The organism is Streptomyces sp. NPDC048416, from assembly GCF_043200435.1.
GTDB lineage: Bacteria > Actinomycetota > Actinomycetes > Streptomycetales > Streptomycetaceae > Streptomyces.
In genome coordinates, this window is record NZ_JBICXU010000003.1 from 1 (window position 1) to 57671 (window position 57671).

General features: G+C 72.1%; 44 protein-coding genes and 1 pseudogene (1 of these 45 running past the window's edge). 24 read left to right on the forward strand and 21 right to left on the reverse strand.

Features of this window, described 5'->3' with window-relative positions; translation table 11 throughout:
- Positions 1-543 precede the first annotated feature (543 nt).
- On the forward strand, positions 544-1542 hold the full coding sequence (locus ACGFW5_RS04785) for a TIGR03842 family LLM class F420-dependent oxidoreductase (protein WP_393832740.1): 999 nt from the start codon (positions 544-546) through the stop codon (positions 1540-1542).
- 74 nt (positions 1543-1616) lie between these two features.
- The gene (locus tag ACGFW5_RS04790; RefSeq protein ID WP_393832741.1) at positions 1617-3143 is read left to right on the forward strand and encodes an NCS1 family nucleobase:cation symporter-1; all 1527 of its coding nucleotides are present in this window, start codon (positions 1617-1619) and stop codon (positions 3141-3143) included.
- On the opposite strand, the gene ACGFW5_RS04795 is transcribed toward ACGFW5_RS04790, so the two are convergent.
- Together ACGFW5_RS04795 and ACGFW5_RS04800 are read right to left on the reverse strand one after the other, a co-directional pair.
- Positions 3107-4000, reverse strand: coding sequence for a hypothetical protein (locus ACGFW5_RS04795; RefSeq protein ID WP_393832742.1), 894 nt, complete (start codon positions 3998-4000; stop codon positions 3107-3109). The two genes, ACGFW5_RS04790 and ACGFW5_RS04795, sit on opposite strands and share 37 nt — an antisense overlap.
- Before the next feature lie 47 nt (positions 4001-4047).
- The gene (locus tag ACGFW5_RS04800; RefSeq protein WP_393832743.1) at positions 4048-5103 is read right to left on the reverse strand and encodes a biotin/lipoate A/B protein ligase family protein; all 1056 of its coding nucleotides are present in this window, start codon (positions 5101-5103) and stop codon (positions 4048-4050) included.
- Positions 5104-5204: 101 nt separating this feature from the next.
- Here ACGFW5_RS04800 and ACGFW5_RS04805 point away from each other — a divergent pair, with 101 nt between their 5' ends.
- Positions 5205-6053 carry an inositol monophosphatase family protein gene (locus ACGFW5_RS04805; RefSeq protein ID WP_393832744.1) on the forward strand — a complete coding sequence of 283 codons (849 nt, stop codon included), beginning with the start codon at positions 5205-5207 and terminating at the stop codon, positions 6051-6053.
- Between the two features lie 237 nt (positions 6054-6290).
- Here the strand turns inward: ACGFW5_RS04805 and ACGFW5_RS04810 are convergent, their stop codons facing one another.
- The gene (locus tag ACGFW5_RS04810) at positions 6291-7109 is read right to left on the reverse strand and encodes a nucleotidyltransferase domain-containing protein (protein ID WP_393832745.1); all 819 of its coding nucleotides are present in this window, start codon (positions 7107-7109) and stop codon (positions 6291-6293) included.
- 80 nt (positions 7110-7189) lie between these two features.
- On the opposite strand from ACGFW5_RS04810, the gene ACGFW5_RS04815 reads away from it, so the two are divergent.
- The 4 genes from ACGFW5_RS04815 to ACGFW5_RS04830 all read left to right on the forward strand — a co-directional run bounded on the left by ACGFW5_RS04815 (position 7190) and on the right by ACGFW5_RS04830 (position 11527).
- Positions 7190-8614: a phytoene desaturase family protein gene (locus ACGFW5_RS04815; RefSeq protein ID WP_393832746.1), complete on the forward strand. Its 1425-nt coding sequence runs from the start codon at positions 7190-7192 to the stop codon at positions 8612-8614.
- Positions 8611-9138 (forward strand): O-acetyl-ADP-ribose deacetylase, encoded by a 528-nt coding sequence (locus tag ACGFW5_RS04820; protein ID WP_393832747.1) that lies wholly within the window; start codon positions 8611-8613, stop codon positions 9136-9138. The genes ACGFW5_RS04815 and ACGFW5_RS04820 overlap by 4 nt, the downstream gene beginning before the upstream one ends.
- A gap of 409 nt (positions 9139-9547) precedes the next feature.
- A complete protein-coding gene (locus ACGFW5_RS04825; RefSeq protein ID WP_393833074.1) occupies positions 9548-11017 on the forward strand; it encodes a DNA-3-methyladenine glycosylase 2 family protein in 1470 nt (489 codons plus the stop codon).
- 12 nt (positions 11018-11029) lie between these two features.
- Positions 11030-11527: a methylated-DNA--[protein]-cysteine S-methyltransferase gene (locus tag ACGFW5_RS04830; RefSeq protein ID WP_393832748.1), complete on the forward strand. Its 498-nt coding sequence runs from the start codon at positions 11030-11032 to the stop codon at positions 11525-11527.
- A gap of 33 nt (positions 11528-11560) precedes the next feature.
- Here ACGFW5_RS04830 and ACGFW5_RS04835 read toward each other — a convergent pair whose 3' ends face one another.
- Entirely contained in the window at positions 11561-11983 is a 423-nt protein-coding gene (locus ACGFW5_RS04835; RefSeq protein ID WP_393832749.1) for a MarR family winged helix-turn-helix transcriptional regulator, read from the reverse strand.
- Positions 11984-12146: 163 nt separating this feature from the next.
- On the opposite strand from ACGFW5_RS04835, the gene eno reads away from it, so the two are divergent.
- On the forward strand, positions 12147-13514 hold the full coding sequence (gene eno / locus ACGFW5_RS04840; protein ID WP_393832750.1) for a phosphopyruvate hydratase: 1368 nt from the start codon (positions 12147-12149) through the stop codon (positions 13512-13514).
- Between the two features lie 335 nt (positions 13515-13849).
- Here the strand turns inward: eno and ACGFW5_RS04845 are convergent, their stop codons facing one another.
- Both ACGFW5_RS04845 and ACGFW5_RS04850 read right to left on the reverse strand, forming a co-directional pair.
- A complete protein-coding gene (locus ACGFW5_RS04845) occupies positions 13850-14161 on the reverse strand; it encodes a hypothetical protein (protein WP_393832751.1) in 312 nt (103 codons plus the stop codon).
- 110 nt (positions 14162-14271) lie between these two features.
- Positions 14272-14784 carry an NUDIX domain-containing protein gene (locus ACGFW5_RS04850; RefSeq protein ID WP_393832752.1) on the reverse strand — a complete coding sequence of 171 codons (513 nt, stop codon included), beginning with the start codon at positions 14782-14784 and terminating at the stop codon, positions 14272-14274.
- A gap of 454 nt (positions 14785-15238) precedes the next feature.
- On the opposite strand from ACGFW5_RS04850, the gene ACGFW5_RS04855 reads away from it, so the two are divergent.
- Complete coding sequence (locus tag ACGFW5_RS04855; RefSeq protein WP_393832753.1) at positions 15239-17440, forward strand: prolyl oligopeptidase family serine peptidase; 2202 nt, start codon at positions 15239-15241, stop codon at positions 17438-17440.
- Between the two features lie 35 nt (positions 17441-17475).
- Here ACGFW5_RS04855 and ACGFW5_RS04860 read toward each other — a convergent pair whose 3' ends face one another.
- A complete protein-coding gene (locus ACGFW5_RS04860; RefSeq protein ID WP_393832754.1) occupies positions 17476-19191 on the reverse strand; it encodes a BCCT family transporter in 1716 nt (571 codons plus the stop codon).
- Positions 19192-19333: 142 nt separating this feature from the next.
- On the opposite strand from ACGFW5_RS04860, the gene ACGFW5_RS04865 reads away from it, so the two are divergent.
- Positions 19334-20488: a glycerate kinase gene (locus tag ACGFW5_RS04865; RefSeq protein ID WP_393832755.1), complete on the forward strand. Its 1155-nt coding sequence runs from the start codon at positions 19334-19336 to the stop codon at positions 20486-20488.
- A gap of 358 nt (positions 20489-20846) precedes the next feature.
- Entirely contained in the window at positions 20847-22367 is a 1521-nt protein-coding gene (locus ACGFW5_RS04870) for an MFS transporter (protein ID WP_393832756.1), read from the forward strand.
- Positions 22368-23181: 814 nt separating this feature from the next.
- Here the strand turns inward: ACGFW5_RS04870 and pssA are convergent.
- Entirely contained in the window at positions 23182-24036 is an 855-nt protein-coding gene (gene pssA, locus ACGFW5_RS04875; protein ID WP_350233492.1) for a CDP-diacylglycerol--serine O-phosphatidyltransferase, read from the reverse strand.
- The gene (locus ACGFW5_RS04880) at positions 24023-24679 is read right to left on the reverse strand and encodes a phosphatidylserine decarboxylase (protein ID WP_393832757.1); all 657 of its coding nucleotides are present in this window, start codon (positions 24677-24679) and stop codon (positions 24023-24025) included. The genes pssA and ACGFW5_RS04880 overlap by 14 nt, the downstream gene beginning before the upstream one ends.
- A 2-nt stretch (positions 24680-24681) precedes the next feature.
- Between ACGFW5_RS04880 and ACGFW5_RS04885 the strand changes: the two genes are divergently transcribed.
- Positions 24682-24828, forward strand: coding sequence for a hypothetical protein (locus ACGFW5_RS04885; protein WP_393832758.1), 147 nt, complete (start codon positions 24682-24684; stop codon positions 24826-24828).
- Between the two features lie 35 nt (positions 24829-24863).
- Here the strand turns inward: ACGFW5_RS04885 and ACGFW5_RS04890 are convergent, their stop codons facing one another.
- The 7 genes from ACGFW5_RS04890 to ACGFW5_RS04920 all read right to left on the reverse strand — a co-directional run bounded on the left by ACGFW5_RS04890 (position 24864) and on the right by ACGFW5_RS04920 (position 34256).
- Positions 24864-26069, reverse strand: coding sequence for an acyl-CoA dehydrogenase family protein (locus ACGFW5_RS04890; RefSeq protein ID WP_393832759.1), 1206 nt, complete (start codon positions 26067-26069; stop codon positions 24864-24866).
- A 1-nt stretch (position 26070) separates the two neighbouring features.
- A complete protein-coding gene (locus ACGFW5_RS04895) occupies positions 26071-26577 on the reverse strand; it encodes a MaoC family dehydratase (protein WP_393832760.1) in 507 nt (168 codons plus the stop codon).
- Between the two features lie 4 nt (positions 26578-26581).
- Entirely contained in the window at positions 26582-27562 is a 981-nt protein-coding gene (locus ACGFW5_RS04900) for an HpcH/HpaI aldolase/citrate lyase family protein (protein WP_393832761.1), read from the reverse strand.
- Positions 27559-29586 (reverse strand): protein meaA, encoded by a 2028-nt coding sequence (locus ACGFW5_RS04905; protein WP_393832762.1) that lies wholly within the window; start codon positions 29584-29586, stop codon positions 27559-27561. Before ACGFW5_RS04905 ends, ACGFW5_RS04900 begins: the two co-directional genes overlap by 4 nt.
- 14 nt (positions 29587-29600) lie before the next feature.
- Positions 29601-30938: a crotonyl-CoA carboxylase/reductase gene (gene ccrA, locus ACGFW5_RS04910; RefSeq protein WP_393832763.1), complete on the reverse strand. Its 1338-nt coding sequence runs from the start codon at positions 30936-30938 to the stop codon at positions 29601-29603.
- A gap of 638 nt (positions 30939-31576) precedes the next feature.
- Positions 31577-32383: a TetR family transcriptional regulator gene (locus ACGFW5_RS04915; protein WP_393832764.1), complete on the reverse strand. Its 807-nt coding sequence runs from the start codon at positions 32381-32383 to the stop codon at positions 31577-31579.
- A gap of 91 nt (positions 32384-32474) precedes the next feature.
- Entirely contained in the window at positions 32475-34256 is a 1782-nt protein-coding gene (locus ACGFW5_RS04920) for a 3-hydroxyacyl-CoA dehydrogenase family protein (protein ID WP_393832765.1), read from the reverse strand.
- Positions 34257-34700: 444 nt separating this feature from the next.
- On the opposite strand from ACGFW5_RS04920, the gene ACGFW5_RS04925 reads away from it, so the two are divergent.
- Positions 34701-35315, forward strand: a complete 615-nt coding sequence (locus tag ACGFW5_RS04925) for a hypothetical protein (RefSeq protein WP_393832766.1) — start codon at positions 34701-34703, stop codon at positions 35313-35315.
- A gap of 51 nt (positions 35316-35366) precedes the next feature.
- Here ACGFW5_RS04925 and ACGFW5_RS04930 read toward each other — a convergent pair whose 3' ends face one another.
- Positions 35367-38390, reverse strand: coding sequence for an AAA family ATPase (locus ACGFW5_RS04930; protein ID WP_393832767.1), 3024 nt, complete (start codon positions 38388-38390; stop codon positions 35367-35369).
- A gap of 106 nt (positions 38391-38496) precedes the next feature.
- On the opposite strand from ACGFW5_RS04930, the gene ACGFW5_RS04935 reads away from it, so the two are divergent.
- Positions 38497-39087: an adenylosuccinate lyase gene (locus tag ACGFW5_RS04935; RefSeq protein ID WP_393832768.1), complete on the forward strand. Its 591-nt coding sequence runs from the start codon at positions 38497-38499 to the stop codon at positions 39085-39087.
- Between the two features lie 76 nt (positions 39088-39163).
- On the opposite strand, the gene ACGFW5_RS04940 is transcribed toward ACGFW5_RS04935, so the two are convergent.
- Positions 39164-40198, reverse strand: a complete 1035-nt coding sequence (locus tag ACGFW5_RS04940; protein WP_393832769.1) for an Rv2578c family radical SAM protein — start codon at positions 40196-40198, stop codon at positions 39164-39166.
- Positions 40199-40360: 162 nt separating this feature from the next.
- On the opposite strand from ACGFW5_RS04940, the gene ACGFW5_RS04945 reads away from it, so the two are divergent.
- The 4 genes from ACGFW5_RS04945 to ACGFW5_RS04960 all read left to right on the forward strand — a co-directional run bounded on the left by ACGFW5_RS04945 (position 40361) and on the right by ACGFW5_RS04960 (position 46871).
- Positions 40361-40804, forward strand: a complete 444-nt coding sequence (locus ACGFW5_RS04945; RefSeq protein ID WP_393832770.1) for an SRPBCC family protein — start codon at positions 40361-40363, stop codon at positions 40802-40804.
- 190 nt (positions 40805-40994) lie between these two features.
- Positions 40995-43424, forward strand: coding sequence for an MFS transporter (locus ACGFW5_RS04950; protein WP_393832771.1), 2430 nt, complete (start codon positions 40995-40997; stop codon positions 43422-43424).
- A 134-nt stretch (positions 43425-43558) separates the two neighbouring features.
- On the forward strand, positions 43559-45991 hold the full coding sequence (locus tag ACGFW5_RS04955) for a SpoIIE family protein phosphatase (RefSeq protein ID WP_393832772.1): 2433 nt from the start codon (positions 43559-43561) through the stop codon (positions 45989-45991).
- Positions 45992-46124: 133 nt separating this feature from the next.
- Positions 46125-46871, forward strand: coding sequence for a class I SAM-dependent methyltransferase (locus ACGFW5_RS04960; protein WP_393832773.1), 747 nt, complete (start codon positions 46125-46127; stop codon positions 46869-46871).
- Positions 46872-46969: 98 nt separating this feature from the next.
- Here ACGFW5_RS04960 and ACGFW5_RS04965 read toward each other — a convergent pair whose 3' ends face one another.
- Positions 46970-47692, reverse strand: coding sequence for a VOC family protein (locus tag ACGFW5_RS04965; protein WP_393832774.1), 723 nt, complete (start codon positions 47690-47692; stop codon positions 46970-46972).
- Between the two features lie 228 nt (positions 47693-47920).
- Positions 47921-48304, reverse strand: a complete 384-nt coding sequence (locus tag ACGFW5_RS04970) for a hypothetical protein (protein ID WP_393832775.1) — start codon at positions 48302-48304, stop codon at positions 47921-47923.
- 359 nt (positions 48305-48663) lie between these two features.
- Between ACGFW5_RS04970 and ACGFW5_RS04975 the strand changes: the two genes are divergently transcribed.
- A complete protein-coding gene (locus ACGFW5_RS04975; RefSeq protein WP_393832776.1) occupies positions 48664-49878 on the forward strand; it encodes a hypothetical protein in 1215 nt (404 codons plus the stop codon).
- Between the two features lie 235 nt (positions 49879-50113).
- Here ACGFW5_RS04975 and ACGFW5_RS04980 read toward each other — a convergent pair whose 3' ends face one another.
- Positions 50114-50725 (reverse strand): flavin reductase family protein, encoded by a 612-nt coding sequence (locus tag ACGFW5_RS04980; RefSeq protein ID WP_393832777.1) that lies wholly within the window; start codon positions 50723-50725, stop codon positions 50114-50116.
- Positions 50726-50951: 226 nt separating this feature from the next.
- Here ACGFW5_RS04980 and ACGFW5_RS04985 point away from each other — a divergent pair, with 226 nt between their 5' ends.
- From ACGFW5_RS04985 to ACGFW5_RS05005, 5 genes and pseudogenes are all read left to right on the forward strand, one after another.
- Positions 50952-51785 carry a M55 family metallopeptidase gene (locus ACGFW5_RS04985; protein WP_393832778.1) on the forward strand — a complete coding sequence of 278 codons (834 nt, stop codon included), beginning with the start codon at positions 50952-50954 and terminating at the stop codon, positions 51783-51785.
- Positions 51778-53115, forward strand: a complete 1338-nt coding sequence (locus tag ACGFW5_RS04990; protein ID WP_393832779.1) for a M20/M25/M40 family metallo-hydrolase — start codon at positions 51778-51780, stop codon at positions 53113-53115. The genes ACGFW5_RS04985 and ACGFW5_RS04990 overlap by 8 nt, the downstream gene beginning before the upstream one ends.
- Before the next feature lie 14 nt (positions 53116-53129).
- On the forward strand, positions 53130-55109 hold the full coding sequence (locus ACGFW5_RS04995) for a prolyl oligopeptidase family serine peptidase (RefSeq protein WP_393832780.1): 1980 nt from the start codon (positions 53130-53132) through the stop codon (positions 55107-55109).
- Between the two features lie 2 nt (positions 55110-55111).
- Positions 55112-56039: pseudogene (locus tag ACGFW5_RS05000) on the forward strand (LD-carboxypeptidase).
- Between the two features lie 276 nt (positions 56040-56315).
- On the forward strand, positions 56316-57671 hold the 5' portion of the coding sequence (locus tag ACGFW5_RS05005; protein ID WP_393833075.1) for a CocE/NonD family hydrolase. Its footprint extends 402 nt past the window's final position; 1356 of the gene's 1758 nt are visible here — the first part of the coding sequence; its start codon is at positions 56316-56318; its stop codon lies off the right edge, out of view.

Below are 57671 nucleotides of genomic sequence, written 5' to 3' on the forward strand. Positions count from 1 at the left end.
GAGCCGACGTCCTCTTCGCGATGCTCCGAGACGGCACCTTCTACGAACCCCAGCCCGCCCCATCACCTTGACCAAACCCATAGGGGCACCCCCCCCCGCGCGGCCTCGCCCAACGCGGACGTCCGCCCTGCCGCGGGAGACCGTACGGGCGGACGGGGACACCCGCCGAAGCCCTCTTGCCAAGCCCCGCGAACAAGTCCAGGATTTCCCTCCTCGGAACGCTTTCGAGGCTCGCCCCCGCACGGTTCGGCCTGCTGTGACGTGGCAATACCCGCCGTCCGCAGCCCTCGGGGACGACGCCCGCGAAGCCTGTGTCGTCGCGCCCCGGCCGCCTGGCACCCAGGGTGTGGGAAAGGGCGGTATGCGCATGCGGCGACTGCGTCGTCGGCACCTCGGTACCACCGTGTCACCCGCTGCCCCAGCTCCACCCCCGTACCTCCCGCGCGGCGCCCCGTCGTGGGCGGCGGGCCGGACATGATGGACGCCGAGCAGGTCATCTCCGCCGAGACGCACCACAGATACGTGGACCGCTAGGAGCATTCCATGGACTTCGGACTCGTCCTGCAGACCGATCCGCCCGCCTCGGCCGTCGTCGGCCTGATGCGGCGCGCCGAACGCAACGGCTTCCGCTACGGCTGGACCTTCGACTCCTCGGTGCTCTGGCAGGAGCCGTTCGTCATCTACAGCCGGATCCTGGAACACACCACCCATCTGACCGTGGGCCCCATGGTCACCAACCCGGGCACCCGCACCTGGGAGGTCACCGCCTCCACCTTCGCCACCCTCAACGACATGTACGGCAACCGCACCGTCTGCGGCATCGGGCGCGGCGACTCGGCGATGCGGGTGGCCGGACGCAAACCCAACACCCTGGCCCGGCTCGGCGAGGCGATCGGCGTCATCCGCGATCTCGCCGAGGGCCGCGAGGCCGAGGTCGACGGGCAGCCCCTCAGGCTGCCCTGGGTCAAGGAAGGCAAGCTGCCGGTCTGGATGGCGGCGTACGGACCGAAGGCGCTCGCGCTCGCGGGGGCGAAGGCCGACGGGTTCATCCTCCAGCTCGCCGATCCCTTCCTGACCGAGTGGATGGTGAAGGCGGTCCGCAAGGCCGCCGCCGACGCCGGCCGCGACCCCGATTCGATCACGATCTGTGTTGCCGCGCCCGCCTACGTCGGCGACGACCTCGCGCACGCCCGCGAGCAGTGCCGCTGGTTCGGCGGCATGGTGGGCAACCACGTCGCCGACCTGGTCTCGCGCTACGGCGAGCACTCCGGTCTCGTGCCCGAGGCGCTGACCGACTACATCAAGCAGCGCCAGGGGTACGACTACAGCCACCACGGCCGGACCGGCAACCCCGACACCGCCTTCGTGCCCGACGAGATCGTGGACCGCTTCTGTCTGCTCGGCCCCGTCCAGGCGCACATCGAGAAGCTGGAAGCGCTGCGCGAGCTCGGCGTGGACCAGTTCGCCGTGTACGCCATGCACGACGCACGCGAAGAGGTCATCGACGCCTACGGCGGCCAGGTCATCCCCGCCCTGAGCTGACCCTCCGCCCCGCCAACCTTCCCTGCCGCACGGCCCGTTCGCCCCCGCCGCCTCCCCGAACGAATGGCCCGCCGATGTCCGACGCCCCTGACATACCCGCCACCGCCCACCCACAGGACGACCGGTACGCCAACGAGGACCTGCGGCCCGTACCGCCCGAGCGACGCGACTGGACCACCTACAACTTCGCCGCCCTGTGGGTCGGCATGGCGCACAACATCCCCTCCTGGACGCTGGCTTCCGGCCTGGTCGCGCTCGGCATGGACTGGAAGCAAGCGGTCTTCACCATCGCCCTGGCCAACCTCATCGTGCTCCTGCCGATGCTCCTGACCGGGCACGCGGGCCCCAAGTACGGCATTCCCTTCCCCGTCCTTGCGCGCGCCTCCTTCGGGCTGCGCGGCGCCAACCTCCCGGCGATGATCCGCGCGGCCGTCGCCTGCTGCTGGTTCGGCATCCAGACCTGGATCGGCGGTCAAGGCGTCTTCGTCCTGCTCGGCAAGGTCTTCGGCGGCTGGACGCACGCATCGGTGATCGGCGGGCAGCCCTGGACCCTGTGGCTGTGCTTCATCGTCTTCTGGGCCCTCGAACTCGCCATCATCCACCGGGGCATGGACACCCTGCGGCGGTTCGAGAACTGGGCGGCGCCCTTCGTCCTGATCGGCGCGCTCGTCCTGCTGGTGTGGATCGCCCACAAGGCGGGCGGCTTCGGTCCGCTCCTCGACCAGCCCTCCCGGCACGGCTGGGGCCCCGGCTTCTGGCGGGTGTTCTTCCCCTCCCTCATGGGCATGATCGGCTTCTGGGCGACGCTGTCCCTGAACATCCCGGACTTCACCCGTTTCGGCAGGGGGCAGCGCGCCCAGGTCTGGGGGCAGACACTGGGGCTGCCCACGACGATGACGGCGTTCGCGCTCCTGTCGGTCCTCGTCACCTCCGGCTCCCAGGCGGTGTACGGGGTGGCCATCTGGAACCCGGTGGACCTGGTCGCCAAGACCGACAACGTCTTCGGCCTGCTCTTCGCGCTGCTCACCGTCCTGATCGCGACGATCTCCGTGAACATCGCGGCCAACGTGGTCTCCCCGGCCTACGACTTGGCCAACCTCGCCCCCAGGTTCATCACCTTCCGCAGGGGAGCGCTCATCACCGGCGTCGTCGGCGTCCTGGTCCTCCCCTGGAAACTGACCTCCACCCCGGAGCTGTACATCTTCACCTGGCTCGGCGTCGTGGGCGGGCTGCTCGGCACGGTCGCCGGGATCCTCATCGCCGACTACTGGGTGGTGCGCCGTACGGTCCTGGACGTCGCCGACCTGTACCGGCGCGGCGGCCGCTACTGGTACACCGGCGGCTGGAACTGGCGGGCGGTCGCCGCGTTCCTGGTGGGCGGGCTCCTCGCGATCGGCGGCTCGTACTCCACGCGCGACGAGCACGGCGCCCAGGCGGGCCCCTTCCCCACGGGCGGGCTCATCCCCTTCCTGAGGCCGCTCGCGGACTACGGCTGGGCGGTGGGCCTCGGCTCGGCGCTGCTGCTGTACGTCGTGCTGTCGGCCGGGACCCCCGCCGCGCGCCGTCAGTCCTCGGGGCCCGGTGCCCAGCCCGGTACGTAGGTGTCGACGGCCTCCTGCCAGGCCCCCGGGCCGCCCGGCAGGGGCCAGCCGCGGGTGAGGTCGGCGCGGTCGTCGAGGGCGGTGAGGTCGGCCGCGAACCGGCGGGACTCGTGCGCGATGAGCAGGGTGGCGAGCGGCCCGCCCTCCGCCTCACGGGCCGAGACGTGGTCCGCGTACGCCTGGATGCGCCGGCGTGCGGCCTGCCCGGCCCAGCCGTCCGGCATCGCACGGGTCAGGACGACGAGGTCGGGACGGCCGCCCTCCGCGAGCGCGGCCGTCAGGCGGTCGTGGCCGTCCAGGACGACGGGGGAGTTGAGCCCGCTGACCCACCACAGGAGCACCGGCGCCCGCACGCCCTCGCGGTACTGGCGCCGGTAGGCCTTGACCCGCGGGGCGTCCGGCGCGGACAGCCGGCGCAGGGGCAGCAGATCGCGGGCGTCCTCCACGGGGTCGCCGTAGCCGAACCAGGTGAGATGGCCCCGATCGGGATCGTGCGCGAGCAGCTTGGGCCAGTTGACGTCGGCGAACCAGTTCGGCAACGAGCGCACCAGCTGCCAATCCCCTTGGTGCACAGGGCCGTTGGCGCTCCCGCGCAAGGCGGACGCGAAGTGGTGCGCCCAGCGGCCCCACCCGTGCGGTGAGGCATGGAACGAGCGGGCGAGGGCGGCCCGCAGCGGCGGGACGGGCGAGACGAAACGGCCGGTCCGTGCGTAGTGCAGCCCCCGATGGCCGGCCCGCTGGACCGCGAACAGGACCGGGTCGGCGCCCTGACACAGCATCAGCCGCCCTCCGGACGCGGTCCGCACGCGCAGCGCCGGCACGGCGGGCCCGTCCAGCCGCAGCGACACCTTGGCCACGCACAGCTCCTCATTCTGCCAACGGCGTTCTGCCTATGGCGTGCTGCCTACGGCACGCGCGCCGTCCACTCCTCGGTGGCGAACTTGGCCGCCGCGAGCTCACGGGCCCGCGCCATCTCCTCGTCCGTGACCCTGCCTTCGGACAGACCGTACCGGGAGCGGAACGACGCGATCATCCGCTCGATCACGGCCTCGCGCGGCAGCCCGGTCTGCCGGCGCAGCGGATCGACACGCTTCTTCGCGCTCTTCGTGCCCTTGTCGGACAGCTTCTCCTTGCCGATGCGCAGCACGTCCAGCATCTTGTCCGCGTCGATGTCGTACGCCATCGTCACGTGGTGCAGCACCGCGCCGTCGTCCGCGACCATCCGCTTCTGCGCCGCGCCCGCGATCTTGCCGGCGTCGGTCGCGATGTCGTTGAGCGGCTGGTACCAGGCCTTGACGCCCAGGTCGCCGAGCGCCCCGAGGACCCAGTCGTCGAGGTAGGCGTAGCTGTCCGCGAAGGACAGGCCCTGCACGAGGGCGTCCGGCACGGACAGCGAGTACGTGATGGTGTTGCCGGGCTCGATGAACATGGCGCCGCCGCCGCTGATCCGCCGCACGACCGTGATGCCGTGCCGTTCGGTGCCCTCGGGGTCGACCTCGTTGCGCAGCGACTGGAAGCTGCCGATGACCACCGCGGGCGCGCCCCACTCCCACACCCGCAGCGTCGGCGGGCGCCGGCCGGCCGCGACCTCGGCGGTGATCACCTCGTCGAGCGCCATGTGCAGCGCGGGCGACTGCGGGCCGTCGTGGATCAGCTGCCAGTCGTAGTCGTTCCAGTCCGTGGCATGGGCGAGCGCCCGGCGCACGGCGACCGCGACGCCGTCGCACGACAATCCGTACATGGTGGTGCCGGGCGGCAGGGCCGCCTCGATGCGGGCGGCCAGGCCGGCCGCCGTGGTGTCGGCGGGGGCGCCTTCGAGAGCCCCGTTGATCGCCTCGATCGCCTCGTCGGGTTCGAGGAAGAAGTCACCCGCGACCCGTACGTCTCGCAGGACGCCGTCGCGCGCGTCCAGATCGACGACGACGAGCTTGCCGCCGGGGACCTTGTATTCGCCGTGCACCGTTGTGCCTCCCTCTGCTCCGAGCGGGCTCAACGGTAATCGGACCCCCGGTATTCCGGCGCCGCTCGTCGGTTGTCAGTGGCGCGTGCTTTGCTGGAGGCATGATCGACGAAGGTTTTCTCGCAGGTGATCCGACAGCGGTGGAAGAAGCGGTCCGCAAGGCGGCGGCCGACGAGATCATGCCGCGTTTCCGGCAGCTGGCCGTGCACGAGATCGTCGAGAAGAACGGCCCGCACGACCTCGTGACGGTGGCCGACCGGCTCGCGGAGGAGCATCTGTCCGCCGCCCTCACCGCGATACTTCCGGGCTCGGTGGTCGTCGGCGAGGAGGCCGTGCACGCCGACCCGGCGGTCTACGAGGCGATACGCGGCGACGCGCCGGTGTGGATCGTCGACCCGGTCGACGGCACCCGGCAGTTCGTCCGGGGCGAAGCCGGATTCTGCACCCTGGTCGCCCTCGCCCACCGGGGTGAGCTTTTGGCCTCCTGGACCTACGCACCCGCGCTCGACGAGATGGCCGTGGCGATCCGCGGCCGGGGCGCCACCCTCAACGGCGAGCCGCTGCACGCCGGTTCACCCGCACCCGGCGCGGCGCTGCGGGTCGCCACGTCCCATCCGGACTACACGACGCCCGAGCAGAAGCACGCCCTGCTCAGCCTGCGCACCGAGGGCGTGGAGGCGGTGCCCTGCGGCTCGGCCGGCCTGGAGTACCTGGCGATCGCCCGCGGCGAGCTGGACGCGCTGGTGTTCACCTGGGAGTACGCCTGGGACCACGCGGCGGGTCTGCTCCTGGTCGCCGAGGCGGGCGGCGCGCAGACCACGGTCGCCGGGGTGCCGTTTCGAATCGCCGGGGGCAACGCGCTGCCCTTCACCGCGGCACGCGACGCGGCGACGGCGGAACGGGTGCGTGGCCTCCTGACGGGGGAGGCGAGCCCGACGGGCGCTGCCTGAGCCCTTCGACGGCGCTGGGCGGCCCATCGAGCGCCCACCGCCGTCGTACCGGCCGCCCGGCGCCCCACCGCCCTTGGACCGGCCGAGCCGCCCGGCGCCCAACCCCGTAGGACCGGCCGAGCGCCCGGCATCCGGCACGCGGCGCCCGGCACGCGGCACCCAGCACCCGCGCCCGGCACGCGGCACCCAGCACCCGCGCCCGGCACGCGGCGCCCTGCACCCCGCGCCCCGCGCCCGTCAGGACAGAGCTGCCCGTACGTCGTGCACAAGGGCGCCCGCGACGTCCACGGCCTCGATGTCGAGGCCGGTCAGGGCCGCAGCCGACCGCAGCGCGAACCCCGCAGGCGCCGCGGGCAGAGCGGCCGCCGAGGCCAGCGCGCCCTTCTCGTTGAGCAGCCAGCGCCGGTGATGGGCGTGCAGCGACTGGGCCAGCACGCCGAGGGCCCGGGACAGACAGAGCGACACATGCAGCGCGTCGCCCGCGCCCACCGACTTCCGCGCGGCCGTCACACAGAACTCCGCCTCCCAGGCAGCGGCGACCAGCGCCGTCCGCAGCGGCTCGGGGTAGCGCCGCGTCAGGGCCTGAAGGGCCGTCAACTCGCCACGCGGATCGGCCAGTACGTGGCCGAGCGCGACCTCCCCGGGGTAGGCGGGGGACCAGAAACCCAGCGGGTGGCCGGGCTGGACCCCCACCTCGTACCGGCCGGCGAGGCAGTCCGCCCACACTCCCTCGACCCGGTCGAGGTCGCGCAGGATCCAGTCGACCGCGACGCCGTCGAGCGTCAGCCAGGCGCCGCCGTTCACCCAGGGCCCCCAGCCGCCCGGGCCCGCGACCTCGACGGGGGCGCCCGTGACCCGTCCGGCCAGCCGCGTCAGCGCCGCCACGTCCAGGTCACCGCGGTAGTAGACGCCCAGGTCCCAGTCGGAGTCCGGCCGGTGCGTGCCGCGGGCGCGGCTGCCGCCGAGGGCGACGGCCACCACCCCGGGGACCTCGGCAAGGCGCTCGGCGACCTCGCGGACGCGGTGGCGGAAGGCACGGTCCAGGGGCGGGTTCACCGGCCGGAGGCTACCCGCGGCCGGATTGTCGGCGCACCGGAATATCCTGGGGGCCCTGGTCGTGGCGTGAGGAGTCCGAGGTGCCGTCGATGCTCGATGCAGTCGTCGTGGGGGCGGGACCCAACGGGCTGACCGCCGCCGTCGAACTGGCCAGGAGGGGGCTGAGCGTCGAGGTCTTCGAGGCCAAGGACACCGTGGGCGGCGGCGCACGGACCGAGGAGCTGACCCTCCCCGGCTTCCGCCACGACCCGTGCGCGGCGGTCCACCCGCTGGGCATCGGCTCTCCCGCCTTCCGCGCCATGCCACTTGAGCGGTACGGGCTCGACTGGCTCCACCCCGAGCTGCCGATGGCGCACCCCTTCGACGACGGCACGGCCGCCGTGCTGTCCCGCTCGGTCGCCGAGACCGCGGCGTCCTTCGGGCCGCGCGACGCCGGCACGTACCGCCGTCTGATGGCCCCCTACCTCGGCACATGGGACGTCCTGGCACGGGACTTCATGTCGCTGCCGCTCACCGCCCTGCCACGCGATCCCGTTGGTCTCGCCCGGTTCGGGACCGTGGGGCTGCCGCCGTACAGCTGGCTGATGCGCCGCTTCCGCGACGACCGGGCGCGCGCCCTGATGGCCGGGCTCGTCGCCCATGTCATCGCCCCTCTGGGCGGCATCGCCACCGCCGGGGTCGGCATGCTCTTCGCGCTCGCCGCGCACGAGAACGGCTGGCCGCTGCCGCGCGGGGGATCCCAGGCGATCTCGGACGCCCTCACCGGGTACCTGCTGGACCAGGGCGGAGTCGTCCACACCGGGTTCGAGGTCAGGCGCCTGGACGATCTGCCCCCGGCCCGCGCCTACCTCTTCGACACCTCGCCGACCGCCCTCGCCCGGATCGCGGGCCTGGGCGGGGCCTACGACGGCTACAAGTACGGCGCCGCCGTATTCAAGATCGATTACGCCCTGGACGGGCCCGTGCCCTGGACCGCGAAGGAGGCCCGGTCGGCCGGGACCGTCCAGATCGGCCCGTCGAGCCGGGACATCGGGGCCGCCCTGAGCCAGGCATCGGGCGGCACGGCCCCCGAGACACCCTTCTTGATCACGGCCCAGCCGAGCCTCGTCGACGCCTCCCGGGCGCCCGAGGGCAAGCACGTGTTCTGGGCGTACGGACACGTGCCCAACGGATGGGAAGGCGACTTCACGGACGCCATCGAGCGGCAGATCGAGCGGTTCGCCCCCGGCTTCCGCGATCGCGTCCTGGCCCGTGCGACCGCGGGCCCGCCCCAACTGGCCGCGCGCAACGCCAATTACGTGGGCGGCGACATCGCCTGCGGCGCGGCCCGCGGCCTCCAGCTGCTGCTCCGCCCCAAGATCTCCCTGTTCCCGTACGCGACCCGGCACCCGTCGGTGTTCCTGTGTTCGTCGGCCGCCTGGCCGGGCCCGGGCGTGCACGGCATGTCGGGACACAACGCCGCGAAGGCCGTGTGGCGCAGCCTGCGGAAGGCGGGCCGGCGATGACATCGACGCGGGCGCGGATCGTCCTGGTGCGCGGCGACATCACCGAGCAGACGGTGGACGTCATCGTCAACGCCGCGAACTCCTCGCTGCTCGGCGGCGGCGGGGTGGACGGCGCGATCCACCGGCGCGGCGGGCCGGCCATCCTGGCCGAGTGCCGCGAGCTGCGGGCCTCGCAGTACGGCAAGGGCCTGAGGACCGGCCAAGCGGTCGTCACGACGGCAGGGAGGCTCCCCGCCCGCCATGTGATCCACACCGTCGGCCCGGTCTGGTCGAAGACCGAGGACCGCTCCGCGCTGCTGGCCTCCTGCTACCGCGAATCCCTCGCCCTCGCACGAACGCTGGGCGCCGAGACCATCGCCTTCCCGGCGATCTCGACGGGCATCTACGGCTGGCCGATCGGCAACGGCGCCGACATCGCGATCACCACCGCCCGTTCCCACGGGGACGCTCCGCTGAGGGAGATCCGCTTCGTCCTGTTCGACGAGCCGGCGTACGAGGCCTTCGAACGAGCCCTCACGACTTGACCCCCGAGCAACGACCGCCGCAGGGACTGCACGAGCAACGCACGACGCCCCGCACCCGACCGGCGTGCGAGACGCCCAGCTGCTCAGGGGCGCGAGGAACGGCGCGAGCAACCCGCCACGACCCGCACTCGTCCAAGGGTGTCAGGGGCGCGGGGAACTGCGCGAGCACCCAACTGCCACCCGCACTGGACCGGCCCACAGCCACACGCGCACCCGGCACCCGGCACCCGGCAACCCGGCACCCGCACCCGGCACCCGGCGGAGCCGGGAACACGCGGGCCGGCCGGGTGGAGGCCGAAGCAACCCCTCCCCACCCCACCCCGGCCGCAAGGCCCATGTCGGATTCTCGCCAGCGAGGACCCCCGACGTGCCGGATGCTGGACGCATGGCCCCCGTAGCCCCCACCCCGATGCACACCGACACCGACCGCTGCGTACGCGCCGTCCAGTCCAAGGACGCCCGCTTCGACGGGTGGTTCTTCACCGCCGTCCTGACCACCCGCATCTACTGCCGGCCCAGCTGCCCGGTCGTGCCGCCCAAGGTCGAGAACATGACCTTCTACCCGAGCGCGGCCGCCTGTCAGCAGGCCGGATTCCGGGCCTGCAAGCGGTGCCGGCCCGACACCACACCCGGCTCGCCCGAGTGGAACGCGCGCGCCGACACCGTCGCCCGTGCCATGCGGCTCATCCGGGACGGGGTCGTGGACCGCGAGGGCGTCCCGGGGCTCGCGGCCCGCCTCGGCTACAGCGCCCGCCAGATCGAACGCCAGCTGCTCGCCGAGCTGGGCGCGGGCCCCCTCGCCCTGGCCAGGGCGCAGCGCGCGCAGACCGCGCGGCTCCTCATCGAGACGACCCCGCTGCCCATGGCCGAGGTCGCCTTCGCCGCCGGGTTCTCCTCGATCCGTACCTTCAACGACACCGTCAGGGAGGTCTTCGCGCTCGCCCCGACCGAGCTGCGGACCCGCGCCGCACGCGGCATCACCCGCCAGACGCCCGGCGCGATCACCCTGCGGCTGCCCTTCCGGGCCCCGCTCACCCCGGACAACCTCTTCGGCCATCTCGCCGCGACAGGCGTTCCCGGAGTGGAGGAATGGCGCGACGGGTCGTTCCGGCGCACGCTGTCCCTCCCGTACGGGCACGGCATCGCGGAGCTCACCCCCCAGCCCGAGCACATCGGCTGCGTACTGCACCTCACGGATCTGCGCGACCTCACCATCGCCATCAGCAGATGCCGCTGGATGCTCGACCTTGATGCCGACCCCGTCGCCGTGGACGACCGGCTGCGCACCGATCCGCTGCTCGCGCCGCTGGTCGACAAGGCGCCGGGACGCCGGGTGCCGCGTACGGTCGACGCCGCCGAATTCGCGGTGCGGGCGGTGCTCGGCCAGCAGGTCTCGACGGCCGCCGCCCGCACCCACGCCGCCCGGCTGGTGGTCGCGCACGGCCACACCGTCCACGACCCGACGGGTGGCCTCACCCACCTCTTTCCGACGCCGGCCCAACTCGCGGAGATCGATCCCGAGACCCTGGCCCTGCCGCGCAGCCGCCGCACCACCCTCACCACGCTCGTCGCCGCGCTCGCCGACGGCACCCTCAAGCTCGGCCTGGACAGCGACTGGGACCTGGCCCGCGCCCAGCTGATGGAGCTGCCCGGCTTCGGCCCCTGGACCGTCGAGGCGATCGCGATGCGGGCGCTCGGCGACCCGGACGCCTTCCTGCCCACCGACCTCGGCATGCGCCGGGCCGCCCAGCACCTCGGACTCCCCTCCACCCCCGCCGCGCTCACCGCGCGCGCCGCCGCCTGGCGGCCCTGGCGTGCCTACGCCGTCCAGTATCTCTGGGCGACCGAGGACCATGCCATCAACTACCTGCCCGCGTAAGGAAGTTCAGCCGTGCGCATCACGCACACCGTCATCGACAGCCCCTACGGACCGCTCACGCTCGTCGCGGCGGACGGCGTCCTGAGCCGCCTGTACATGGTGGGCCAGCGCCACCGCCCGCCCGAGGACACCTTCGGCGAGCGCGACGGCGGTGGACCCTTCCCCGAGGTCATTCGTCAGCTGGAGGCGTACTTCGCCGGCGAACTCACCCTGTTCGAGCTGGACTTGAACATGGTGGGCACCCTGTTCCAGCAGCGCGTCTGGCGCCGGCTCCAGCAGATCCCGTACGGCGAGACCCGTTCCTACGGCGAACTCGCCGAAGCCCTCGGCAATCCCAACGCCTCCCGCGCGGTGGGCCTGGCCAACGGCAAAAATCCGGTCGGCATCATCGTGCCCTGCCATCGTGTCATCGGCGCGAACGGCAGCCTCACCGGCTACGGCGGCGGCCTCGACCGCAAGCAGCGGCTGCTGGCGTTCGAGCGGGGGGAGAGGGACGACGCGCTTTTCTGACCCGTCCGGCGATGCGACGCCGTCTGCCGGAGGTCAACGAGCGGCGAGGCGTTCCAGGAGGGCGGCGCTCTGTGCGAGCAACGCCCGCTCCGTGTCCGTGAGTTCGGCCTCGATGGCCTGTGCGAGCCAGCCCGCCCTGCGGCCGCGCTCCGCTTCGAGCGCGGCCCGCCCCGCGTCCGACAGCTCGACCAGCGACTTGCGGCCGTCCGTGGGGTGAGCCCGGCGCGTGATCAGCTCCTGTTCCATGAGCAGCCCCACCGATCTGGCCATCGACTGGGGGCGTACGCGCTGATCGACGGCGAGATCGCTGGTGGTCATGGCGCCATTGCGGTCGAGTGCGCCGAGCACGGCGGCCTGCCCCAGCGGAATGCGGTCCTCGTGCTTGACGCGCCGCGTGAGCTTGCCCATCGCGGTGCGCAGTTCGGCGGCGATGGCGGCGGCTTCCGGGGTGGGCATACGGCACTTTACCCCGCTGACCAGCACGGCTGTGCCGCTGATCTGTACAGCGATGCTGTACAGCAAAACTGAGCAGCATTGCTGTAAGGTTCGACCACGTCGGGCCCAGCGCCAGCGTTGTCGCAGCCAGGGGCACGGCAGAAGACAACGGGAAGGACCTCCCATGTCCAACGAGGCAGCCGAAACCATCGACGCCACCCTCAAGCACACCACCCCCGAGAACGCCCCCGCCGGGAACACCACCATCGAGACGGTCGCCATCGAGACCGTCACCGCCCGCCGGATCATCGACAGCCGGGGCAACCCCACGGTCGAGGTCGACGTCGTTCTGGCGGACGGATCCCTGGGCCGTGCGGCCGTCCCCTCCGGCGCGTCCACCGGCGCCCGTGAGGCCGTGGAACTGCGTGACGGGGATGCGGCGCGCTGGCACGGCAAGGGCGTCGACCGCGCGGTGGCCCATGTCAACGGCGAGATCGCGGCGTTGGTGCGCGGCCGGGACGCGGCGGACCAGGCGGGTCTGGACGCTGCGCTGGTCGCCCTGGACGGCACCGCCACGAAGTCCCGGCTCGGCGCCAACGCCATCCTCGGCGTCTCCCTCGCGGCAGCCAAGGCCGCCGCCGCGGCCCACCGCCTTCCCCTGTACCGCTACCTCGGCGGCGCCGACGCCCATCTGTTGCCCCTGCCGATGATGAACATCGTCAACGGCGGCGCCCACGCCGACAATCCGCTGGATTTTCAGGAGTTCATGATCGCGCCCCTCGGCGCTGACACCTTCGCCGAAGCGGTCCGCATGGGCAGCGAGGTCTTTCACACCCTGCGGCGCGATCTGCTGGCCGCCGGGCACTCCACGGGCGTCGGCGACGAGGGCGGCTTCGCGCCCGCGTTGCGTACGGCGGAGGAGGCGCTCGACTTCGTGATGCGCGCCATCGAGCGCACCGGTTACCGGCCCGGCGCCGACATCGGCCTGATCATGGACCCGGCGTCGTCGGAGTTCTTCCGCGACGGGGTGTACGACTACACGGGCGAGGGCGTGCGCCGCACCCCCTCCGAGCACGCCGACCACCTGGTCGGGCTCATCGACGCCTACCCGATCGTCTCCATCGAGGACCCGATGGCCGAGAACGACCTGGACGGGTGGCGCGAGCTGACCGCCCGCGTCGGCGACCGCTGTCAGCTCACGGGCGACGACGTGTTCTGCACCAACGAGACGCTGCTGCGCGAGGGCATCCGCACCGGCGTCGGCAACTCGGTCCTGATCAAGGTCAATCAGATCGGGACCCTCAGCGAGGCCCTGGCCGCGGTGGCCACGGCCCACGAGGCGGGCTGGACGGCGGTCATGTCACACCGCTCGGGCGAGACCGAGGACACCACCATCGCGGATCTGGCGGTGGCGACCGGCTGCGGCCAGATCAAAACAGGATCGCTCTCCCGCTCCGACCGCACCGCGAAGTACAACCAACTGATCCGGATCGAGGAGGAGTTGGGCGCATCGGCACGCTTCGCGGGCCGCTCCGCACTGCACCGGTCATGACCGACGGGCGGCCGGCCCACTGACACCCGGGCCCGCGCCGCGGGCCCCGGGCCCTCGGTGGCCGGTCGCTGCTCCTGGGGCCCTCGGCGTCGCGCCAGATCGAGAGGTCGAGCCGAATTCGGCGCAACTGCGATACCCCGCACCGAGCCGCTTGCTCAGCGTGGTGCCAGGCCAACTGTGCTGGGCGACATCGCACGCACAGCGCGCATTTCTCGCCAAGAGACCGTGACGCCGATGCAGAACAGGGTCGTGAAATCCGGCGGGCGGCCCGGGAGCCGGTGACAAAGCTGGTGCAGGGCGCGGCGTAGAGGCGGGGAAACTCAGAGGGAGCGAACTCACGTGCTCGTCACCCAGCGCGCTCCTGCAATGATTGCGATCAACAGGACCGGCCCTACCCACCACACCGGCATGACCCGACGCACCGACGGCAGCACCCACAACAGCACGGCTGCGCCGGCTGCCCCGATCGCAAGGACACACGACAGGACGATGCCCGTGTACGCGTCGCGGTCCCAGGACCCGGATGGGTGGGTGGTCACCGCCGCCCGGCAGAAGAACGCGGCAATGACGGTGAGTAGGGCGAATGGGACGGCAAGGACCAGGCGAAGGCAACCGCGGTCGCCCTCCGGGCAGAAAGGGCTGGTCATCGCCGCAGCGCCTTCCCTGCGTCGTCCACATTGTTCATGAAGCCACGACCGTATGCCTGTGCGGCGTCAGTTTGCCAGTGGTCCACCGTTATAACGAGATGCGAGTTCTGTCAGATCACCCGCTGTCCGTTCTCCAGTTCCGCCGTGCCCCCGCCCTCCGCAAGCACATCAAGGGCCGCCAGCACCCGGCCGCAGAGTGCGGAAGGAAGGTGTGTGGGCAGGTCCTCGCGGGGGGCCAGGCGCCAGGAGAGAAGTTCCTCCTCCTGGAGGCGGATCGCCCGCAGGCGGTCGTCGCCGAGGACGCCGCCGTCATAGAGGTAGGCAACGATCGGCGGACGGGCCGCCCCGTGCACCCAGTCGACCGCGAGCAGCCGGCCCAACTCCACGTCGAGGCCGATCTCTTCGAGGGTTTCGCGGCGGGCGCCCTGGCGCGGGGTCTCGTCCGTGTCGGACTCGATGGTCCCGCCGGGCAGGGCCCAGCCCTCGCGGTAGTTGGGCTCGACGAGCAGCACCCGGCCCTCGTCGTCCCGGAACAGGGCGGCTGCTCCGGCGAGGACCCGGGGGAGGCCGGCGATGTACGTGGCGTAGTCGTTGTCGGGGGCGGCGAGGTTGTCGGTCGTCATGCCGAGAAGGGTAGAGGGCGTGGTCAGCCCGGTACGCCGGGCGCGGCGGTCGGCGCTCTCCGCGCCTGATGGCGGAACGAACTGCCGTCACTCGTACGGGACTTCAAGAGCATCAGCAGGTGCCCATGGGGGGGAGGCCCGTTCGGTGGGCGTGAAGCGTGACGTCCGGGGGCTTGTGCGGCGCCGTACGCCCTTCGTGGCGCACGGAGTTGGCCGTAGTGCCTGGTCGGGCCGGATTCGACGGTGCTAAGATCCTTCGCACTCGGCTGTGTTCACGCGCCGAGCGAACGTCGATGGGGACGCCACGCGCCCCACCACACAATCGAGTTGCAGGCTCCAGGTCATCGACCTGGAGCCTTTTTCGTGTGCGGTCACCTCCCCGGCCCGCCCCCCACATCGCCGTACCGGTTGCACGGCATGCCCGCCGACCGATCCCTCGCAGAGACGGAAGATCATGGATATTGAAGGCTTTCCCCGCCAGTTCGCCCGCACCCGCCGCTTCTCGCTCGGCGTCCCGCGCGACTTCACCGTCTCCCCGGACGGTGACCGGGTGCTGTTCCTCCGGTCGGAATCCGGCGTCGATCCGCGCGCCCTGTTGTGGGTGTACGAGGGCGGGAACGAGCGGATCCTTGCCGGGCGGGCGCGGCCCGGCACCCAGCCCATCGGGCCCGGCACCCAGCCCATCGGGCCCGGCACCCGGCCCAGCGCGCCCGGCACCCGGCCCAGCGCGCCCGCCGCGCGGCCCAGCGCGCCCGGCCAGACTGCTGCCGAGGCTTCCGTCCCGACATCCCGCTCGGCCGGCGTGGTGTCCTACGCGACGGATCGCCGGGTTCGCGTGGTCGCGTACGTCCTCGACGGCTCACTGTGGACGGTGCGTACGGACGGCGGCCCGCCGCGTCGTATCCCCGTCGACGGCCCGGTGCGCGATCCCCGGCCGTCCCCGGACGGGACCCTGATCGCCTACGTCACCCGAGGCGCCCTGCGCGTGGTGGGCACCGACGGGACGAGGGACCGGCCGCTCGCCGTGCCCGAGACCGCGGACGTCACCTACGGGCTGCCCGACCACACCGCCGAGGAGTCCATCGGCAGGACGCGCGGCCACTGGTGGTCTCCGGACAGCGACGCGCTGCTCGTCGCCCGGGTGGACACGTCCGGTGTGGAGCGGTGGTGGCTGAGCGATCCCGCGAATCCCGGCCGGGCACCCCGGTCGGTACCGTATCCGGCGGCGGGCACGGCCAACGCGGTCACCTCGCTGCACCTGGTGAAGGTCACCGTCGGCCGCACGCCCGTACAACTCACGCCCGTACAACTGCCGTGTCAGGCACCTGCGATGGATGCTCCGGCCGGCAGCTGGGGGCTCGGCTTCGAGTATGTCGTCAGTGCCGCGTGGCAGAGCGTGGGGCCGGTCGTCAGCCTTCAGACCCGGGATCAGAAGACGGTGTGGGTACTGCGGGCCGATCCCGCGACAGGGGCCGTGGAGCGGCTGGCGCGGCTGACCGATGACGCATGGGTCGAATGTCCGCCGGGTGCTCCGCTGCACACCGCCGCGGGGGTGGTGGTGCTCCCCGAGGTCCGTGGCGACGAGCGCACGATCCGGGTGGGTGACGTCCTGGCTCCGGCCGGGCTCCAGGTCCGCGCGGTGCTGGGAGCCGTGGGCGAACGGGTGCTGTTCACCGCGAGTGAGGAGCCGACCCAAACGCATGTCTGGGCGTACGAGCCGGGGCAGGGCTTCGAGCGGTTGACCCACACCCCGGGAGTGCACACGGTGGCGGCCGGGGGCGACACCCTCGTGGTGGACAGCAGAACCCTGGACGGGCACACGGTGACGGTATTGCGGGGCGGGGAGGCGGTGGGCGGCATCGCGGTCGTGGCGGAACGGCCGTCGGTCACGCCGCGGCCGTCCCATCTGTCGTTGGGGAAGCGGCAGTTGCGCAGTCGGCTGCACCTGCCGTCCTGGTACGAGCCCGGCATGTCGAAACTGCCTGTGCTGCTCAGCCCGTACGCCGGACCCGGCATGCAGGTCGTGACGATGGCGCACGCCTGGTACACCATGGTGTGCCAGTGGTTCGCCGAGCACGGGTTCGCCGTGCTGGCCACAGACGGGCGGGGGACCCCCGGGCGAGGGGTGCGGTGGCAGCGGGCCATTGTGGGCGACCGGCTCGGCCCCGTCCTCGACGACCAGATCGACGCGCTGTCCGCCGCCGCCGACCGGTGCGACGCCCTGGACCTGGCGCGCGTGGGCATCCGGGGCTGGTCGTTCAGTGGCTATCTCGCCGCCGGCGCCGTGCTGCGCCGTCCCGACGTGTTCCACGCGGCGGTCGCGGGGGCACCCCCCACCGACCGGCGCCTGTACGACACGTACTGGGAGGAGCGCTACCTCGGCCACCCGCACCTCAGGCCGCTCGACTACGAGCGCAGCTCCTTGCTGCCCCTCGCCGAGAACCTGACCCGCCCGCTGATGCTCGTACACGGACTCGCCGACGACAATGTGGCCCCGGCACATACGCTGCGTCTGTCGGCGCGGTTGCTCGCCGCGGGGCGGCCCCACCAGCTGCTGTTGCTGCCGGGGCTGGGGCACGTCGTGGCCGGGGAAGGCGTCGCGGACACCCTGCTCCGGCTCGAACTCGACTTTCTGAAGAGCTCGTTGGGCCTCTGAGCGGGTCCCGGGGCCGGCGGGGCGGGAGCCCCTGCTCAGGGCAGGGGCGGAGCCGAACCGTCGTCGCCCGTACGGGACTTGGCGGCTCGCCGAAGGCGGGGATGCAGCGGGGAGGCCTGCTCGCTGATCGCGTCGCCGACCATCGTCCGTACCGCGTCGCGCAGTCCGTGCAGGGCGCCGTGGCGCGAGGGCCCGGCGCCCGGGTCCTCGCGCAGTTCCCTGACCAGCGACCAGCACAGGGCCAGCATCACCAGGACGAAGGGCAGCGCCACCAGGATCGTCGCCGTCTGGAGCGACTTGAGGCCGCCCGCGACGAGCAGGACAGCGGCGACCGCCGCCATCAGGACACCCCACATCACCACGAGCCACGTCGGCGGGTGCAGCGAGCCACGGCTGGTGAGCGAGCCCATCACCAGGGAGGCCGAGTCCGCGCTGGTGACGAAGTAGGTCATGACGAGCACCATCGCGAGGTAGGAGGTGACCGTGCCGAGCGGCAGCGCGTCCAGCATCGCGAAGAGCGAGGCCTCGGCGCCGTCCTTCACCGCGCCCGCGAGGTCGGCGGCGGCCGTGGATTCGAGCCGGATCGCGGTGCCGCCCATGACACAGAACCAGATGACGGTCGCCCCGCTCGGCACGAGAAGCACCCCGATCAGGAACTCGCGGATCGTGCGGCCGCGTGAGATCCGGGCGATGAAGGTGCCGACGAACGGCGCCCAGGACAGCCACCACGCCCAGTAGAACACCGTCCAGGCGCCCAGCCACGCGCGGTCGGTGAAGGCGCCGGTGCGGCTGGCCATGGGCAGCAGATCGTGCAGATAGCCGCCGATCGAGGCGGGGATGGTGTCGAGGATGTACACGCTGGGGCCGAGCAGGAAGACGAAGAGCATCAGCACCGCGGCGAGCACGAGGTTGATGGTGGACAGCCACTTCACCCCCTTGTGCAGTCCCGAGAAGGCGGAGAGCACGAAGGCCGCCGACAGCGCGGCGATGATGACGAGTTGAGTCGTCCGCGAGTTGTCGACGCCCGACGTGATGTCCAGGCCCTCGGCGACCTGGAGCGCCCCGAGACCCAGGCTGGTCGCGGTGCCGAAGACGGTCGCGAAGACGGCGAGCAGGTCGATGCACTTGCCCGGCAGGCCGTCCGCCCGCCGCGCGCCGATGAGGGGGACGAAGGCGGAGGAGAGCCGGTTGCCGCGCTGCTTGCGAAAGCCCGCGTACGCCAGTGCCAGGCCCGCGATGCCGTAGATCGCCCAGGGGGTGAGCGTCCAGTGGAAGAAGGAGTACTCCAGGGCCGTGCGGGCGGCATCGCCCGTGCCGGGCTGGGCGCCGGTCGCCGGGGGCGGGCTGAGGAAGTGGGTGAGCGGTTCGCCGACCCCGTAGAACATCAGGCCGATGCCCATGCCGGCACTGAACATCATCGCGATCCAGGCCACCTGGGTGAACTCCGGCTCGGAGTCGTCGGCGCCCAGCCTGATCCGCCCGAAGCGGCTGATGGCGAGGACCACGCACAGCACCAGGAAGGTGTCGGCGGCGACCACGAAGAGCCAGGCGAAGTTGTCGAGCACCCAGGCGAGCGCCGTCGACGAGGCGTCGTCGAACGAGCTCTTGCCCAGGGCCGCCCAGGCGACGACGGCCGCCACCGCGAGCACGCCGACGGTGATCACCGTGCGGTCGGGGGAGGGGGCGGGGCCCGGGGCCGAGTCGTCCGGCGGGCTGCCGGAGCCTGAATGATCGATCGAATCCATGCTCATGGCGCCCCACTATGGTGCGGAATCTCAGCATTTTGCGGGGTGGCGCGCCGCCGGTGGATCCGGGCAGCTATGGGCAGGCGCGCGCCGGGCGGATAGGGTCTGAAGCGGCGCGACTGCCTGTTCGAAAGCAAGGGATAGCAAGGTGACGGACGGCGCAGTTTTGGAGACCGCCCGCGTACTCGTAGCGGCGGACAAGTTCAAGGGCTCGCTCACGGCCGTACAGGTCGCGGAGCGGGTGACGGCCGGGCTGCGGCGGGTCGTCCCGGATCTGCGGGTCGAGACCCTGCCGGTCGCCGACGGCGGTGACGGCACGGTGGCGGCCGCGGTGGCGGCGGGCTTCGAGCGCCGTGAGGCTCGGGTCACCGGACCGCTCGGCACCCCCGTGACCGCCGCGTACGCGGTGCGCGACGGTGTGGCCGTGGTCGAGATGGCGGAGGCCTCCGGGCTCCAGCACCTTCCCGACGGCGTCTTCGCGGCGCTCACGGCCAGCACGTACGGCTCCGGTGAGCTGCTGCTCGCTGCCCTGGAGGCGGGTGCGAGGACCATCGTGTTCGGTGTGGGCGGCAGCGCGACGACCGACGGCGGGGCCGGCATGCTCGCCGCGCTCGGCGCCCGCTTCCTGGACGCCGCGGGCGAACCCGTCGGCCCCGGTGGTGGCGGGCTCGCCGACCTCGCGACGGCCGACCTCTCGGGGCTCGACGCCCGTTTCAAGGACGTGGAGCTCGTCCTCGCCAGCGATGTCGACAATCCGCTGACCGGTCCGAAGGGGGCCCCCGCGGTCTACGGGCCGCAGAAGGGCGCGTCGCCCGAGGACGTGGCGACCCTGGACGCGGCCCTGGCCCACTACGCGAAGGTCCTCGAAGGCGTGCTCGGCGCGAAGGCCGCCGAGGCGGCGCTCGCCCCGGGAGCCGGCGCGGCCGGCGGCATCGGCTACGGCGCGCTGGTCGCGCTCGACGCCGCGTTCCGGCCGGGCATCGAGGTCATGCTCGACGTGCTGGGCTTCGCGCCCGCCCTGGCCAGGGCCACCCTGGTGATCACCGGCGAGGGCTCGCTCGACGAGCAGACCCTGCACGGCAAGGCCCCGGCCGGCGTCGCGGCGGCGGCCCGCGCGGCCGGTATCGAGGTCGTCGCGGTGTGCGGCCGCCTCGCCCTGCAACCCGGCCAACTCGGCCAGGCCGGCATCCGCCGCGCCTACGCGCTGACCGACCTGGAGCCCGACCCGGCCCAGTGCATGGCCAACGCGGGTCCCCTCCTGGAGCGGGTCGCCCAGAACATCGCGGGCGACTTCTTGCAGTAGCCCCAGCGGTTCCCACCCGCACAGCGGCCCCCTCGCCATCGCGTGAGGGGGCCGCTGCGCGTGGTGTGGGGGCGGATGCGGGGGACGCGCGGTGCGCGCGGGATGCGGGGGATGCGGCGGATGCGGGGGATGCGGGGCAAAGCGCGGTGTGCGCGGTGTGCGCGGCGGGGGATGCGGGGGATGCGGGGGATGCGGGGGCGGCTCGGCCCGTTTCCCCGGGTGGGGGACGCACACACGCCCCTGTACTGCACTACTCGATTACGCCACTCCCGGCGCGACTCCTCCCTCCGGACGCGCGAACATGCGGCAACGCCTCTCCTGTGAGACGATGATGTCTCATTCGATACTGGAGTGTTTCATGACGCCGCCCCTGGACCCCCGGCGCTGGGTCGTCCTCACGATTCTTTCCGGCAGCCTGCTGCTGATCGCGATGGATACCACCATCCTCAATGTCGCCTTCCCTTCACTGGTCAGCGACTTGCAGCCCAGCTCCGTACAGCAGTTGTGGATCATCGACGTCTACGCCCTCGCCCTCTCCGGCCTCCTCGTGACGGCCGGTGCCCTCGGTGACCGGTGGGGACGCAAACGGCTGCTGCTCGCCGGCTTCGCGATCTTCGCGCTCGCCTCCCTGATGGCGGTCTTCGCGACCGCGGCCTGGCAGGTCATCGCCGCCCGTGCGCTGCTCGGCGTCGGTGGCGCGGCGATCATGCCGTCGACCCTGTCGATCCTGCGCCACGTCTTCACCGACGCCCGTGAACGCGCTCTCGCCTACGCGGTGTGGGCCGCCGTCTTCGGCGGCGGCATGGCGCTCGGGCCGGTGGTCGGTGGGCTGCTCGTCGAGCAGAACGGCTGGCAGTCCGCGTTCCTCGTCAATGTGCCGGTCGCGCTGGTGATCATCGCCTTCGGCGCATGGATCCTGCCGGAGTCCCACCAGCCCCGCGAGGGGCGCTGGGACTGGTGGGGCGTGGGCCAGTCCGTGGTCGGCATGCTGGCCCTGGCCGGTGGCATCAAGCAGCTCGGCAAGGGCGGCCCCGCCGACCCGGTGGCTTGGGGGCTGCTCGTGGTCGCCGCGGTCGCACTGACGGTGTTCGTCCGCCGTCAGCTGCGGCTGCCCCAACCGCTGTTCCACGTCCGGCTGTTCACCAATCGCTCGTTCAGCATCGCTGCCGCCTCGATCTTCCTCGGGATGATCGCCCTCGGCTCGGCGCTGTTCCTGGTCACCCAGTGGTTCCAGTACGGGCAGGGCTACAGCCCCCTGGCGGCCGGTGTCCGGCTGCTCCCGGCGCCGCTCGGCCTGGTCGTCACCTCGCTGGTGACCCCGGTCCTGATGCACCGGTTGCCGATCCGGCACGTCATCGGCGGCGGGCTGCTCCTGATGACCGCGGGGCTCGCGCTGCCGTGGCTGTTCCAGCAGTCGGGGCCGCTGGCCTACCCCGGGGTGGCCGTGGCGCTCGGCGTCCTCGGCTGCGGGGTGGGCATCGCCACCACGGCCGCGTCCGTGACCCTGATGGCCTCCGCGCCCAAGGAGCACGTCAGCGGTGCGGCGGCCGTCGAGGAGACCTGCTACGAGCTGGGCGCGGCGATGGGCGTGGCCATCCTGGGCAGCATCGCGGCCGCCCTGTACCGCGGCAATCTGCCCGAGCTCGGCCTTGACGGGGCGGCGACGGCGTCCGTACGCGACTCGGTCGGCGAGGCTGCCCATGTCGCCGCCTCGATCGGCGGGCCGTCCGGTGCGCTGCTTCTGGAGCGGGCCTCGGCGGCCTTCAGCTCGGCCATGACGCCGACGTTCCTTCTGGCGGCGGGGCTGCCGCTGGGCGCGGCGGTGCTGGCCTGGGTGAAGATTCCGGGCGACCTCCGCCCCACGGAAAACTCCCACTGACCCGCCCCCAGGGGGCGCAGCCCCCGACCCCGGGGGCTGCGCCCCCCTACCCGCTTGTGCAGCGGGTTGACCCGGCCACCCCTGGGGGTTTTCCCACCCACCCGCCCGTGACGGATGCCGGGGGGTGCGGGCCCCTGGGGCTCCGCCCCAGACCCCCGGGGGGTTCGCCCACCCGCCCACCCGTGCGGCTACTTGAGAGTGCGGCTCCCTGGGGCTGCGCCCCAGACCCCGGGGGTTTGCCCACCCGCCCGCCCGTGCGACTACTTGAGGGTGCAGCGCCCTGGGGCTCCGCCCCAGACCCCGGGCGGGGGCTCCGCCCCCTGCACCCCCTTTCGCGCCTTAAGGGCGCTCGTCCTCAATCGCCGGACAGGCTGAGGTGGCCCGTGCAGGCCAGCACGTCCCCTGCACCAGTGCCGCCAGGGGCGCGGGGAACTGCGCGACAGCCACGCACGGCCCGCCTCCGAGGACGGGTTACAGGGGCGCGAGGAACTGCGCGAGAAGCGACCACGGCCCGCGGTCGAAGGGGGTTCGGTTGGGGGCGCGAGGAACTGCGCGAAAAGCGACCACGGCCCGCGGGCGACGACGGGTCAAGGCGCGCGGGGAACGGCGCGAGCCACCGTGCACGGCCCGCACCCGAAAGCCGGTCCCTTCAGGGGCGCGGGGAACGGCGCGAAATGCGACCACGGCCCGCACCCGACCGAGGCCCTTCAGGGGCGCGGGGAACTGCGCGAGCGCACGAAAAAGGGGCCCCGGGTTCAAGAACCCGGGGCCCCTTTACAGCGGCGTAAGCAACTATCTACAGCCGCGTGAGCAACTACGGCAGCTGAGCCGCACGCGCCTCGCGGCGGTTGCCGCGGAAGGTGTTCACTCGGCGGGCCGTCGCGAAGAGGGGGATCGTGGCGGCCAGGACGATCTGCAACGCGCAGCCCGTCTGGAGCAGCATCTGACCGCCCGGCGCGTCGAACGCCCAGGCCGCGAGCAGACCCATCGCCCCGATGATCCAGCTGAGCATCGCCACCGCGAGGACACCCCGCGGCTTCGGGTACTCGACCCGGCTCACCATCAGCCAGGCGACTCCTATAACGGCGAGCAGCGTCGGAACGAACGGAAGCTCCAGCAGGACGATCGAGACGACCGTCAGCGCGCCGAAGGGGCTCGGCATGCCCTGGAACATGCCGTCCTTCATCGTCACGCACGAGAAGCGCGCGAGTCTCAGCACGACGGCCAGCAGCACCGTGATCGCCGCCACCGCCGCCACCCGCTGGTGGGCGTCGTCCGCGACCATGCCGTACACCAGCACGAAGTAGGCCGGGGCGAGGCCGAAGCTGATGAGGTCCGAGAGGTTGTCCAGCTCGGCGCCCATCGGGGAGCTGCGCAGCTTGCGCGCGACCAGACCGTCACAGAGGTCGAAGATCGCGGCGAGCAGCATGAGGATCACGGCGGTCGCGGCGGAGTGCCGCGCCATGCCGGTCTCCTGGCTGCCGGAGAGGTGCGGGATGAGGATGCCGGTGGTGGTGAAGTACACCGCCATGAAGCCGCACGTCGCGTTGCCGAGGGTGAGCGTGTCCGCTATCGACAGGCGCAGCGACAGCGGCATTTCCTCGACGTCGTCCTCGGACTCCGCCTCGGGGACCCAGCCGGCCTGCGTCTCGGGATCAATCACGGTCAATTCGAGTCACCCCCGCCGTGGTCGCCTGACCGACCTCGACCGCGACCTCGACACCCTCGGGGAGGTAGATGTCGACGCGCGAGCCGAAGCGGATCAGACCGATGCGCTCACCCTGCTCGACCTTGGTGCCCTGAGGGACGTACGGCACGATGCGGCGGGCGACGGCGCCGGCGATCTGCACCATCTCGATGTCGCCGAGCTCGGTGTCGAAGTGCCAGACGACGCGCTCGTTGTTCTCGCTCTCCTTGTTGAACGCCGGAACGTAACCACCGGGGATGTGCTCCACCGACGTCACCGTGCCCGCGAGGGGCGCGCGGTTGACGTGGACGTTCAACGGGCTCATGAAGATCGCGACGCGGGTACGTCCGTCCTTCCACGGCATGATGCTCTGCACCACACCGTCGGCGGGGGAGATGACCCGCCCCTGCGTGATCTCACGCTCGGGGTCGCGGAAGAACCACAGCATGCCCGCCGCGAGCGCGGTGGTGGGCACGGCCATGATCGCGGCGCCCTTGGAGCGGCGGGATCGGGCCAGGCTGATGGCTGCGGTGGCGACGGTCGGCAGAAGCCACGGCGATGCTCCGCGAGCAAGGCGTCCGTTGAGGAAGCCGTCGCGTGGTGCAGAGGTTTGGCTGTGGGGCATGGATGACCTTCGTAGCGGATGATGCCGCGCTGGCAACGGGGGACGGCGGCAGGTTTACCGGCGATGGTATCGGTTGCGAGCCGCAACTGGGCAAGCCAGAAGCCGAGTCGGTCGGCCGGAAGCGCTCGAAAAACGCCTACAGGGTGTGATGTTCTTCGCGGCCATACCGACTCAAAAGCGACAATCAACCCTGGAACCGGTACTCCTCAAGAAGTCGGCGCCCGATGATCATTTTCTGGATCTCGGCGGTACCTTCACCGATGAGAAGCATGGGCGCCTCGCGGTACAGGCGCTCGATCTCGTACTCCTTGGAGAAGCCGTAACCGCCGTGAATGCGGAACGCGTCTTCCACCACCTCCTTGCAGTACTCGGAGGCGAGGTACTTCGCCATCCCTGCTTCGAGGTCATTTCGTTCCCCGGAGTCCTTTTTGCGTGCTGCGTTGACCATCATGGCATGGGCGGCTTCGACCTTGGTAGCCATCTCGGCGAGCTTGAACTGGATCGCCTGGTGCTGGGCGATCGGCTTGCCGAAAGTGTGACGTTGCTGGGCATAGGAGACGCCGAGCTCGAATGCACGCTGCGCGACACCGCAGCCACGGGCCGCGACGTTGACGCGTCCGACCTCCACTCCGTCCATCATTTGGTAAAACCCTCGGCCGGTGACCCCGCCGAGCACCCGATTGGCCGGAATACGCAGGCCGTCCATGATGAGTTCAGTCGTGTCGACGCCCTTGTAACCCATCTTGTCGATCTTGCCCGGGATGGTCAGGCCGGGCCGGACCTCGCCGAAACCGGGCTCCTTCTCCACCAGGAACGTCGTCATCGACTTGTGCGGCGCCGTGCCCTCGGGGTGTCCTTCGTCACTCCGGCACAGAACGGCCACGAGCGATGACGTTCCGCCATTGGTCAGCCACATCTTCTGGCCGTTCAGGACGTACTCCTCGCCGTCCTTGACGCCCTTCGACGTGATCGCCGACACATCGGATCCGAGCGCCGGCTCCGACATCGAGAACGCGCCGCGCACCTCGCCGAGCGCCATGCGCGGCAGGAACGTGTCCTTCTGCTCCTGCGTGCCGTGCTGCTTGAGCATGTACGCCACGATGAAGTGCGTGTTGATGATGCCGGACACCGACATCCAGCCGCGCGCTATCTCCTCGACGCACAGCGCGTAGGTGAGCAGCGACTCACCGAGACCGCCGTACTCCTCGGGGATCATCAGGCCGAACAGGCCCAACTCCTTGAGCCCTTCGACGATCTGCGTCGGGTACTCGTCCTTGTGCTCCAGCTGGGTCGCGACCGGAATGATCTCCTTGTCGACGAAGTCCCGTACCGTGGACAGGATTTCCTGCTGGACATCGGTCAGACCGGCGGTCTGCGCGAGACGGGCCATCTCAGTTCTCCCGAAGTTCCGGGCGGCCGGGCTGCTCGCCGCCGCGCTCCTTGATGTACGTCTCGGTCGGCACCATCACCTTGCGGCGGAAAATGCAGACCAGCGTGCCGTCCTGCTTGTAGCCCCTGGTCTCGACGTAGACGATCCCGCGGTCGTTCTTCGACTTCGAGGGGGTCTTGTCGAGCACCGTCGTCTCGCCGTAGATCGTGTCGCCGTGGAAGGTCGGCGCCACGTGCTTGAGCGACTCGACCTCCAGGTTGGCGATCGCCTTGCCGGAGACGTCCGGCACGCTCATGCCGAGGAGCAGCGAGTAGATGTAGTTGCCCACCACGACGTTCTTGCCGAAGTCGGTCGTCTTCTCCGCGTAGTTGGTGTCCATGTGGAGCGGGTGGTGGTTCATGGTGAGCAGACAGAAGAGGTGGTCGTCGTACTCGGTGACCGTCTTTCCGGGCCAGTGCTTGTAGACGGCGCCGACTTCGAACTCTTCATAGGTGCGGCCGAACTGCATGGTGCTACGCCTCCGGGATCTCGAACGTGGACGTGCGCTGCATGCCGGCCGCCCGGCCCTTGCCCGAGATGACCAGCGCCATCTTGCGGCTGGCCTCGTCGATCATCTCGTCGCCGAGCATCGCCGAGCCCTTCTTGCCGCCCGCCTCGGAGGTGCAGTAGTCGTACGCGTCGAGGATCAGCTCGGCGTGGTCGAAGTCCTCCTGCGACGGCGAGAAGATCTCGTTCGACGCCTCGACCTGGCCCGGGTGCAGCACCCACTTGCCGTCGAAGCCGAGCGCCGCGGCGCGCTTGGCGACCTCCCGGTAGCCGTCCACGTTGCGGATCTGGAGGTAGGGGCCGTCGATCGCCTGGAGGTCGTTGGCGCGCGCCGCCATGAGGATCTTCATCAGGATGTAGTGGTACGCGTCGGCGCCGTAGCCCGGCGGCTGCTCGCCCACGACCAGGGTCTTCATGTTGATGGACGCCATGAAGTCGGCCGGGCCGAAGATGATCGCCTCGGTACGCGGCGAGGCCTCCGCGATCGCGTTGACGTTGTTCAGGCCCCGCGCGTTCTCGATCTGCGCCTCGATGCCGATCTTGCCGACCTCGAAGCCCATCGTCTTCTCGATCTGGGTGAGCAGCAGATCCAGGGCGACGACCTGCTGGGCGTCCTGGACCTTCGGCAGCATGATGCAGTCGAGGTTCTGGCCGGCGCCCTCGACGACGGTCACGACGTCGCGGTACGTCCACTCGGTCGTCCAGTCGTTCACGCGCACGACCCGCGTCTTGCCCGTCCAGTCACCCTCGTTGAGGAACTTGACGATGGTGTGCCGCGCCTCGGGCTTGGCCAGCGGGGCGCAGGCGTCCTCCAGGTCGAGGAAGACCTGGTCGGCCGGCAGACCCTGCGCCTTCTCCAGGAAGCGGGGGTTCGACCCGGGGACCGCGAGGCACGAGCGGCGCGGGCGGAGCCGGTTGACGGGGGAGGGGCTGACGGGGGTGCTCATGCGGGGACCTCCAACGGGTCGAGCTTGTTCGCTTTCCGGATCTCGTCGACGATACGGCCGATGATCTCCGTGATACCGAAGTCCTTAGGGGTGAAAACGGCGGCCACACCCGCCGTGCGCAGCTCCTCGGCGTCCGCGGGCGGAATGATCCCGCCGGCGATCACCGGGATGTCGCCCGCGCCCGCCTCGCGCAGACGCACCAGGACGTCCGGGACGAGTTCGGCGTGCGAGCCGGACAGGATGGACAGGCCGACACAGTGCACGTCCTCGGCGAGGGCGGCGCTGACGATCTGCTCGGGGGTCAGCCGGATGCCCTGGTAGACCACCTCGAAGCCGGCGTCCCGCGCGCGCACCGCGATCTGCTCGGCGCCGTTGGAGTGGCCGTCCAGGCCCGGCTTGCCGACCAGCAGACGCAACCGCCCCGAACCCAGGTCCGATGCCGTGCGCGCCACCTTCTCGCGGACCACGGCCAGCGGCGTGCCCGCCTCGGCCGTCACCGCGACCGGCGCCGAGGACACCCCGGTCGGCGCCCGGAACTCGCCGAACACCTCCCGCAGCGCCTCGGACCACTCGCCGGTGGTGACACCGGAGCGCACACACTCCAAGGTGGCCTCCATGAGGTTGCCCGTGCCCTGGGCGGCCTGCTTCAGCTTCTCCAGCGCCTTGCAGGGGCGCGGGTGGTTGAAGGGCGGCTGATAGCGGGTGTCGCGCCAGTCCTTGAGCGCGGCCACCACGCGGGCCTCGACCGCCGGGTCGACCGTCATGATCGCGGCGTCCAGGTCCGCGGTCAGCGGGTTCGGCTCGGTCGACTCGTAGCAGTTGACGCCGACGATCTTCTCCTCGCCGCCCTCGATGCGGGCCCGTCGCTCGGCGTGCGAGGAGACGAGCTGCGACTTGAGGTAGCCCGACTCGACGGCGGCCAGCGCGCCGCCCATCTCCTGGATCCGGTCGATCTCGGCCAGGCACTCCTCGACCAGCGAGCTCACCTTGGCCTCGATGACGTGTGATCCCTCGAAGATGTCCTCGTACTCCAACAGGTCGCTCTCGTGCGCCAGGACCTGCTGGATGCGCAGCGACCACTGCTGGTCCCAGGGCCGGGGCAGGCCCAACGCCTCGTTCCAGGCGGGGAGTTGGACCGCGCGGGCGCGCGCGTCCTTGGACAGTGTCACGGCCAGCATTTCGAGCACGATCCGCTGGACGTTGTTCTCGGGCTGCGCCTCGGTCAGGCCGAGCGAGTTGACCTGGACGCCGTAGCGGAAGCGCCGCTGCTTGGCGTCCTCGATGCCGTACCGCTCCCGCGTGATCCGGTCCCAGATGCGGCCGAAGGCGCGCATCTTGCACATCTCCTCGATGAAGCGGACGCCCGCGTTCACGAAGAAGGAGATGCGGGCCACCACGTCGCCCTTGCGGTCCTCGGGAATCTGCCCCGACGCGAACACCGAGTCCAGGACGGCGATCGCGGTGGACATCGCGTACGCGATCTCCTGGACCGGGGTGGCTCCCGCCTCCTGGAGGTGGTAGCTACAGATGTTGATCGGGTTCCACTTGGGGATGTTGTTCACGGTGTAACAGATCATGTCTGTCGTCAGCCGCAGCGAAGGGCCCGGCGGGAAGACATGCGTCCCGCGCGAAAGGTACTCCTTCACGATGTCGTTCTGGGTGGTGCCCTGGAGCTTGGTGATGTCCGCACCCTGCTCCTCGGCGACCACCTGGTACATGGCGAGCAGCCACATCGCGGTGGCGTTGATCGTCATGGAGGTGTTCATCTGCTCCAGGGGGATGTCCTGGAACAGCCGCCGCATGTCACCGAGATGGGAGACCGGGACCCCGACCCGGCCCACCTCGCCACGGGCGAGGATGTGGTCGGGGTCGTATCCGGTCTGCGTCGGAAGGTCGAACGCGACCGACAGACCCGTCTGACCCTTGGCCAGGTTGTTGCGGTAGAGCTCGTTGGACGCCTCGGCGGTCGAGTGACCGGCGTACGTCCGCATGAGCCACGGCCGATCCTTCTGACGCTCCGTCATGAACTGTCCCGGTCTCAGATGTTGCGGAAGCGGTTGATGGCGTCGAGGTGCTTCTCGCGCAGCTCGGGGTCGCTGACACCGAGGCCTTCACGGGGGGAGAGCGCGAGCACACCGACCTTGCCCTGGTGCAGGTTGCGGTGCACGTCGTAGGCGGCCTGCCCGGTGTCCTCAAGGGAGTACACCTTGGAGAGCGTCGGGTGGATCTTGCCCTTGGCGACCAGGCGGTTGGCCTCCCACGCCTCGCGGTAGTTGGCGAAGTGCGAGCCGATGATGCGCTTCAGGGACATCCACAGGTAGCGGTTGTCGTACTCGTGCATGTAGCCCGAGGTCGAGGCGCAGGTGGTGATGGTGCCGCCCTTGCGCGTGACGTAGACGCTCGCGCCGAAGGTCTCGCGGCCGGGGTGCTCGAAGACGATGTCGATGTCCTCGCCGCCGGTGAACTCGCGGATGCGCTTGCCGAAGCGCTTCCACTCCTTGGGGTCCTGGGTCTGCTCGTCCTTCCAGAACTTGTAGCCCTCGGCGTTGCGGTCGATGACCGCCTCCGCGCCCATGGCACGGCAGATGTCGGCCTTCTCGGGGCTGGAGACGACACAGATGGGGTTGGCGCCACCGGCCAGCGCGAACTGCGTGGCGTAGGAGCCGAGTCCGCCGCTGGCGCCCCAGATCAGGACGTTGTCGCCCTGCTTCATGCCGGCGCCGTTGCGCGAGACCAGCTGGCGGTACGCGGTCGAGTTGACCAGGCCGGGCGCCGCCGCCTCCTCCCAGCTCAGGTGCTTGGGCTTCGGCATGAGCTGGTTGGACTTGACGAGCGCGATCTCGGCGAGGCCGCCGAAGTTGGTCTCGAAGCCCCAGATGCGCTGCTCGGGGTCGAGCATCGTGTCGTTGTGGCCGTCGGAGCTCTCCAGCTCGACCGACAGGCAGTGCGCCACGACCTCGTCGCCCGGGGTCCAGGCGTTGACCCCGGGACCGGTGCGCAGCACGACGCCGGCGAGGTCGGAGCCGATGATGTGGTACGGCAGGTCGTGGCGCTTGGTGAGCTCGCTGAGCCGGCCGTACCGCTCCAGGAAGCTGAAGGTCGACACCGGCTCGAAGATCGAGGTCCAGACCGAGTTGTAGTTGACCGATGAGGCCATGACGGCCACCAGGGCCTCGCCCGGGCCGAGCTCGGGGATCGGCACCTCGTCCAGGTGGATGGACTTGCGGGGGTCCTTGTCGCGGGTGGTGAGCCCGGCGAACATCTCCACCTCGTCCTTGTGCACGGTGATCGCGCGGTACGACTCGGGGAGCGGCAGAGCGGCGAAGTCGGCGGAGGTGGACTCCGGCGACTGGATCGCGTCCAGGATTTCCTTCACGGTGTTGCCTCCGGCGAAGCGCCCGATGGGGGCGTTGAGGGTCTTCGGGGTTGGTGCTGTGGAGGTGTGCCGTCGGTTCGGCGGTGTGGTTCAAGTACGGCAGCGCGTGGTGGGCGCGGGAGGTTGCCTGTGACGCAGGCGTCCGGGCGCACGCACCGGTGAGGGTGGGTGGGGACAGCCAACGTACGAGGATTCTTCGCGCGTCGGCCACCCGGACAACATCAACGTATGGCACCGGGTGCCAAGTGACAAGACACTGCGTGCCAAGAGTTTCCCTCACTTGCGGAATGGCGCGCGCAGATGAGCGATGATCGATCGTTGCAGGTCAGGACGGTGCCGCTGCGGCCGCCGGTGGCCGCGCCACACCACACGCCGGTGGCCGCACCGCCCACGCACCGGTGGCCGCGCCAGGCACGCGCCGCTGGCCGCGCCACCCACACGAGGGCGGCCGCGCCACACACGCGCCGGTGGCCGCGCGCCACACCACACGCCGGTGGCCGCGCCACGCACGCGCCGGTGGCCGCGCCACGCACGCGCCGGTGGCCGCGCCACGCACGCGCCGGTGGCCGCGCCACGCACGCGCCGGTGGCCGCATCCCCGTGCTGGGGATGCGGCCACCGGCGGCTGGTGCGAACGCGTTACTTCGTCTTGAGTGCCTGCTTGATGCTGCGCATGATCTCGTCGAGCGGCGCGTCCGTGCGGACCACGGCGACCAGGACCTCGTCGCTCGCCGTCACGGAGGCCGCGGCGGGCTTCGGCTTGGCCGTGCGGCCCGCTCCTATGCCGGAGCCGAACGTCTCCCGCACGATCGCGAAGGCATGGTCCAACTGGGTCTCCACGTCGCCCTGGCCGCCCGCCCGCAGCCAGCGGCGCAGTACGTGGTTGTGCGCGGTGACGACCGCCGATGCCGCGACCTCCGCGAGCAGCGGGTCGTCGTTGCCCGGCTGGTGGTCGTGTTCGTCGAAGTGGCCCAGCAGATAGCGGGTGAACAGGCGCTCGTAGCGGGCGACCGAGGCGATCTCCGCCTCGCGCAGCGTGGGCACCTCACGGGTCAGCTTGTAACGGGCCACGGACACCGCGGGGGAGCCCGCGTACATCTTCATGACCTCTTTGATCCCCCGGCACACGGTGTCGAGCGGGTGCTCGTGCGGGGGCGCTGCGTTCAGGACCGCCTCGGCCCGTACCAGGGTGTCGTCGTGGTCGGGAAAGATCGCCTCTTCCTTGGACCGGAAGTGGCGGAAGAAGGTCCGCCGGGCGACGCCCGCGCGGGCCGCGATCTCGTCGACCGTGGTGGCCTCGTACCCCTTGGCGGAGAACAGGTCCATCGCCGCGGCCGCCAGCTCGCGGCGCATCTTGAGGCGCTGGGCGGCCGCCCGGCTGCCCGCGGCACTCTCCGGGGCGTCGGGCACGGCGTTCGTACGGGAGGACCTGACTGGCTGGGGCATGGACCGAACGTACTGCATGGGTGCGGCAGATAGCGCCCACGGGGGCGAGCTGTCAGGAGGCTGCAACAGCCCGCCCCACCCCCCGTCCGGCTCAGCGCCGGGCATACTCGCGGAATCCGCGGCCCGTCTTGCGGCCCAGGCAGCCGGCCGCGACGAGGTGTTCGAGCAGCGGCGCGGGGGCCAGACCCGGGTCGCGGAACTCGGCGTGCAGCACCTTCTCGATGGCGAGCGAGACATCGAGGCCCACCACGTCGAGGAGTTCGAAGGGGCCCATCGGGTACCCGCCGCCGAGCTTCATCGCCGCGTCGATGTCGTCCAGGGTCGCGTAGTGCTCCTGGACCATCTTGATCGCGTTGTTGAGGTAGGGGAACAGCAGCGCGTTGACGATGAATCCGGCACGGTCGCCGCAGTCCACCGGGTGCTTGCGGATCTTCGCGGTGACCTCGCGGACGGTGGCGTGCACCGCGTCGGAGGTGAGGACGGTACGGACCACCTCGACCAGCTTCATGGCGGGGGCCGGGTTGAAGAAGTGCATCCCGATGACGTCCTGCGGGCGCGAGGTGGCGCGGGCGCAGGCGACGACGGGCAGCGAGGAGGTGGTGGTGGCGAGCACCGCGCCCGGCTTGCAGATCTTGTCGAGCGTCGCGAAGAGCTGCTGCTTGACCTCCAGGTCCTCGGCGACCGCCTCGACGGCGAGGTCGACCTCGGCGAAGGACTCAAGGGCCCCGGCGGCGGTGATGCGGTTCAGGGTCTCCTCCCGCGCCTCGGCGGTCATGCGGCCCTTGGTGACGGAGCGCGAAAGCGACGCGTCGATACGGGACTTGGCGGTCTCCGCCTTCTCCAGGCTGCGCGCCGCCAGCACGACGTGGTACCCGGCCTTGGCGAAGACCTCCGCGATGCCGGACGCCATGGTGCCCGAGCCGGCCACGCCGACCGAGTGGATCTCGCGGCCGCCGCCCGCGCCCGCGATGGCGCTCGGCGTCTGGGCGTCGGCCACCACGACCGAGCTGCCCTCGGCCTCGTAGGTGTAGAAGCCGCGGCCCTTCTTGCGGCCGGTGAGTCCGGCCTCGGCGAGCTGGCCGAGGATGGGCGCCGGCGCGTGCAGCCGGTCCTGGGACGAGGCGTACATGGCCTCAAGGACGGTGCGGGCGGTGTCGATGCCGATCAGGTCGAGCAGTTCCAGCGGGCCCATCGGCAGCCCGCAGCCCAGCTTCATCGCCGCGTCGATGTCCTCGCGCGAGGCGTACTTGGACTCGTACATCGCGGCGGCCTGGTTGAGGTAGCCGAAGAGCAGCCCGTCGGCGACGAAGCCGGGGCGGTCGCCGACCGCGACGGGCTCCTTGCCGAGGTCGAGGGCGAGCGCGGTGACGGCGTCGACGGCCGGGGGAGCGGTGAGCACCGACGAGACGACCTCGACGAGCTTCATCGCGGGCGCCGGGTTGAAGAAGTGCAGGCCGAGGACGCGCTCGGGGTGCGCGGAATCGGCGGCGAGCCGCGTCACCGAGAGCGCGTTGGTGCCGGTCGCCAGGATGGCGGTGGGCGCGACGATGGAGTCGAGGGCCTGGAAGACCTTGTGCTTGAGCTCGTAGGACTCGGGGACGACCTCGATGACGAGTTCGGCATCGGCCGCGGCCTGGAGATCGGTGAAGGTACGGAACCGGGCGAGGATGTCGCCCCGCTCCTGCGGAGTGATCCGCTCACGGGACACCGCGCGGGCCGTCGAGGCTTCGAGGGAGATCACGGCCTGGCGGGCGGCGCGCTCGCTGATGTCGATGCCGATGACCTCGCGCCCGGCGCGGGCCAGGACCTCGGCGATGCCGGTGCCCATCGTGCCGAGGCCGACCACGGCGACAGTGTTCAGGGGGATGTCCATCACGGGACTCCAGGGATGAGTGACGACTGAGTCAGGGGCGCACGCGACCGGCCGGCGAAAGCGCTCGGATACGCCGACGGGCGCACGGCGTGCGGGAGTTGAGTCGTGGTGCAGGGGGCCGACGGCCCTGTCCCGGGGCACGTCGTACAGAACTGCCGAACCGACGATCACTCGCGGTGGCTGCGTCACCAGGCCACCGGAGCCGCGGGGGTTACCCGCTCACCTGAGATTAACTGGCGAGTAACGAGCGCGCCAGTCCTCCTTCCTGCCCAGTCCATGTGATCTGGCTCGCGCCACGTGATCTGGCTCGCGCCACGTGATCCGGCTCGCGCCACGTGATCCGGCTCGCGCCCCGCCGCACGGGCACCTCAGGCACACCTTTGAGTACGGGACTGAGTAGGGCGACGGAGCCGCCGGCCCGGGCGGCGGTGTTCGGATGGCGCCATGACGACGACCCCTTCCGCTGCCATCACGGCATCCGCCTCCTCCTCTTCCTGGTCCACCACCCTGAAGCTGTCCGCCGCCGGCGCCGCGGGGGTCCTGCTGCTCGTGGGGGTCGCCAAGGGCTGCACCGCTCTTGAGGGCGGCCCGGTCCTTTCCGAGGCGCAGTTCCTGGCGCGCGTCCACCAGGCGCAGGTGTCCGGCGAGGACACGGTTCGCCTCCTGGGTTCGGAACCCAGCTCCGCGATCCTGGGAAAGGAGATCGACAACGCGTCCTGCAAGGACGATCTCGGTGTCGACAAGGACGGCGTCAGCCGTGACCAGCCGTCCATCTCCTGGGCCCCGGCCTTCGCGGACGGCGACGCCGGATACCGCGCGGCGCTCGCCGACCTGCGCACGCGGTGGTCCGAGCGGGGATGGAAGGTGACGACGGAACCGGGGAGGGACCCCGTCACCCGCAGCGCGGCCGGCCTGCCGGGGATCCACGCCACCGACAGCCACGGCATCACGCTGTCGCTGCGCCCCGGCCGGCGCCCCGGCGAGGGACTGGTCGTCGCCGACGGCGGCTGCATGCGTCACGAGGGCTACTGGAGCACGGACGACTGGACGACCTCCTGAGGGGCCGGCGTGCCGGGTGCCGACGGGGCGCCGGGGCTCGACCGCGCCCCGTCAGCCGAGCGAAGCGTCGAGGACCGTGCCGAGCCGGCCGCGCGAGGTGACCTCAAGCGTGCGCAGGACGCGGCCGAGGTGCGCGCCGACGGTGCGCGGTGACAGGAAGAGACGTGCGCCGATCTCGTGGTCGGACAGTCCCTGGCCGGCGAGCCGGGCGATGCCCAGCTCCTGCGGGGACAGCCCGCGTGCCGCGCCGGTGGCCCGACGCCCCTCGCCGTGATCGCCCGGCGACCCCCTCCGCTCCCCGGCGGCGCCCAGCTCGTCGTCCGCCCGCACCACCCAGGGCCGGGCGCCGATCCGGTCGAAGGTGAGCCGCGCGGACCGCAGCAGCGGACGCGCCTCGGCGGTCCGGCGCTGCCGGCGCAGCCAGCTGCCGTACGCGAGCTCGGCGCGGGCCCGGGGCCACGGCCAGCGGGCCAGGTCATCGGCAAGCGCCCGTCGGAACAGGCACTCCGCCTCGATGTCGTCGGACAGCACCGCGGCCGCGTACCGGAGTTGGACGCGGAGCAGGGGCGCGGGGGACCCGAGGGTGCGCCGCGCCAGGGCGGCGGCCACGTGTGCCGCCTCGGTACGACGTCCGGTGTGCGCGGCCGCGTCGGCGAGGAAGCCGAGCGCGCCGAAGCTCTCGGGGCCGGGCGGTCCGCCGTCCGGTGCGGGGGAGCCGTCGCCGTCGTCCTCGGGAAACAGTCCGCGCAGCACGTCGTACGCCGCCGCGTGGTGCCCGTCCGCGTACGCCGCGACGCCACGGACCACGGCGGCACGGACCGGCAGTTCGGCGCCCCGCTCGTGAGGGGCCCGGTCGGCGCGGTCCACGAGGCGCAGGGCTGCCGCGGCGTCCCCGTGCAGGGCGGCGGCCTCGGCGTCGTCCATCAGCGAGCGCGCCGTCCGCGCCGGGCGGCCGGCCTCGGCGGCGAGCCGGGGTCCCTCCTCCGCGGCCCGGGCCGCCCGGTGCCAGTCGCCCAGGTCGAGCCCGGCCCGCACCTGCGCCGCGAGCAGCGGGGGCAGCTCCGGCAGGCGGCCCTGCTCGCGCAGCAGCGTCTCGGCGCGGTCGAGGAAGTCCGCCGCGGCCACCGGATCACCGACCGCCTGGGCGGCCACGGCGAGCAGCCGCACCCCCTCGGCGCCGGTGATGTTCCGCGCCGCCGCCCCCGCCAACTCGCCCCTGACGGACGCGCCTTGACGTAGGGGCTGGGTCAGGGCCAGTGCCGCGGTCAGGCGCGGATCGCACCCCGGGGTCTTCAGCGCCGCCACGGCCGCGGCGACACGTTCCCGCATCGGCGCCGCCGCCCCGGCGCGCCGGCAGCGCAGCGCGGCGGCGAGCAGCAGGTCGGCGGCGAGCGAGGGATCACCGGCCCGCGCCGAACGCTCGGCCGGCGCGCACAGGTTGCCGACGTCGACGCCGCCGAACCCGACGCGGCCGCCGTTGGGCTCGGCTCCACCGTCGCCGACTCCATTGCCCCCAGCGTTGCCGGCCGCGAACCGGGCGCTGCCGACCCTGCCCCCGCCGACCCAGCGGCCGTCGCCCCCCGCGTCGCCGTCCCCTGGCCCGCCGACCGGCGTCACGTCGTCGCACATCGCGCCCAGCCATGCCATCCGGGCCCGCCCGGACTCGTCCGGGCCGGTGCGTGCCGCGGCGGCGAGCAGGGGGCGTACGAGGTCGGGGCGGCCCAGCCCGACCCCGTGCTCGGCGGCGCTCAGCAGCCTGCGACCGCGCAGGGCCGGGTCCGAGGTCAGCTGGGCTGAGCGCTCAAGGGCCCGCATCGCGAGGACGGCCGAGCCCCGGGCCAGCGCGATCCGGTGGGCCGCGTCCAGTTCGTCCGCCACGCCGTCGTCGAGCTTGTGGGGCGCGTCGAGCCCATCGAGCCCGTCGCGTCCTTCGGATCCGTCGGGCCCATCGAGTACGTACGCGCGGTGCCACGCCCTGCGGTAGGGGTCGGCGCCCAGGACGTCGGCGAGCGCCGCGTGCGCGGCCCGCTGTCGCGCCCGTGGCTCGTGGCCCAGCACCGCCGAGCGCACCAGGGGATGACGAAAGCGGACCCCGGCGTTCTCCACGTGCAGCAGACCCGCCGCCTCGGCCCGGTCCAGAGCCGCGGCGGTCACCTCGGCGCCGGCCAGTACGGAGGCGCCGGCCAGGATCTCGGCTGCGGCCCCGCCCGCGCCGACCGCCGCGACGAGCACCGCGTCCCGCACCGGACGGGCCAACTCGTCGAGCCGTCCGGCGAAGACGCGCTCAAGGCGGACGGACAGCGGCGGCCGTGACCCCGCCCCCTCGCGGCCCGTGGCGGTGGCCCGCCGCCACGCCCGGGGCAGCTCGGTGAGGGCCAGCGGATTGCCTTCGGCGACCGCCAGGATCTCCGCCCGCTCGCCGGCCGTCAGGGCGCGGCCCGTGACGGCAAGGACCTCGGCGGCGGTCGCCCGGTCCAGGCCGCGCAACTCAAGACGCTCCTCCGCACGGGCCGCGAGCAGCTGCTCGTCCGCTCCGGTCGTGGCCGTCGCGCACAGCACGACGGGGTCGTCGCCGACGCGCCGGGCGACGAAGCAGAACGCGTCGGCGCTGGGCTCGTCGAGGCAGGGCAGGTCGTCGACCGCGACGAACACGGGGCGCCGGGCGGCCGCCTCCGTCAGCAGTCCCAGCGCGCCGAGCGCCACGAGGAACGGCTGCGGCGCGGGCCCCGCCGTCTCGCCGAACGCGGTGAGCAGCGCCGAGCGCTGGGCCGCGGGCAGCGCCCCCGCCGAGCCGAGAAGCGGGCGCAGCACCTCGTGCAGTCCCGCGTACGGAAGGCAGGGCCGAGCGGGCGCCCCCGACGTGGCCAGAACCAGGAACCCCGCGTCGTCGGCCAGGCCGCGCGCCGCGTGCAACAGCGCGGACTTGCCGGTGCCGGGCGCCCCTCGGACGACGAGCGTGCGCCCGCCGGAGGCCGCCGAGCGCACCAGCGTGGTCAGCGCCGCGAGTTCGGCCCGGCGGCCGGGTAACCAGGGGAGCGCGGGCGGGTCGCCCTGCGCGGCGCCGGTGGATTCCATGGGAATGCTCCTCGCCTGTGGGTCTTGCCCGTGGCATGTCCCGGCGAGCGCCGGGATCCGATCATCCTTGGGGCGCCAACGGCCGCGCGCCACTAGGCTTTTGGACATGGACGAGGAGTTACGGTCCCTCCTGGACCGGGTGCGGCGCGAGAGCGGCGGATCGGCGGCGTACGAACAGCTGGCCGCCACCGTCGACCACGACGAGCTCACGGCCGTGCTCACCGAGCCCGAACGCCCGCTGTGGGCGCGGGAGATCGCCGCGTTCCGGCTCGGTGTGGCGGGCGACCGCCGGGCTTTCGAATCGCTGGTCCTGCTGCTCAACCACCGCGATCCGGAACGCTGCGGGAGCGCCGCGTACGCGCTCGCGCGGCTCGGCGACCCGCGCACCGCGCGCGCGGCGGCGGCGCTGGCCACCAACGAACTGCGCACCGCCTACGCCCTGCACCCGGTCCGCCTGCTGACCGCGCTGCGCGCCCCGGAGTCCGTGCCGGCCCTGGTCAAGACCCTGCGCCCGCTGCTCCTTCCGCACAGCCCGTACGGAAGGGTGGCCGTGGCCTGCATCGAGGGACTTGGCGAGCTCGGCGACCGGCGGGCCGTCGACATCCTGACCGAGGCCCTGGCCCACCCCCGCCTCGCCCGCCAGGCGGCATGGGCTCTGCGCCGCATCGAGGCGGGCCGGGGGCGCGGCCGCGGATAGCCGACGGCTCAGCCCCGCCGGGTCATCGCGAACGCCTCGCTCTGCCCATGCGGTTCGGGCGCCGGCTGGGACCGGGTCAGAGCAGGGTGAGCTGCGTAGGCTCCGGCCGGGGCTCGGGGGCGGCCGGGATGCGCCGGGCCGCGCCGCGGTGGGCGGGCCCGATGCCGAACTCCTTGGCCAGTTCGTGCACTTGACCGGTGATCCGCCTCTGGTACCACGTCGGCGCGTACGCCCCCTGCGCGTAAAGCCGCTCGTACCGCCGCACCAGGTGCGGATGGTGCTGCTCCAGCCACGCCATGAACCACTCCCGCGCGCCGGGCCGCAGATGGAGCGTGAGCGGGGTCACCGACGTGGCGCCCGACGCGGCGATCGCGCGCACGGTGGCGCGCAGCTGGTCGGGGTGGTCGCCGAGGAAGGGGATCACCGGCGCCATCAGGACCCCGCAGCCGATGCCGTGCTCGGTCAGGGTGCGCACGACGTCCAGGCGGCGCTCCGGCGCGGGCGTGCCCGGCTCGACCGTGCGCCACAGCTCCTGGTCCACGAAGCCCACCGAGACGGAGATGCCCACCTCGGTCACCGCGGCCGCCTCCTTGAGCAGGTCCAGGTCCCGCAGGATGAGCGTGCCCTTGGTGAGGATGGAGAACGGGTTCGCGTGGTCGCGCAGGGCCGCGATGATCCCCGGCATCAGACGGTAGCGGCCCTCGGCGCGCTGGTAGCAGTCGACGTTCGTGCCCATCGCGATGTGCGCCCCCTGCCAGCGGCGCGAGGCGAGGTGGGCGCGGAGCAGTTCCGGCGCGTTGACCTTCACCACGATCTGCGAGTCGAAGCCGAGCCCGGTGTCCAGATCGAGATAGCTGTGCGTCTTGCGGGCGAAACAGTACACGCACGCGTGCGAGCAGCCGCGGTAGGGGTTGACGGTCCACTCGAAGGGCATGCGGGAGGCCCCCGGCACCCGGTTGACGATCGAGCGCGCCCGGATCTCGTGGAAGGTGATCCCGCGGAACTCGGGGGTGTCGAACGTGCGGGTGGTCACCGCGTCGGCGGCGAACAGCGCCGCCGTGCCGGCCCGGCCCGCCGGGGCGTCGTCGTCGGCGAGATTTTCCCAGCGCATGAACGCCTCCTCCGGTCCCACGGGTCTTTCGGGTCACCCCTGCCCCTGAATAGAACACGTGTTCCCTTCTTGATCGCAACCCGGATTGTGACGGCCGACCACGAGGTGATTGGCTTGGCCCACCCCGAAAACCCCGGAAACACAACTGCTGGAGGAAGTGCCATGGCGCAGGTCGAGGCCACGACGGAGCGGATCATCGCGGCGGATCCGGAGGCCGTGTTCGACACGCTGGCCGACTACAAGGACGGCCGCCCGGGGCTCCTGACGGAGCACTTCAGCGAGTACGAGGTCCGCGAGGGCGGCGACGGCGAGGGCACCCTCGTCCACTGGAAGCTCCAGGCCACCAGCAAGCGCGTGCGCGACTGCCTCCTGGACGTCACCGAGCCGACCGACGGCCGGCTGGTCGAGAAGGACCGCAACTCCACCATGGTCACCACCTGGACCGTCACACCCGCGGGCGAGGGCCGCTCCAAGGTCGTCGTCACCACCGTGTGGAACGGCGTCGGCGGCATCGGCGGATTCTTCGAAAGGACCTTCGCGCCCAAGGGACTTGGCCGCATCTACGACGCGATGCTCGACAAGCTCGCCGCCACGACGGAGAAGTAGCCCGCGGTAACCGTCCTCGCGGTCACCGGTTCGGGTGGACTTCCGCCCCGCCCCGGTTGTGCGCCGTAGGGGCTCCCGCCAGCGCATAAGCGCCCGGCGTACGCCTCCCGCCCTCCCTCACCTCGCTTGCCCCGGTTGTCGCGTAATGCGAGAAATGCCTCGGCGCACAGCGTGACGAGGGGAGAGTTTCGTGGGCGGGATCACTCTGGTGGAGGACGAGCGGGCCGGTCGGCCCGCTCCGGCTCCGGCGGCTCCGGCGGAGTCGGCGGCGCGGGAACTCCCGCCGCCCCCGGCGCCGTTGGAACCCCGCCGGGTGCGCATGGTCTTCCTCGGCCTGATGCTCACCCTGCTGCTCGCGGCGCTCGACCAGATGATCGTCGCGACCGCGCTGCCGAAGATCGTCGGCGATCTGCACGGCCTCGACAAGGTCTCCTGGGCCGTCACCGCCTACCTCCTCGCCTCCACCATCGGGCTGCCGATCTACGGCAAACTGGGCGACCTCTTCGGCCGCAAACCCGTCTTCCAGTTCGCGATCCTCGTCTTCGTCGTCGGCTCCGCGCTCGCCGGCTGGTCACGCACGATGGACCAGCTCATCGCCTTCCGGGCCATGCAGGGCATCGGCGGCGGCGGACTCATGATCGGCGTGCAGGCGATCATCGCGGACATCGTGCCGCCCCGCCAACGCGGCCGGTTCATGGGCCTGATCGGCGCCGTCTTCGGGCTCGCGTCGGTGGCAGGACCCCTGCTCGGCGGGTTCTTCACCGACCACACCTCCTGGCGCTGGTGCTTCTACATCAACGTGCCCTTCGGCCTGGTCACCCTGGCCGTCATCACGGTCGTCCTGAAGCTGCCGAGGCCCGCCGTGCGCCCCCGCCTCGACGTGCTCGGCATGCTGCTCCTGGCCGCCGCGTCCACCTGCCTCGTGCTGCTGACCAGTTGGGGCGGCACCGAGTACGCCTGGGGCTCGCGCACCATCCTGGGACTCGCCGCGGGGGCCGCCGGAACGACTCTGCTGTTCCTGGTCGTCGAGCACCACGCGGCCGAACCGGTCATCCCGCTGCGCCTCTTCCGCGACTCGATCTTCACCGTCTCCGGGCTCGTCGGCGCGGTCATCGGCGTCGCACTCTTCGGCGCCGCGAGCTATCTGCCCACCTATTTGCAGATGGTCGACGGGGCGAGCGCCACCGAGTCCGGCCTGCTCGTGCTCCCCATGATGGGCGGCATCGTCGGCGCCTCGATCATCTCCGGCCAGCTCATCAGCCGCACCGGGCGCTACAAGCTCTACCCGATCCTCGGTTCGGGCGTGTCCGCCGTCGGCATGTGGCTGCTCTCCAAGCTCGGCACCGACACCCCCCGGGTCGAGTACAGCATCTGGATGGCCGTGCTCGGCGCGGGCATCGGCCTGGTCATGCCGGTCCTGATCCTCGCCGTGCAGAACGCCGCAGACCCCGCCGACCTCGGCACCGCCACCAGCGCCAACAACTACTTCCGCCAGATCGGCGGCAGCGTCGGCGCAGCCGTCTTCGGCACCCTGTTCACCAACCGCCTCGCCCACGCGCTGACCGAGCGGCTTCCCTCCGGAGCCCGCCTGCCCGACCCGGAGTCGATCACCCCGCAGCTGGTGCACGCCATGCCGCAGGCGCTGCGCGACGGCTACATCCGGGCGTACGCGGACGCCATGCCGCGGATCTTCCTCTACCTCGTGCCGGTGCTCGTGCTCGGCTTCGTCCTCGCCTTCTTCCTCAAGGAGAAACCGCTGGTGTCCCACAACGCCCCCACCGCCGAGACGGTCCCTTCGGCCACCACCGCCGACACCGCGCCCCTGCCCCACGCCCGCACCGCTCCGAGCTCCGGCTGTGTCAGCGGCGTCCCGGTCTGCGGCACCGTCCAGCACCACGACGGCACCACCGTGCCGCGCGCCGCCCTCACCCTCGTCGACGTACGCGGCCAACAGGTCGGGCGCGGCGCGAGCGGCGCCGACGGGCGGTACGCGCTGAGTGTGCCCGGCGCCGGTTCCTACGTCCTGATCGCCGCGGCCGGCGGCCACCAGCCGCAGGCCGTCGCCGTCACGGTCGGGGAACGTGCCGTCGACCTCGACGTGGTCCTCGGCGGGGCAGGCCGGCTCGCCGGGACCGTCGTCACCGCCGACGGCAGCCCCGTACGGGACGCGGCCGTCACCCTCACCGATGTCCGCGGCGAGGTCGTGGCCAGCACCCGCAGCGGGCGCGAAGGGGGCTATGTCATCGGCGAGTTGGTCGCGGGGGAGTACACCCTGGCCGCCAGTGCACCCGCCTTCCGCCCGGCCGCCGTGCCGGTGAGCGTGCAGTCCTCCCGGGAGACCCGCCAGGACATCGAGCTGGCGGGCGGCGCGGTTCTGCGCGGCACGGTCCGCGCGGGCGGCGGACGTCCCGTGCAGGACGCCCGGGTCACCCTCCTGGACGCCGCGGGCAACGTCGTGGACACCCTCACCACCGGCCCCGACGGCACCTTCAGGTTCGTCGACCTGTCCTCCGGCGAGTACACGGTGATCGCGGCCGGCTATCCACCGGTGGCCACGGTCCTGCAGGTCGCGGGCGGCGGACGGACCGAGCGCGACCTCCAACTCGGCCACGAGGACTGACCTTTGGTCAATGCGCCCGGCATGTGCGCGCGGGCGTACGCCTATTGTGGATTTGCCTCCCGCGCGGTGTGCCGATGGCCGTACGGTGGTGGTAAAGCCGCCGTTCGCCGCGGCGGGGAAGGAGCCTCCCACCCATGGACCGTGGTACGCCGACGCAGCCGGCACAGCAGTCCGCCGTGGCCGGCCGGATCCCGCTCGCCGTGATCGTCGTGGACGGCGAGGGCCTGGTGTCGCACTGGTCCTCCGGTGCACGCAGGCTGTTCGGCCCCGGCAAGGAGGACGCGGTCGGCAGGCCCGCCGCCGATCTGCTCCCGGTCTCCGGGGCGCTGGAACAGAGCTACGACGACGACGGCTATGACGTCTTCGACGAGTTCGGCCCCGGCCTCGACGGCCCGCTGATGCGCCGCACCGCCTACCCCAGCACCGGCCGGGCGACGCTGCGCGAGCCCGGCCGGGAGCGCACCGACGTCCTGTGGTGGGCCTACCCCCTGGTGGGCCCCGGCCCCGAGCGGCTGCTCGTGCTGGCGGCCGACGCGGCCCAGCTGCACCAGGAGGCCGACGACGGGGCCGGCCCGGTCGAGCGCATAGCGCCCGGCTTCGCCCTGCACACCGACTTCCCCGGCGCCGACGAACTGGCCAGGCGGCTGCCCGAGATCCTGCCCAGCATGAGCGTCGGCGAGAGCTCCCGCATCGTGGCCCAGGTCCTCGAACTCGGCTACCCCGTCCTGGAGTTCAGCCAGCACGACCGGGTGCCCGTCACCCCCGACTGGGGCGTGCCCCGGCGCGCCGAACACCGGCCCGCGCGGCGCCGCCACCCCATGGAGCCCGTGTCGTGGGCCCAGCCCCGCTCGCCGGAATTCGCCGCGGACCTCGAATACGCCGCGGTGCGCGAGCGGCTGGAATTCCTCAACGAGGTCAGCGGCCGCATCGGCTCCTCGCTCGACCTGTCCCGCACCATCCAGGAAGTCAGCGCCGCCGTCGTCCCGCGCTTCACCGATGTCGCCGGCACCTACCTGCGCGAGCAGGTCATCGCCGGCGAGGGCTTCCCCGACGGGCCGCCCGACGCACGCACCCTGTGGCACCGGGTCGCCCTCGAACACGTCGACGAGCCGGGCCGCTGGGACGACGTGGTGCCGGTCGGCGAGTCGATGCCGTTCCCCGCGCACACCCCGTTCTTCCAGTGCATGACGTCCGGAGAGCCGGTCCTGGTGCCCCGGATCAGCGAGCAGATGGGCACCGCCATCGCCTCGCAGTTCGAAAAACGCGACATCCGGCCGCTCATCAACGGACGCTCCATGCTGGTGGTCCCGCTCAAGGCGCGCAACGTGGTGCTCGGCTTCATGATCCTGCTGCGGCACGCCGAACGGGCCGAGTTCAATGACATGGACCGCGTCACCGGCGCCGAACTCGCCGCCCGCGCCGGGCTCGTCCTCGACAACGCCCGCATGTACACCTACCAGGAGAGCGTCGCCGAGACCCTTCAGGACTCGATGCTGCCGCAGGTCACCCCGCGCATGGCGGGCTGCGACACCGCCACCCGCTATCTGCCCGGCACCCTGCTCGGCCGCGTCGGCGGTGACTGGTTCGACTCGATCAAGCTGCCGGGCTCGCGCACCGCGCTCGTCGTCGGCGACGTCATGGGCCACGGCCTCAACTCCGCGGCCATGATGGGCCAGTTGCGTACCGCCGTGCAGACCATGGCCGCTCTCGACCTGCCGCCCGACCAACTCCTGCGCAACCTGGACGACTTGGCGCAGCGCCTGGGCGAGCACTACCTCGCCACCTGTCTGTACGCGGTCTACGACCCTCTCAGGGGCGAGCTCCTGATGGCCAACGCGGGCCACGTCCCACCGGTGATCGTACGATCCGCCGACGGCCGCAGCGAACTCCTCGAACTGCCCACGGGCGCCCCGATCGGGGTCGGCGGAGTGCCCTTCGAGACGGCCCGCATCCGGGTCGAGCCCGGCGACCGTCTCGTCATGTGCACCGACGGGCTCGTCGAAGTGCGCGGCGAGGACATAGGGGTGGGGCTCGCCACGCTCTGCGAGTCGGCGGCCCACCCCGCGGCCTCGATGGACGATGCCTGCGACACCATCATCCGCTCCCTCAACACCCGCGGCGGGCGCAAGGACGACGTCGCGCTGCTGATGGCACGGCTCAACGGCATCGCCCGCCAGGACGTCGCCGAGTGGCGGCTGGCCGTCGACCCGAAGGAGGTGTACCGGGCCCGCCGGCTCGTCCGCGAACAGATGGCCCTGTGGGGCCTTTCGGACGTCACCGAAACCGTCGAACTGCTGGTCAGCGAGGTCGTCACCAACGGCATCCGGCATGCCCACGGCCGTCAGGTCGAGCTGCGTCTGGTGCGGACGGAGGCGCTGCTGTGCGAGGTGGTCGACGACGACCACACCCTGCCGTCCCTGCTCGGCACGGGCCCCGACGACGAGGCGGGCCGGGGCCTGCGGGTGGTCAGCGCGCTCGCCCGGGAGTGGGGCACGAGCCGCACCGGCAACGGCAAGACCGTCTGGTTCGACGTGTCGCTCCCGCCCACCTCCCGCCCCACCGGCTGACGAGGATCTTGCGGGCCGTCCCAACTCGCCCTGCTCGAACGGCAGGTGAAGGTGTGCGCCGGACGCTTGCCCGGCGCGCGCCCCGCACGGTAGACCGATCTTGACACTGTGCATGCTGCCTGGGGAGTCGGTCATGAGCGTGACGAGTAGGTACAAGGACGCCTGGGAGGGGTTCTGGCGCGAGGCGCCGAACGAGCAGGGCACGGTCTTCTGGGACGCGGAACCCGCCCTCACGGCCGCCCGTCACCTGGCCCACTTCGCCGCCCGCATCGACCACCCCGAGCTGGCCATGGTGGACCTCGGCTGCGGCAACGGCACCCAGACCCGCTACCTCGCGGGCCGCTACGCGAACGTGACCGGCGTCGACCTCTCACTCGCCGCCGTCGAGCGCGCCCGCAGCCAGGACCCGGCGTGCGAAGCGGAGTTCGAGCAGTTGGACGCCGCCGACAGCGAGGCGGTGCACGCCCTGCGCGATCGCCTCGGCGACGCCAATGTGTACGTACGGGGAGTGCTGCACCAGTGTGATCCGGCCGACCGCCAGCCCGTGGCGGACGCCATCGCGACGCTGCTCGGCGACACGGGCCGGGCCTTCGTGGTGGAGCTCGCCGAGGGCGCGAAACCGGTCCTGATGGGCCTCGCCCAGAGCCCGGCGGGCCCACCGCCCAAACTCCGGCCGGTCTTCGCCCATGGCATAGCGCCCGCGGAAGTCTCCGACCGTGTCCTTGGGGAACTGCTCGCGACGGCGGGTCTCTCGGTGCTCGCCGAGGGTGAACTCCCGCTCCTCACCACGGAGTACACCCCCGACGGCCGGCGCATCGAGCTGCCGTCCCGTTGGATGGTGGCGGGGCGTGCGGCGGGCCCGGCGGCGAAGACGCCCTGAGGCCTTGGATGGTGGCGGTGGCGGGGCGTGCGGCGGGCCCGGCGGCGAAGGCACCCTGAGCCCTGTCGGCCGGGACGAGCGGGCCCTTCGCGCACTGCCTAGCCGGGGGTGCTGAGGGTGAAGGTGGCTCCGTCGGGGTCGCTGAGGCGGACCCAGGGACCGGTGGGCGAGGTGCCTTCGGCCAGGACGGTCGCGCCGTGCTCGCGGGCGAGCCCGGCGTGGGCGCCGGGATCCTCGACGGTGAAGTGGGTGTGCCAGTGCGGACGCAGACTCGGATCGGGCGCGGCCTCGATGGCCCCCGACGTCAGCCGGGCCACCGGATGCCCGCCGTGGCGCAGCACCACCTCGTCGTGTTCGTAGCGCACATCGCAGCACCCCGGCCGCTCGCACGCCCAGTCCAGGACCTCGCCGTAGAAGATCGCCGCGTCGAACGCGTCCCGGGTGTGCAGCCGCGTCCAGGCCGGCGCGGTGTCGCGCCACGTCTCCCACTGCGCGACCAGCGGGCCCTGCCACAGGCCGAACACCGCACCGTCGCGGTCCGCCGCCAGCGCCCCGCGCCCGGTGTGCAGCGCGACAGGACCCACCGCCACCGTGCCGCCCCGCTCCCGGATACGGCTCGCGGTGACATCCGCGTCCTCCACCGCGAAATACGGCGTCCACGCCACCGCCACCTGCAACGCCGGAGCCAGCGCACCGATCCCGGCCACCGGCACCCCGCCCGCCAACGCGATCCGGAACTCCTCACCCAACGCCCCCGACCGGAACGTCCACCCCAGCACCGCACCATAGAAACCCAGCGCGGCATCCAGATCCCGGGCCATCAGGCTCACCCAGCACGGCGCCCCGACGACGCACGTGCTCCGCCCACCCGCGGCGGGCGGCTCCGCGGTGATGTCGGCACTTCTCGGCGACGGCGTCACGAAAACCTCATTCCCCGGCATTCCGGCACACCGGCACACAGACCCCACCATTGTCCCGCGCGGGGCTCGTCCGCGCATGCCGGACCCGTACGACGCGATCCCGGCGGCCGGGCCGCGCGGCCGCCCGGCTCAGTGGTCGGGGTCGCAGCTCTCCCGGCGCCGCCCGATGGTGAGCAGCGCCTGCATGAGCGCTTCGTGGTCGTCCCGCGCGGCGGTGTGGACGGCGCCCTCCTCAAGGACGCCGCGCAGCTCGGGGAACGCGCCCGCGGCGGGGGTCGTACGCAGGACGACGGCGCTGGGCGGAGCCAGCGCACGCAGGCCCGTGAACAGGGCGGCCGGGTCGCTGTCGCCGTTCATGCTCGGGTCGAGGACGGTGACGTCGGGCAGCAGGACATGGGCCTGCGCCAGAGCGAGCCGGGGGCTGGGGGTGTGCGCGATGACGCGGAAGTGCGGGTTGCGGTGAATGTGCTCGCGCAGCACGGCGGCTTCCTCGTCGGTGGCTACAAGCAGCACGGTCATCACGTTCTCAGCATCGCTCCACCGCCCGGCCCGGGCCACGCGAACCGACCCCGGCTCCGGGATCAGACATGGGCTGCCCGCGCGATGAGCTGCGCCGTGTCCCGCCCGCCAGGCCTCCGGCGCGCCGGCGGGGGTTCGCCCCGGGCCGGCCGGTCGTGGGCGCGGGAAGCGTTGCGTCGATCCGGCCGCCGCGGGTGCGGTGAGGCGTTTTGCCGACTGGTCGCACCGCATCGGATTGTCCCGACCGAGCGGGTTTTCCCGATTACCGCCCCTATCTCTGGTTTGCCGTTCCCCGCCCGGGAGTTGGGCCGAGCGCGGGACAACGGGCCGGGCGGACCGGATACGGTGCTCGTGTGCTGATCAAGGGGCAAGAACCGGGTACGGCGCTGCTGCTGGCGGCCGCCCCGGCCAACAAGGGGCGTCTCATCGACGCGGCGTCGGTGCTGCCGGGACTGGCCGCGGTGCCCCCGGGTGTGCTGACCGGTACGGACGCGGCCAGCGTCGTGGAGCTCGCCGATCCGGTCGATCCGCAGACCGTGCTGACCAGGATCCGCGCCGTGGCTGCCGTGCCCGGGCCGCTGACCGTGTATCTGGCGGGTCAGCTGCACGTCGATGCCCGACAGCACCAGGTGCATCTCGCGCTCGCCCGCACCACTCAGGCGAGCGTCCGCTACACGGGCCTGCCCCTGAGCTGGCCGGCCCAGGCGTTGCAGGCGCGCCGGCCCGGCACGACCACGGTGATCGTCGATCTGGTGGCCGACGCGGCCGCCTGGGAGCGGCTGCGACAGGAGGGCCTGTCCCTCGGCGACGGTGTCCGGCTGTACGGCCGGGTCACCCCGCCCGCGTCTCGTCGCACCATCGCCTCGCCCGACTATCTGAAGGCGTACGCGGAGGTGTGGCGCGGCGGTGCCCGGCCCTCCCTCGCCGAGCTGCACGCCTACGCGGCGGACCGCACCGGACCTCTCGATGCGCTGCGCCTGTCCCCGGACGCCTCGCCCACCGGCGCGGCGCAGAGGCCCGCCGACGCCGCCCCGCTGTCCGCGTCTGCCGCCACCGGCGGGGAGACGCGGACCCGTCCCGTGCCGCCCGCCCGGCCGTCCGTTCCGCCCGCCCCGCCCGGGGCGGCCGATCCGCATCCGGCGATCCTGGCCGCCGCCCGCGCCGGGCGCCATGGGGAGGCGGCCTCGATGGCGGCGGTGTGGGAGAGCGAGGCACTGCGCTCCCACGGCCCGGCGTCGTCGCAGGCACTGCACTGGCTGGAGGTCCGCGCCGACCTCGCCCGGCTCGCGCGGGATCCGGCACGCTCCTGTGAACTGTGGATGGCCTGCGCCCAGGCCCGGCTGGCCCGACGGCAGGCCACGGACGACGCCGACGTCCAGGCGGCCGTCGACCGCGCGCACCACCAGTGGGAGCAGCTTTCCGACCACGATCGGGCCCGATCGCTCGCGCCCGTCCTGATCGCCCTGCGCCAGCAGGTGCCGGGGCGCCAGAACGGTGCGCTGGAGGCCGTGGAGCGGCGCCTCGACCAGTTGCACACGGTGTCCGCCGCCGGGCGCCAGAGGTACTGATCCGCAGGGTCGTCGACGCGGCTGATGGGCGGGCGACCGCCAAGGCGGCTCGTCCGGTGCGTCTACCTGGCCCGGCCGCAACGGCCCGCCGCATCGGCCCGGCCGCATCGGCCGCATCGCCCCCCTCGGCCGCGGCGCCACGGCAACCGGCGCAAGCGCTCCTCCCGGCGTCCCGCCGGCCGCCCCGCCGTCCAGACGCCGGCTGTACGCGTCCGCGGGGCGGGACCGGCTTTTCTCAGGCGCCGTCCGCCTCGTCCCGCGCGTACGGGACCCGGCTGAGCTTGCGCACGGCGCCGACAGTGCCCCATTCGTCCCGGCCGAGCCGCGCGAGCGGCGCCAGGCGGCCGATCTCCGGGTGGCCGTCGACCATCACCTCGTCCGAGATCACCGCGTGCACCACCCGGCCGAACACGACCGTCGAATTGCCGATGCCGAGCGTGCTGTGCAGCTCGCACTCCAGGGCGACCGGGGACTCGGCGACCCTCGGCGGCTTCACCCGCAGGCTGGGCTCGGTGCCGAGGCCCGCCTGCTCGAACTCGCTGACGCCGGGCGGGAAGGCGGTCGCCGTGACGTTGACCTGACTCATCAAGGGCTCCGGAGCCAGACTGACCACGAACTGGCCGGTCGCCTCGACATTGCGCAGCGAGTCCTTGCGCCCCACCGAGGTGAACTGGACGACGGGCGGCGCGACGGAGGAAATCGTGAAGAAGGAGTGCGGTGCGAGATTGGGGGTGCCGTCCGCCGCCACCGTGGACACCCACGCGATGGGACGCGGCACCACGGTCGCCGTGAGCAGCCGGTAGAACTCCGCGGAGGACATGACGGCGGGGTCGAAATCAATACGCATACCGTCAGTATCCACGGCCCGCCCCCCGGGCTTCGGCCGCACGGAAACCCGCCGACTCCGTTCGCCGACAAGGCGGTTGAACAGCGCGAAGGGCGAATCGGCACCGCACGCCGAGGCCCGGCCCCGGCACCCGGCCCCGCGCCGATGCGCACCCCCACAGGTGTAGACCACTGGCGACGGTGCGGCCCCTGGCCCGGTATGGGCGTGGCAGGTACCGTGGGGCGGCATGAAGATCCTCATCAGCGCCGACATGGAAGGCGCCACCGGAGTCACCTGGCCGGCCGATGTGCTGCCGGGCACGCCCCAGTGGGAGCGCTGCCGGGCGATGTTCACCTCCGACGTGAACGCGGCCGTGCTCGGATTCTTCGACGGCGGCGCGGACGACGTGCTGATCAACGAGGCGCACTGGTCCATGCGCAACCTGCTCCTGGAGCGGCTCGACGAGCGGGCTCAGATGCTCACCGGCAAGCACAAGTCGCTGTCCATGGTGGAGGGGATCCAGCACGGCGACGTCGACGGCATCGCCTTCGTGGGCTACCACACCGGGGCCGGTGCGCGGGGCGTGCTCGCCCACACCTACCTCGCCAACTCCATCACCGGAGTGTGGCTGAACGGCGTCCGCGCCAGCGAGGGGCTGCTCAACGCCCATGTCGTCGCCGAGTACGGGGTGCCCGTGGTCCTGGTGACCGGCGACGACCTCACCTGCGCCGACGCCGAGGGCTATGCGCCCGCTGCCCGCAAGGTCGCCGTCAAGGACCATGTCTCGCGGTACGCGGCGGTGTGCCGCACCCCGGCCCGCACCGCCGGCGACATCAGGGCCGCGGCGAAGGAAGCCACGGAGCTCGCCCGCAGAACCACGCCCGTGGACGGCGGACCGTTCACCGTGGCGATCGAGTTCGACGCCGAGCACCTGGCCGACGCGGCCACCGTGGTGCCGGGAGTGGCGCGTACGGGTGAACGGCGCGTTTCCTACACCAGTTTGACGATGTATGAGGGAATCCGCACCTTCAAGGCGGTCACCACGATCGTCTCGTCCGCGGTGGAGGAGCAGTATGGCTGAGGCTGAGGTGGAGACGGCCGATCAGGTGGCGCTCGACGAGGTGGTGGCCTTCACCTCCGGGCTCATCCGGATCGACACCAGCAACCGGGGCGGCGGCGACTGCCGAGAACGCCCGGCGGCCGAGTACGTGGCCGAACGGCTGGCGGCGGCGGGCCTTGAGCCCCGCCTGCTGGAACGCACCGAGGGGCGTACCAACGTGGTGGCCCGGATCGAGGGCAGCGACCCGTCGGCCGACGCCCTCCTCGTGCACGGCCACCTCGACGTGGTGCCCGCCGAGCCCGCCGACTGGAGCGTGCACCCCTTTTCGGGGGAGGTCCGCGACGGCGTGGTCTGGGGCCGCGGCGCGGTCGACATGAAGAACATGGACGCCATGGTCCTCGCGGTCGTACGGGCCTGGGCGCGGCACGGGGTGCGCCCACGACGGGACATCGTGCTCGCGTTCACCGCCGACGAGGAGGACAGCGCCATCGACGGCGCGGCCTTCCTCGCCGACCAGCATCCCGAACTGTTCGAGGGCTGCACCGAGGGCATCGGCGAGTCGGGCGCCGTCACCTTCCACGCCGGCGATGGCATGGAGATCTACCCGGTCGGCGCGGGCGAACGCGGCACGGACTGGCTGCGGCTCACCGCGCAGGGACGCGCGGGCCACGGCTCCAAGGTGAACCACGCCAACGCGGTCAGCCGCCTCGCCGCGGCGGTCACCCGCATCAGCGCGTACGAGTGGCCGGTGAGGATCACGCCGACGGTCCGCGCGAGCCTCGTCGCACTCGCCGCGCTGCACGGCATCGAAGCCGACCCGGACGCCGAGGACTTCGACGCCGACGAACTCCTGGGCAAACTCGGCCCCGCCGCCGCCCTGGTCGCGCCGGTCATCCGCAACAGCGCCAACCCGACGATGCTGGACGCCGGTTACAAGGTCAACGTCATTCCGGGGCGCGCGACCGCGTACGTCGACGGGCGCACCGTTCCCGGCGCCGAGGCCGAATTCCGCGCCACCATGGACGAGTTGACAGGACCCGACGTCGACTGGGACCACTACCACGCGGGTGTCGCACTTCAGGCCCCCGTGGACTCGCCGACCTACCGCAAACTGAAGGCCGCCCTCGAACGGTTCGCGCCGGAGGGCCACGTCGTGCCGTACTGCATGTCGGGCGGCACCGACGCCAAGCAGTTCGCGCGCCTCGGCATCACCGGCTACGGCTTCGCGCCGCTTCGGATGCCGCCCGGCCTCGACTACCAGGCGCTGTTCCACGGCGTCGACGAACGCGTGCCCGTGGACGCCCTGCACTTCGGCGTCCGCGTCCTCGACCACTATCTGCGGTCCGCATAGGGAGAGTTGCGACGATGGTGCCCACCGGGGCCTACGGAAGCTGGCCGTCACCGATCGACGCGGCCCGCGCGGCCGCCCACGAAGGGAACGCCGACCACCTCACCATGGTCGGGGACGAGCTGTGGTGGACGCAGTCGCGCCCCGCCGAGGGCGGCAGGAGCGTGCTGATGCGCCGCCGCCCCGACGGGCAGGCGCGGGCGGTGCTGCCCGAGCCGTGGAACGTGCGCAGCCGGATCATGGAGTACGGCGGCACCCCCTGGGACGGCGCCGCCCGGCCGGACGACGGACCCCTCGTCGTCTTCGTGCACTTCCCCGACCAGCGGCTCTACGCCTACGAGCCGGACACCGTCGCGGAGCCCCGCCCCCTCACACCCGTGTCCACGCTCGGGGCAGGGCTGCGCTGGGCCGACCTCCGTATCGATCTGGAGCGCGGCGAAGTGTGGTGCGTCCTTGAGGAGTACACCGGCGAGGCCCCCACCGACGTACGCCGCGTCGTCGCGGCCGTGCCCCTGGACGGATCCGCCGCCGAAGGCCGGGGACTGGTACGGGAGTTGAGTGACGGGCGGCACCGTTTCATCACCGGGCCACGGCTCTCGCCCGACGGCCGCCTTGCCGCCTGGATCGCCTGGGACCACCCGCGGATGCCGTGGGACGGCACCGAGCTGATCCTCGCCGACGTCGGCGAGGACGGCGCGCTGCGCGCGGCCCGGACCTTCGCCGGAGGGCCCGAGGAGTCCATCGCCCAGGCCGACTGGGCCCCCGACGGGCAACTCCTGTTCACCTCCGACCGCAGCGGCTGGTGGAACCTGTACCGCGGTGACACCGCCGAAGGGACCACGACGGCGCTCTGCCCCCGCGAGGAGGAGTTCGCGGGCCCGCTCTGGCAGATCGGGCGGCGCTGGTTCCAGCCACTGGACAGCGGCCTGATCGCCGTCGTGCACGGCAAGGGCGCCACCACGCTCGGCATACTCGATCCACGAAGCGGCGACCTCGTCGACGCGGCGGGACCCTGGACCGCGTGGAGCTCGACGCTCGCCGCCCACGGCAGCCGCGTCGTCGGCGTGGCCGCGAGCCCCCGCACCGGCGCCGAACTCGTCGAACTGGACACCGCCACCGGCCGGGCCCGCGCGATCGACCGCGGCCACCGGGACACCGTGGACCCCGCGTACTACCCCGAGCCGATGATCCGCACCTTCACCGGGCCCGACGGCCGCGACATCCACGCCCACGTCCACCTGCCGCACAGCCCCGTGAGGACCGCACCGGCCGGCGAACGGGCGCCCTTCGTGATCTGGGCACACGGCGGCCCCACCAGCAACGTGTCCCTCGCGCTCGATATGGAGGCCGCCTACTTCACCTCGCGCGGCATCGGCGTCGTCAAGGTCGACTACGGCGGCTCCACGGGCTACGGCCGCGCCTACCGCAACCGGCTGCGCGGACAGTGGGGCGTCGTCGACGTCGAGGACTGCGCCGCCGTCGCCCGCGCCCTGGCCGACGAGGGCACCGCCGACCCCCGCCGCCTCGCGATCCGCGGCGGCAGCGCCGGCGGCTGGACCACGGCCGCCTCGCTCGCCACCACCGACGTGTACGCCTGCGGCACCATCAGCTATCCCGTACTCGACCTCACGAGCTGGCTCGGCGTCACCCACGACTTCGAATCCCAGTACCTGGAGAGCCTGATCGGCCCCCACGCCGACGTGCCCGGCCGCTACCACGACCGCTCGCCCGGCCGGCACGCGGACCGCGTCACCGCGCCCTTCCTGCTGCTCCAGGGCCTGGACGACGCGATCTGCCCACCCGTGCAGTGCGAGCAGTTCCTGGAGAAGATGGCCGGACGCGGCATCCCGCACGCCTACCTCACCTTCGAGGGCGAGGGCCACGGCTTCCGCCGCGCCGACACCGTGATCCGCGCACTGGAAGCCGAACTCTCCCTGTACGCCCAGGTGTTCGCGATCGACCGTGACGACATTCCCCTCCTGGAGCTCGCCAAGTGAGCATGGCCGCACTCACCCGCCCGCCCCGGCTGCGCCCCGGCGCCAGGATCGCCGTGGTCGCCCCCAGCGGGCCCGTCGTCGAGGAACGCCTGCGGGCGGGGCTCGACGTCCTGCGCGGCTGGGGCCTCGCCCCCGTCACCACCCCCCAAGTGACCGAACGGCACCCGCAGTTCAGATACCTGGCGGGCGAGGACGAGAAGCGGGCCCGCGACTTCCAGGAAGCGTGGTGCGACCCCACGGTCGACGCGGTGATGTGCGGCCGCGGCGGGTACGGGGCCCAGCGCATGGTCGACCTCCTCGACTGGAACGCACTGCGGGCCGCCGGGCCCAAGGTGCTGATCGGCTACAGCGACGTGACGGCCCTGCACGAGGCGTTCGCCGTGCGGCTCGGCCTCGCCACCCTGCACGGCCCGATGGCGTCCACCGTCGCCTTCATCGACAACGCGACCACCCAGGAGTCCCTGCGCACCACCCTGTTCGAGCCCGAGGCCGCGATGACCCTCGGCCTGCCCGGCGCCCGCCCCCTGGTGCCCGGCCGGGCACGTGGCGTCACTGCCGGCGGATGCCTGTCCCTGCTCGCCGCGGAGCTCGCCACCCCGCACGCCAGACCGTCCGCCGCCGGTGGCCTGCTCCTCCTGGAAGATGTCGGCGGAGGACTACCGCCTGGACCGCGCCCTGACCCAACTCCTGCGCGCGGGCAGGTTCGAAGGCGTCACGGGCATCGCCCTCGGCTCCTGGAAGGACTGCGGGCCCTACGCCGAGAGGGTGCGGCCGGTCCTGCACGAACGCCTGAGTCCGCTCGGTGTGCCCGTCGTCGAAAACCTCGGCTTCGGTCACTGCGACAACGCCCTGACCATGCCCCTCGGGGTGCCCGCGCTCCTGGACGCCGAACAAGGCACCCTCACCCTGGAGTTGCCCGCCCTGGCCTGACCGGCCGGCCACGCATGACGGCCCCGGGTGGTGTCCTCGCCGACCCGCCCGGCCGGCGGCGGACGACGCCACCTGGCAGACACTCCCAGGAGCGCGTGCCGGTCCCGCCGGTCACCGGCCGAAAACCCCCGCACGCCGCAACAGCGCCAACCGCTTGTGTCGTAGGCGTTGACGCCGAAGTTTCCCCTGACACAGCATGAGGGCGCCCGGGCCTACCGATCGGTAGGCCCGCTTGCCGTGGAGGACACCGTGACCCGCCGCCGTACCGTGCCCAGAATCCGCAAGCCCCTGGCGACCGCGCTCGGCGCGGCGCTCGCCCTTCCCCTGCTGTCGACGGCGCCGGCCGCCGCGCAGAGCCCCGCGCAGAGCCAAGTCACCGTCACCGCACTGAAGTTCACCGTCCGGGCCGGTGGCAGCACCTGCACGATCGACGCCGACCTCTACCGCCCGGCGGGCGTCGACAAGAAACACCCCGCGCCCGCCGTGCTCACCACCAACGGCTTCGGCGGCAACAAGGCGGACGGCAGCACCGCGGGCACCGCCAAGGCGTTCGCCACCCGCGGCTATGTCACCCTCGCCTACTCGGGGCTCGGCTTCGGCACGTCGGGCTGTCTCATCTCCCTGGACGCCCCCGGCATCGACGGCCACGCCGCCTCGCGGCTCATCGACTTCCTGGCCGGGACCCGCGCCGCCGACGACGGCACACGCGTCGACTTCGTCACCAAGGACCGTCCGGGCGACCCCCGCGTCGGCATGATCGGCGGCTCCTACGGCGGCGCCGTCCAAATGGCCACGGCCGCCGTCGACCACCGCGTCGACGCCCTCGTCCCGATGATCACCTGGAACGACCTGTCCTACGCGCTCGACCCGAACAACGTGGCGGACCGCACGGTGCCCGGCGCCTTCAAGTGGCAGTGGACCAACGGCTTCTACCTCATCGGCGAGAGCAAACCCATCACCCCGCCCAACCTCGATCCCTCCCACTGGGGCACGCTCGGCTGTGTGCACTTCGCCCCCGACGCCTGCACGACCATCGGCCTGCTCAACTCGGGCAGCTACCCCGCCGCACCCACCGCCGCGATGCTGCGCTACGCCCGCAGCGTCTCCCCGGTCACCTACCTCGACCGGGTCGAGGCCCCCACCCTGCTCATCCAGGGCCAGACCGACAGCCTGTTCAACCTCAACGAGGCGACGGCGACGTACAACGCGCTGAAGGACAACGGCACCACCACCAAGATGATCTGGCAGTCCTGGGGCCACAGCGGCGGCCAGGCGCCCGGCGAACTCGACCTGACCAAGGGGAACTTGGAGAGCAGCTACACCGGGCAGCGCATCCTGTCGTGGTTCGACCGCTACCTGCGCAAGCAGCAGCACACCGACACCGGGCCCGCCTTCGCGTACTACCGCGACTGGCAGAGCGGCTACGGCGAGGCGGCCAAGGTCCCGCCGCTCTCCCAGAAGGTGTACCTGTCGGGCGACGGCAAGCTCGTCGACACCCGCGCGAAGGTGGCGCGCGGCAGCCGAACGTACACCAACTCCCTTGTACCGACGAGCCATTCGGAGAGCTCACTGGCCGGCATGATCGGCCTGCCCGACCCCGCGCCGTACGACACGCCCGGCACCTACCTCGGC

Excerpts from the sequence above, each read along its gene's own strand:
- ACGFW5_RS04785 (WP_393832740.1), top strand. The coding sequence starts at position 544 with ATGGACTTCGGACTCGTCCTGCAGACCGATCCGCCCGCCTCGGCCGTC.
- ACGFW5_RS04790 (WP_393832741.1), top strand. The coding sequence starts at position 1,617 with ATGTCCGACGCCCCTGACATACCCGCCACCGCCCACCCACAGGACGAC.
- ACGFW5_RS04805 (WP_393832744.1), top strand. The coding sequence starts at position 5,205 with ATGATCGACGAAGGTTTTCTCGCAGGTGATCCGACAGCGGTGGAAGAA.
- ACGFW5_RS04820 (WP_393832747.1), top strand. The coding sequence starts at position 8,611 with ATGACATCGACGCGGGCGCGGATCGTCCTGGTGCGCGGCGACATCACC.
- ACGFW5_RS04825 (WP_393833074.1), top strand. The coding sequence starts at position 9,548 with ATGCACACCGACACCGACCGCTGCGTACGCGCCGTCCAGTCCAAGGAC.
- ACGFW5_RS04835 (WP_393832749.1), bottom strand. The coding sequence starts at position 11,983 with ATGCCCACCCCGGAAGCCGCCGCCATCGCCGCCGAACTGCGCACCGCG.
- eno (WP_393832750.1), top strand. The coding sequence starts at position 12,147 with ATGTCCAACGAGGCAGCCGAAACCATCGACGCCACCCTCAAGCACACC.
- ACGFW5_RS04845 (WP_393832751.1), bottom strand. The coding sequence starts at position 14,161 with ATGACCAGCCCTTTCTGCCCGGAGGGCGACCGCGGTTGCCTTCGCCTG.
- ACGFW5_RS04850 (WP_393832752.1), bottom strand. The coding sequence starts at position 14,784 with ATGACGACCGACAACCTCGCCGCCCCCGACAACGACTACGCCACGTAC.
- ACGFW5_RS04855 (WP_393832753.1), top strand. The coding sequence starts at position 15,239 with ATGGATATTGAAGGCTTTCCCCGCCAGTTCGCCCGCACCCGCCGCTTC.
- ACGFW5_RS04860 (WP_393832754.1), bottom strand. The coding sequence starts at position 19,191 with ATGAGCATGGATTCGATCGATCATTCAGGCTCCGGCAGCCCGCCGGAC.
- ACGFW5_RS04870 (WP_393832756.1), top strand. The coding sequence starts at position 20,847 with ATGACGCCGCCCCTGGACCCCCGGCGCTGGGTCGTCCTCACGATTCTT.
- ACGFW5_RS04880 (WP_393832757.1), bottom strand. The coding sequence starts at position 24,679 with ATGCCCCACAGCCAAACCTCTGCACCACGCGACGGCTTCCTCAACGGA.
- ACGFW5_RS04885 (WP_393832758.1), top strand. The coding sequence starts at position 24,682 with ATGACCTTCGTAGCGGATGATGCCGCGCTGGCAACGGGGGACGGCGGC.
- ACGFW5_RS04890 (WP_393832759.1), bottom strand. The coding sequence starts at position 26,069 with ATGGCCCGTCTCGCGCAGACCGCCGGTCTGACCGATGTCCAGCAGGAA.
- ACGFW5_RS04895 (WP_393832760.1), bottom strand. The coding sequence starts at position 26,577 with ATGCAGTTCGGCCGCACCTATGAAGAGTTCGAAGTCGGCGCCGTCTAC.
- ACGFW5_RS04900 (WP_393832761.1), bottom strand. The coding sequence starts at position 27,562 with ATGAGCACCCCCGTCAGCCCCTCCCCCGTCAACCGGCTCCGCCCGCGC.
- ACGFW5_RS04905 (WP_393832762.1), bottom strand. The coding sequence starts at position 29,586 with ATGACGGAGCGTCAGAAGGATCGGCCGTGGCTCATGCGGACGTACGCC.
- ACGFW5_RS04915 (WP_393832764.1), bottom strand. The coding sequence starts at position 32,383 with ATGCCCCAGCCAGTCAGGTCCTCCCGTACGAACGCCGTGCCCGACGCC.
- ACGFW5_RS04920 (WP_393832765.1), bottom strand. The coding sequence starts at position 34,256 with ATGGACATCCCCCTGAACACTGTCGCCGTGGTCGGCCTCGGCACGATG.
- ACGFW5_RS04925 (WP_393832766.1), top strand. The coding sequence starts at position 34,701 with ATGACGACGACCCCTTCCGCTGCCATCACGGCATCCGCCTCCTCCTCT.
- ACGFW5_RS04930 (WP_393832767.1), bottom strand. The coding sequence starts at position 38,390 with ATGGAATCCACCGGCGCCGCGCAGGGCGACCCGCCCGCGCTCCCCTGG.
- ACGFW5_RS04935 (WP_393832768.1), top strand. The coding sequence starts at position 38,497 with ATGGACGAGGAGTTACGGTCCCTCCTGGACCGGGTGCGGCGCGAGAGC.
- ACGFW5_RS04940 (WP_393832769.1), bottom strand. The coding sequence starts at position 40,198 with ATGCGCTGGGAAAATCTCGCCGACGACGACGCCCCGGCGGGCCGGGCC.
- ACGFW5_RS04945 (WP_393832770.1), top strand. The coding sequence starts at position 40,361 with ATGGCGCAGGTCGAGGCCACGACGGAGCGGATCATCGCGGCGGATCCG.
- ACGFW5_RS04955 (WP_393832772.1), top strand. The coding sequence starts at position 43,559 with ATGGACCGTGGTACGCCGACGCAGCCGGCACAGCAGTCCGCCGTGGCC.
- ACGFW5_RS04960 (WP_393832773.1), top strand. The coding sequence starts at position 46,125 with ATGAGCGTGACGAGTAGGTACAAGGACGCCTGGGAGGGGTTCTGGCGC.
- ACGFW5_RS04965 (WP_393832774.1), bottom strand. The coding sequence starts at position 47,692 with ATGGCCCGGGATCTGGATGCCGCGCTGGGTTTCTATGGTGCGGTGCTG.
- ACGFW5_RS04980 (WP_393832777.1), bottom strand. The coding sequence starts at position 50,725 with ATGCGTATTGATTTCGACCCCGCCGTCATGTCCTCCGCGGAGTTCTAC.
- ACGFW5_RS04985 (WP_393832778.1), top strand. The coding sequence starts at position 50,952 with ATGAAGATCCTCATCAGCGCCGACATGGAAGGCGCCACCGGAGTCACC.
- ACGFW5_RS04990 (WP_393832779.1), top strand. The coding sequence starts at position 51,778 with ATGGCTGAGGCTGAGGTGGAGACGGCCGATCAGGTGGCGCTCGACGAG.
- ACGFW5_RS04995 (WP_393832780.1), top strand. The coding sequence starts at position 53,130 with ATGGTGCCCACCGGGGCCTACGGAAGCTGGCCGTCACCGATCGACGCG.